This window comes from Microbacterium sp. 4NA327F11 (genome assembly GCF_005503465.1).
Classification (GTDB): Bacteria; Actinomycetota; Actinomycetes; order Actinomycetales; family Microbacteriaceae; genus Microbacterium; species Microbacterium ginsengisoli.
The window spans coordinates 1-56,596 of the sequence record NZ_SCOB01000008.1 but is presented as its reverse complement, the minus strand read 5'-3'; the positions used below and the strand labels follow the sequence as shown (position 1 = coordinate 56,596).

The 56,596-nt window shown below is 69.9% G+C and carries 54 protein-coding genes and 4 tRNA genes (1 of these 58 cut by a window edge); 37 read left to right on the top strand and 21 right to left on the bottom strand.

Annotated features, from left to right (window positions below; translation table 11 throughout):
* The 5 genes in view from FFS51_RS07015 to FFS51_RS06995 are tightly spaced (at most 7 nt apart) and all read left to right on the top strand, a layout consistent with a single transcriptional unit that may run on beyond the window.
* Positions 1 to 767: the 3' portion of an RNA polymerase sigma factor gene (locus tag FFS51_RS07015; RefSeq protein ID WP_137877888.1), read on the top strand. It extends 634 nt beyond the left edge of the window; the window shows 767 of its 1,401 coding nt (coding positions 635–1,401); its start codon lies off the left edge, out of view; the stop codon is at positions 765 to 767.
* A gap of 7 nt (positions 768 to 774) precedes the next feature.
* Positions 775 to 2,070 carry a Mur ligase family protein gene (locus FFS51_RS07010; protein ID WP_137877887.1) on the top strand — a complete coding sequence of 432 codons (1,296 nt, stop codon included), beginning with the start codon at positions 775 to 777 and terminating at the stop codon, positions 2,068 to 2,070.
* On the top strand, positions 2,067 to 2,813 hold the full coding sequence (locus FFS51_RS07005; RefSeq protein WP_137877886.1) for a type 1 glutamine amidotransferase: 747 nt from the start codon (positions 2,067 to 2,069) through the stop codon (positions 2,811 to 2,813). The genes FFS51_RS07010 and FFS51_RS07005 overlap by 4 nt, the downstream gene beginning before the upstream one ends.
* A 3-nt stretch (positions 2,814 to 2,816) precedes the next feature.
* Positions 2,817 to 3,464 carry an alanine racemase gene (locus FFS51_RS07000; RefSeq protein WP_137877885.1) on the top strand — a complete coding sequence of 216 codons (648 nt, stop codon included), beginning with the start codon at positions 2,817 to 2,819 and terminating at the stop codon, positions 3,462 to 3,464.
* Complete coding sequence (locus FFS51_RS06995) at positions 3,461 to 4,513, top strand: alanine racemase (protein ID WP_137877884.1); 1,053 nt, start codon at positions 3,461 to 3,463, stop codon at positions 4,511 to 4,513. Before FFS51_RS07000 ends, FFS51_RS06995 begins: the two co-directional genes overlap by 4 nt.
* On the opposite strand, the gene FFS51_RS06990 is transcribed toward FFS51_RS06995, so the two are convergent.
* Complete coding sequence (locus FFS51_RS06990) at positions 4,500 to 4,721, bottom strand: DUF7455 domain-containing protein (RefSeq protein WP_137877883.1); 222 nt, start codon at positions 4,719 to 4,721, stop codon at positions 4,500 to 4,502. The two genes, FFS51_RS06995 and FFS51_RS06990, sit on opposite strands and share 14 nt — an antisense overlap.
* Before the next feature lie 180 nt (positions 4,722 to 4,901).
* Between FFS51_RS06990 and FFS51_RS06985 the strand changes: the two genes are divergently transcribed.
* Positions 4,902 to 6,980, top strand: a complete 2,079-nt coding sequence (locus FFS51_RS06985; protein ID WP_431463259.1) for a DNA gyrase/topoisomerase IV subunit B — start codon at positions 4,902 to 4,904, stop codon at positions 6,978 to 6,980.
* Positions 6,981 to 7,059: 79 nt separating this feature from the next.
* On the opposite strand, the gene FFS51_RS06980 is transcribed toward FFS51_RS06985, so the two are convergent.
* A complete protein-coding gene (locus tag FFS51_RS06980) occupies positions 7,060 to 9,510 on the bottom strand; it encodes a DNA gyrase/topoisomerase IV subunit A (RefSeq protein ID WP_137877882.1) in 2,451 nt (816 codons plus the stop codon).
* A gap of 55 nt (positions 9,511 to 9,565) precedes the next feature.
* Between FFS51_RS06980 and FFS51_RS06975 the strand changes: the two genes are divergently transcribed.
* Entirely contained in the window at positions 9,566 to 10,681 is a 1,116-nt protein-coding gene (locus FFS51_RS06975) for an alkaline phosphatase family protein (RefSeq protein WP_137877881.1), read from the top strand.
* 2 nt (positions 10,682 to 10,683) lie between these two features.
* Here FFS51_RS06975 and sepH read toward each other — a convergent pair whose 3' ends face one another.
* A complete protein-coding gene (sepH, locus tag FFS51_RS06970; RefSeq protein WP_045248041.1) occupies positions 10,684 to 11,739 on the bottom strand; it encodes a septation protein SepH in 1,056 nt (351 codons plus the stop codon).
* A 199-nt stretch (positions 11,740 to 11,938) separates the two neighbouring features.
* Between sepH and FFS51_RS06965 the strand changes: the two genes are divergently transcribed.
* Positions 11,939 to 12,232 (top strand): DUF4193 domain-containing protein, encoded by a 294-nt coding sequence (locus tag FFS51_RS06965; RefSeq protein WP_045248042.1) that lies wholly within the window; start codon positions 11,939 to 11,941, stop codon positions 12,230 to 12,232.
* Here the strand turns inward: FFS51_RS06965 and FFS51_RS06960 are convergent.
* Complete coding sequence (locus FFS51_RS06960; protein WP_137877880.1) at positions 12,207 to 12,701, bottom strand: DUF3093 family protein; 495 nt, start codon at positions 12,699 to 12,701, stop codon at positions 12,207 to 12,209. The genes FFS51_RS06965 and FFS51_RS06960 overlap by 26 nt on opposite strands.
* 12 nt (positions 12,702 to 12,713) lie before the next feature.
* On the opposite strand from FFS51_RS06960, the gene dut reads away from it, so the two are divergent.
* The 5 genes from dut (at position 12,714) to dxs (ending at position 19,606) form a co-directional block, all read left to right on the top strand.
* Complete coding sequence (dut, locus tag FFS51_RS06955; protein WP_137877879.1) at positions 12,714 to 13,169, top strand: dUTP diphosphatase; 456 nt, start codon at positions 12,714 to 12,716, stop codon at positions 13,167 to 13,169.
* Entirely contained in the window at positions 13,166 to 13,759 is a 594-nt protein-coding gene (locus FFS51_RS06950) for a DUF3710 domain-containing protein (protein ID WP_045248045.1), read from the top strand. Before dut ends, FFS51_RS06950 begins: the two co-directional genes overlap by 4 nt.
* Positions 13,756 to 14,523, top strand: a complete 768-nt coding sequence (locus FFS51_RS06945; protein WP_045248046.1) for a DUF3159 domain-containing protein — start codon at positions 13,756 to 13,758, stop codon at positions 14,521 to 14,523. The genes FFS51_RS06950 and FFS51_RS06945 overlap by 4 nt, the downstream gene beginning before the upstream one ends.
* A gap of 137 nt (positions 14,524 to 14,660) precedes the next feature.
* Complete coding sequence (locus FFS51_RS06940; protein ID WP_137877878.1) at positions 14,661 to 17,495, top strand: aconitate hydratase; 2,835 nt, start codon at positions 14,661 to 14,663, stop codon at positions 17,493 to 17,495.
* A gap of 143 nt (positions 17,496 to 17,638) precedes the next feature.
* Positions 17,639 to 19,606 carry a 1-deoxy-D-xylulose-5-phosphate synthase gene (gene dxs / locus FFS51_RS06935; RefSeq protein ID WP_137877877.1) on the top strand — a complete coding sequence of 656 codons (1,968 nt, stop codon included), beginning with the start codon at positions 17,639 to 17,641 and terminating at the stop codon, positions 19,604 to 19,606.
* Between the two features lie 71 nt (positions 19,607 to 19,677).
* On the opposite strand, the gene FFS51_RS06930 is transcribed toward dxs, so the two are convergent.
* The 4 genes from FFS51_RS06930 to FFS51_RS06915 form a co-directional block, all read right to left on the bottom strand.
* Positions 19,678 to 21,822 (bottom strand): 3-hydroxyacyl-CoA dehydrogenase NAD-binding domain-containing protein, encoded by a 2,145-nt coding sequence (locus tag FFS51_RS06930; RefSeq protein ID WP_137877946.1) that lies wholly within the window; start codon positions 21,820 to 21,822, stop codon positions 19,678 to 19,680.
* A gap of 8 nt (positions 21,823 to 21,830) precedes the next feature.
* Positions 21,831 to 23,033 carry a thiolase family protein gene (locus tag FFS51_RS06925; RefSeq protein WP_045248048.1) on the bottom strand — a complete coding sequence of 401 codons (1,203 nt, stop codon included), beginning with the start codon at positions 23,031 to 23,033 and terminating at the stop codon, positions 21,831 to 21,833.
* Positions 23,034 to 23,105: 72 nt separating this feature from the next.
* Positions 23,106 to 24,299: a ribonuclease D gene (locus FFS51_RS06920; protein ID WP_137877876.1), complete on the bottom strand. Its 1,194-nt coding sequence runs from the start codon at positions 24,297 to 24,299 to the stop codon at positions 23,106 to 23,108.
* Positions 24,292 to 24,879, bottom strand: coding sequence for a DUF3000 family protein (locus FFS51_RS06915; RefSeq protein ID WP_045248049.1), 588 nt, complete (start codon positions 24,877 to 24,879; stop codon positions 24,292 to 24,294). Before FFS51_RS06915 ends, FFS51_RS06920 begins: the two co-directional genes overlap by 8 nt.
* Before the next feature lie 25 nt (positions 24,880 to 24,904).
* Here FFS51_RS06915 and FFS51_RS06910 point away from each other — a divergent pair, with 25 nt between their 5' ends.
* Positions 24,905 to 26,128 (top strand): alpha/beta hydrolase family protein, encoded by a 1,224-nt coding sequence (locus FFS51_RS06910; RefSeq protein WP_137877875.1) that lies wholly within the window; start codon positions 24,905 to 24,907, stop codon positions 26,126 to 26,128.
* Here FFS51_RS06910 and FFS51_RS06905 read toward each other — a convergent pair.
* The 3 genes from FFS51_RS06905 to FFS51_RS06895 are packed head-to-tail and all read right to left on the bottom strand — an operon-like array spanning position 26,097 to position 28,200.
* The gene (locus FFS51_RS06905; protein WP_137877874.1) at positions 26,097 to 26,819 is read right to left on the bottom strand and encodes a dihydrofolate reductase family protein; all 723 of its coding nucleotides are present in this window, start codon (positions 26,817 to 26,819) and stop codon (positions 26,097 to 26,099) included. The genes FFS51_RS06910 and FFS51_RS06905 overlap by 32 nt on opposite strands.
* Positions 26,816 to 27,265: a SufE family protein gene (locus tag FFS51_RS06900; RefSeq protein WP_056208890.1), complete on the bottom strand. Its 450-nt coding sequence runs from the start codon at positions 27,263 to 27,265 to the stop codon at positions 26,816 to 26,818. Before FFS51_RS06900 ends, FFS51_RS06905 begins: the two co-directional genes overlap by 4 nt.
* Before the next feature lie 29 nt (positions 27,266 to 27,294).
* Positions 27,295 to 28,200: a sulfurtransferase gene (locus tag FFS51_RS06895; protein WP_045248052.1), complete on the bottom strand. Its 906-nt coding sequence runs from the start codon at positions 28,198 to 28,200 to the stop codon at positions 27,295 to 27,297.
* Between the two features lie 116 nt (positions 28,201 to 28,316).
* Here FFS51_RS06895 and zapE point away from each other — a divergent pair, with 116 nt between their 5' ends.
* The 4 genes from zapE (at position 28,317) to FFS51_RS06875 (ending at position 31,738) form a co-directional block, all read left to right on the top strand.
* Positions 28,317 to 29,351: a cell division protein ZapE gene (zapE, locus tag FFS51_RS06890; RefSeq protein ID WP_045248053.1), complete on the top strand. Its 1,035-nt coding sequence runs from the start codon at positions 28,317 to 28,319 to the stop codon at positions 29,349 to 29,351.
* A gap of 230 nt (positions 29,352 to 29,581) precedes the next feature.
* Positions 29,582 to 30,874, top strand: a complete 1,293-nt coding sequence (locus tag FFS51_RS06885; protein WP_056208900.1) for an ammonium transporter — start codon at positions 29,582 to 29,584, stop codon at positions 30,872 to 30,874.
* Positions 30,875 to 30,962: 88 nt separating this feature from the next.
* Positions 30,963 to 31,421, top strand: coding sequence for a type II toxin-antitoxin system PemK/MazF family toxin (locus FFS51_RS06880; protein ID WP_249352678.1), 459 nt, complete (start codon positions 30,963 to 30,965; stop codon positions 31,419 to 31,421).
* Between the two features lie 32 nt (positions 31,422 to 31,453).
* Entirely contained in the window at positions 31,454 to 31,738 is a 285-nt protein-coding gene (locus tag FFS51_RS06875) for a hypothetical protein (RefSeq protein WP_137877873.1), read from the top strand.
* A 38-nt stretch (positions 31,739 to 31,776) separates the two neighbouring features.
* On the opposite strand, the gene FFS51_RS06870 is transcribed toward FFS51_RS06875, so the two are convergent.
* A tRNA-Val gene (locus FFS51_RS06870) sits at positions 31,777 to 31,852 on the bottom strand.
* A gap of 150 nt (positions 31,853 to 32,002) precedes the next feature.
* On the opposite strand from FFS51_RS06870, the gene FFS51_RS06865 reads away from it, so the two are divergent.
* The 6 genes from FFS51_RS06865 (at position 32,003) to FFS51_RS06840 (ending at position 34,084) form a co-directional block, all read left to right on the top strand.
* Positions 32,003 to 32,075, top strand: a tRNA-Gly gene (locus tag FFS51_RS06865).
* A gap of 54 nt (positions 32,076 to 32,129) precedes the next feature.
* Positions 32,130 to 32,203 (top strand) — tRNA-Cys (locus FFS51_RS06860).
* Positions 32,204 to 32,228: 25 nt separating this feature from the next.
* A tRNA-Val gene (locus FFS51_RS06855) sits at positions 32,229 to 32,303 on the top strand.
* Positions 32,304 to 32,375: 72 nt separating this feature from the next.
* Positions 32,376 to 32,900, top strand: a complete 525-nt coding sequence (locus FFS51_RS06850) for a GNAT family N-acetyltransferase (RefSeq protein WP_137877872.1) — start codon at positions 32,376 to 32,378, stop codon at positions 32,898 to 32,900.
* A 9-nt stretch (positions 32,901 to 32,909) separates the two neighbouring features.
* A complete protein-coding gene (locus FFS51_RS06845) occupies positions 32,910 to 33,419 on the top strand; it encodes a glycine cleavage system transcriptional repressor (RefSeq protein WP_056208906.1) in 510 nt (169 codons plus the stop codon).
* Positions 33,416 to 34,084 (top strand): DNA alkylation repair protein, encoded by a 669-nt coding sequence (locus tag FFS51_RS06840; RefSeq protein ID WP_137877871.1) that lies wholly within the window; start codon positions 33,416 to 33,418, stop codon positions 34,082 to 34,084. Before FFS51_RS06845 ends, FFS51_RS06840 begins: the two co-directional genes overlap by 4 nt.
* A gap of 4 nt (positions 34,085 to 34,088) precedes the next feature.
* Here FFS51_RS06840 and FFS51_RS06835 read toward each other — a convergent pair whose 3' ends face one another.
* Positions 34,089 to 35,237 (bottom strand): SLC13 family permease, encoded by a 1,149-nt coding sequence (locus tag FFS51_RS06835; protein WP_137877870.1) that lies wholly within the window; start codon positions 35,235 to 35,237, stop codon positions 34,089 to 34,091.
* A gap of 189 nt (positions 35,238 to 35,426) precedes the next feature.
* Here FFS51_RS06835 and thrS point away from each other — a divergent pair, with 189 nt between their 5' ends.
* Together thrS and FFS51_RS06825 are read left to right on the top strand one after the other, a co-directional pair.
* On the top strand, positions 35,427 to 37,433 hold the full coding sequence (gene thrS, locus FFS51_RS06830; RefSeq protein WP_137877869.1) for a threonine--tRNA ligase: 2,007 nt from the start codon (positions 35,427 to 35,429) through the stop codon (positions 37,431 to 37,433).
* Positions 37,430 to 37,990: an HIT family protein gene (locus FFS51_RS06825; RefSeq protein ID WP_137877868.1), complete on the top strand. Its 561-nt coding sequence runs from the start codon at positions 37,430 to 37,432 to the stop codon at positions 37,988 to 37,990. The genes thrS and FFS51_RS06825 overlap by 4 nt, the downstream gene beginning before the upstream one ends.
* A 38-nt stretch (positions 37,991 to 38,028) precedes the next feature.
* Here the strand turns inward: FFS51_RS06825 and FFS51_RS06820 are convergent, their stop codons facing one another.
* The 6 genes from FFS51_RS06820 to FFS51_RS06795 form a co-directional block, all read right to left on the bottom strand.
* Entirely contained in the window at positions 38,029 to 38,919 is an 891-nt protein-coding gene (locus FFS51_RS06820) for a LysR family transcriptional regulator (RefSeq protein WP_171006127.1), read from the bottom strand.
* A gap of 25 nt (positions 38,920 to 38,944) precedes the next feature.
* Positions 38,945 to 39,706: an SDR family NAD(P)-dependent oxidoreductase gene (locus FFS51_RS06815; RefSeq protein WP_137877866.1), complete on the bottom strand. Its 762-nt coding sequence runs from the start codon at positions 39,704 to 39,706 to the stop codon at positions 38,945 to 38,947.
* Between the two features lie 10 nt (positions 39,707 to 39,716).
* Positions 39,717 to 40,616, bottom strand: coding sequence for an MBL fold metallo-hydrolase (locus FFS51_RS06810; RefSeq protein ID WP_056518575.1), 900 nt, complete (start codon positions 40,614 to 40,616; stop codon positions 39,717 to 39,719).
* A gap of 79 nt (positions 40,617 to 40,695) precedes the next feature.
* Positions 40,696 to 41,598: a quinone oxidoreductase family protein gene (locus FFS51_RS06805; protein ID WP_137877865.1), complete on the bottom strand. Its 903-nt coding sequence runs from the start codon at positions 41,596 to 41,598 to the stop codon at positions 40,696 to 40,698.
* A 125-nt stretch (positions 41,599 to 41,723) separates the two neighbouring features.
* On the bottom strand, positions 41,724 to 42,575 hold the full coding sequence (gene pdxY, locus FFS51_RS06800) for a pyridoxal kinase PdxY (RefSeq protein WP_137877864.1): 852 nt from the start codon (positions 42,573 to 42,575) through the stop codon (positions 41,724 to 41,726).
* On the bottom strand, positions 42,572 to 43,912 hold the full coding sequence (locus FFS51_RS06795) for an aminotransferase class I/II-fold pyridoxal phosphate-dependent enzyme (RefSeq protein WP_137877863.1): 1,341 nt from the start codon (positions 43,910 to 43,912) through the stop codon (positions 42,572 to 42,574). Before FFS51_RS06795 ends, pdxY begins: the two co-directional genes overlap by 4 nt.
* 95 nt (positions 43,913 to 44,007) lie before the next feature.
* On the opposite strand from FFS51_RS06795, the gene pdxS reads away from it, so the two are divergent.
* From pdxS to FFS51_RS06740, 11 genes are all read left to right on the top strand, one after another.
* Positions 44,008 to 44,898 (top strand): pyridoxal 5'-phosphate synthase lyase subunit PdxS, encoded by an 891-nt coding sequence (pdxS, locus tag FFS51_RS14825; protein WP_045248064.1) that lies wholly within the window; start codon positions 44,008 to 44,010, stop codon positions 44,896 to 44,898.
* Positions 44,892 to 45,485 (top strand): pyridoxal 5'-phosphate synthase glutaminase subunit PdxT, encoded by a 594-nt coding sequence (pdxT, locus tag FFS51_RS14820; RefSeq protein ID WP_212742791.1) that lies wholly within the window; start codon positions 44,892 to 44,894, stop codon positions 45,483 to 45,485. The genes pdxS and pdxT overlap by 7 nt, the downstream gene beginning before the upstream one ends.
* A 46-nt stretch (positions 45,486 to 45,531) precedes the next feature.
* On the top strand, positions 45,532 to 46,068 hold the full coding sequence (locus FFS51_RS06780) for a DUF1697 domain-containing protein (RefSeq protein WP_137877861.1): 537 nt from the start codon (positions 45,532 to 45,534) through the stop codon (positions 46,066 to 46,068).
* Between the two features lie 10 nt (positions 46,069 to 46,078).
* Positions 46,079 to 46,837, top strand: coding sequence for a YebC/PmpR family DNA-binding transcriptional regulator (locus FFS51_RS06775; protein WP_056208936.1), 759 nt, complete (start codon positions 46,079 to 46,081; stop codon positions 46,835 to 46,837).
* A gap of 56 nt (positions 46,838 to 46,893) precedes the next feature.
* Positions 46,894 to 47,457 carry a crossover junction endodeoxyribonuclease RuvC gene (ruvC, locus tag FFS51_RS06770; RefSeq protein WP_249352677.1) on the top strand — a complete coding sequence of 188 codons (564 nt, stop codon included), beginning with the start codon at positions 46,894 to 46,896 and terminating at the stop codon, positions 47,455 to 47,457.
* 45 nt (positions 47,458 to 47,502) lie between these two features.
* A complete protein-coding gene (gene ruvA, locus FFS51_RS06765) occupies positions 47,503 to 48,123 on the top strand; it encodes a Holliday junction branch migration protein RuvA (protein ID WP_137877860.1) in 621 nt (206 codons plus the stop codon).
* Complete coding sequence (gene ruvB / locus FFS51_RS06760; protein ID WP_137877859.1) at positions 48,110 to 49,141, top strand: Holliday junction branch migration DNA helicase RuvB; 1,032 nt, start codon at positions 48,110 to 48,112, stop codon at positions 49,139 to 49,141. Before ruvA ends, ruvB begins: the two co-directional genes overlap by 14 nt.
* Positions 49,142 to 49,217: 76 nt before the next feature.
* The gene (locus FFS51_RS06755; protein WP_056208943.1) at positions 49,218 to 49,664 is read left to right on the top strand and encodes a preprotein translocase subunit YajC; all 447 of its coding nucleotides are present in this window, start codon (positions 49,218 to 49,220) and stop codon (positions 49,662 to 49,664) included.
* Positions 49,665 to 49,701: 37 nt separating this feature from the next.
* Entirely contained in the window at positions 49,702 to 51,411 is a 1,710-nt protein-coding gene (gene secD, locus FFS51_RS06750) for a protein translocase subunit SecD (RefSeq protein WP_045248072.1), read from the top strand.
* A complete protein-coding gene (gene secF, locus FFS51_RS06745; RefSeq protein WP_137877858.1) occupies positions 51,411 to 52,400 on the top strand; it encodes a protein translocase subunit SecF in 990 nt (329 codons plus the stop codon). Before secD ends, secF begins: the two co-directional genes overlap by 1 nt.
* Before the next feature lie 64 nt (positions 52,401 to 52,464).
* Entirely contained in the window at positions 52,465 to 54,717 is a 2,253-nt protein-coding gene (locus FFS51_RS06740) for a RelA/SpoT family protein (protein WP_045248074.1), read from the top strand.
* Here the strand turns inward: FFS51_RS06740 and FFS51_RS06735 are convergent.
* Together FFS51_RS06735 and FFS51_RS06730 are read right to left on the bottom strand one after the other, a co-directional pair.
* Positions 54,704 to 55,255: an SAM-dependent methyltransferase gene (locus FFS51_RS06735; protein ID WP_137877857.1), complete on the bottom strand. Its 552-nt coding sequence runs from the start codon at positions 55,253 to 55,255 to the stop codon at positions 54,704 to 54,706. The genes FFS51_RS06740 and FFS51_RS06735 overlap by 14 nt on opposite strands.
* 66 nt (positions 55,256 to 55,321) lie before the next feature.
* A complete protein-coding gene (locus FFS51_RS06730) occupies positions 55,322 to 56,596 on the bottom strand; it encodes a DUF349 domain-containing protein (RefSeq protein ID WP_137877856.1) in 1,275 nt (424 codons plus the stop codon).

Genomic DNA, 56,596 nt, shown 5'->3' with positions numbered 1-56,596 from the left:
CCGGCCAGACGGGCCTCGACCTGCAGTGGGTCGCCCGTGACGGTCAGCGCGCGAAGAGCCACCTGTTGGGCGCGAACCTGCGTCTGGTCGTGTCGCTCGCGAAGCGCTACACCGGGCGCGGCATGCAGTTCCTGGACCTCATCCAGGAGGGCAACCTGGGCCTCATCCGCGCAGTCGAGAAGTTCGACTACACCAAGGGCTTCAAGTTCTCGACGTATGCGACGTGGTGGATCCGTCAGGCGATCACCCGCGCGATGGCCGATCAGGCGCGCACCATCCGCATCCCCGTGCACATGGTCGAGGTCATCAACAAGCTCGCCCGCGTGCAGCGGCAGATGCTGCAGGACCTCGGTCGCGAACCCACGCCCGAGGAGCTGAGCCGCGAGCTCGACATGACCCCCGAGAAGGTCATCGAGGTGCAGAAGTACGGCCGTGAGCCGATCTCGCTGCACACGCCGCTCGGTGAGGACGGCGACAGCGAGTTCGGCGATCTGATCGAGGACACCGAGGCTGTGGTCCCGGCCGACGCGGTGGGCTTCACCATGCTGCAGCGTCAGCTCGAGTCGCTCCTCGACTCGCTCAGCGAGCGCGAGGCGGGCGTGATCCGCATGCGGTTCGGTCTCGGCGACGGCCAGCCGAAGACCCTCGACCAGATCGGCGACACGTTCGGCGTCACGCGCGAGCGCATCCGTCAGATCGAGTCGAAGACGATGGCGAAGCTGCGTCATCCGTCGCGGTCGCAGTCGCTGCGCGACTACCTCGAGTGAGCCGCGCATGACGTTCCGCGCGAAGTACGTCCCCGCGGTCGCCGTCGGCAAGCTCGCCCGATTCGCCACGCGCCTGCGCGGCGGCGGATCGGCGTTCCCGGGGTACGTCGCCAACCGGCTCGCGCCCACGCTGCTGTCGAGCATCGCTGCGCAGTTCCCGGCGGGCGTCGTGTTCGTGCTGGGGTCGAACGGCAAGACCACGACGACGCACATGATCAGCGAGGTGTTGCGGGCGCACGGTCTGCGGGTGTTCACGAACCCCACCGGTGCGAACCTGCCGCAGGGCGTCACGAGCGCGTTCCTCGCGGATGCGACCCTGTTCGGTCGGGTGCGGGCTGATGTCGCGGTGCTGGAGGTCGACGAGGGCTATGCGGCCGACCTTGCCGACATCCTCTCGCCGCGGGTGATCGTGGCGCTGAACGTGCAGGTCGACCAGCTGTACCGGTTCTACGAGACCGAGCGGGTCGCCGACATGATGCTGGATGCCGCGACCCGCGCCGGCGTGCGCGTGGTGACCAACCGCGACGACCCATACCTCAGCAAGATCGATCCGTCGACGCTGCGCGCGCCGGTGTCGTTCTTCGGCGCCTCGGATGAGGTCGTCGCCGCGTCGGCTCACGGCCTGAACAACGCCGCCGACACTCGAAGCGGAACCGCGCAGGCGATCCGCCATGAGGCGGAGAGCGAGGTCACCGCGGTCTCCGGACGCGAGGTGGAGATCTCCCTCGAGGGGCGGAGCATCCCGGTCCGCCTTCCCGCGCGCGGCCTGCACTACGCGGTCGATGCGGCGGCGGCGGTCAGCGCCGCCCGTCACGTGCTCGGCGACGCCTTCCGGCCCGAGGCCGCGCAGGCCGGCTTCGCTGTGATGGCCCCGGCCTACGGACGCGGCGAGGTCATTCCGCTGCGTCGCGATCCGGCGGGCGAGCTGGTGGAGTTCGTGATGTTCAAGAACGGCCCGAGCCTGCAGCTGAACATCGACGCGCTCGACGGCACACCCGAGCGGCTGCTGTTCGCGATCGACGAGGGCACGCCCGACATATCCTGGCTGTACGACGTCGATCTCTCGGCCTTCGACCACGTCGATGTGATCACGGGGGAGAAGGCCCACCAGATCGCCACGCGCTTCGCCTACGCCGGAATCCCGATCGGGGTCGTCGAACCCGACCTCGAGAAGGCCGTCGAGATCATGCGGTCGTTCCCGGTGACGGCGTCCGGCCGTCAGAACTGGTTCGTCAACTACGAGCTCATGATGATCGGACGTCGCGTGCTCGGTCACGGAGACCAGGAGATCGCCCGCCGATGACTCTGCGCCTCGTCCAGCTCTATCCGACCCTGCTCGGTATCTCCGGCGACGCCGGAAACGTCGAGGTGCTCGCGACCCGCGCGCGTCTCGCCGGGCTCGAGGTCGAGGTCGTCACCGTCGAACCCGGCGACACCGCGCCGGGCGAAGCCGACCTGATCGTCATCGGCAACGGACCGCTCTCTGCGATCCGCACCGTCGAATCCGACCTGAGTGCCCGCGCCGACTGGCTGCGCACCGCGGTCGAGAACGGATGCCCCGTGCTCGCCGTCGGCGGCGGTGCGGAGCTGCTCGCCGAGCAGATCACCCTCACGGACGGCTCCCGTCTCGACGGGCTCGGGCTCGTCCCGGCGCGGGTCGCCCGCACGCGAGAGCGTCGTGTCGGCTACGTCGTCGCTGACACGGCCGACGGACGGCTCGTCGGCTTCGAGGACCATGCCTCGCTGTGGTCGCTCGATGACCCCGCCCTCGCGTACGGAACGGTGCTCGCGGGCAACGGCGGCGTCGACGGCGGCCACGAGACCGTGCGCGCCGGCAGCGTCGTCGCAACGAACCTGCAGGGCCCGGTGCTTCCGCTGAACCCCTGGCTCGCCGACCTGCTGCTCACCGCAGCGACAGCCCGTCGCGCTCTCACGTACTCGACCGGCGACGCGCACGCCGCGATCGACGCCCACGCCGACGCCGCCCGTGCCGAGATCGAGCGCCTGGCCACCGGCAAGCGGTTCACGGCCATCCAGCTGCGATAGGCCATGACCGACGATGCTGCTCCGGTCGCCCGCATCAGCGTGGCGGCGATCGTCGCGAACGTGCGGGGAGCCGCGGCATCCGCCCCGCTCGTCGATCTCCGCCACGACGCCTACGGTCACGGGCTCGACGCCGTCGCGACCGCACTGCTGTTCGAAACCGACGCGACCCTGCTCGTCGATGGCGCGACGACCTTCGGCGACCGCGTGGTGCGCGTGGGGGCGCCGTCGGTGAGCCCGGCGGTGACCTACGGCTGGGTCGCTGGCGTGCCCGCGATGACGCTCGTCGGCACCGTTCTCAGCACGAAGCGGCTGCTGGCCGGCGAAGGCGTGTCGTACGGTTACCGGTTCCGCGCCCCCGCGGACACGCGGGTCGCTCTGGTGACGGGCGGCTACGCACAGGGAGTCGTGCGCGGCGCCGGGGGCGCGGCATCCGTCTTCATCGAGGGGGCACGGCATCCGATCGTCGGGCGGGTCGCCATGGATGTCTGCGTCATCGACATCGGTGACGCCGATGTGGCGCGCGGCGCCGAAGCGACCTTCTTCGGTCGAGGCGGCGACACCGTCGCGCGCTGGGCCGCAGCGACAGGACTCCGGTCGTCGGAGATCGTCACCGCCGTCGGTCTCCACACGCGACGCGAGGTGCAATCGTGACTGCAGTGCTGCGGATCTCCCGCGCTGCCCTCGCCGCCAACATCGATGTGCTGCGCGCCCGCGTTTCCCCGGCCGAACTGATGCTCGTGGTCAAGGACGATGCGTACGGACACGGTCTCGACAACGTGATCCCCACCGCCCTCGAGGCCGGAATCACCTGGATCGGCGCGTTCGACCTGCCGACCGCTCTACGCGTGCGCGCCCTGGCGGGAGACTCGGTGCGGGTCTTCGCCTGGATGGTCGCCGGCGATGCGTCCCTCCGCACGGCGATCGACGCGGGGATCGACCTCGGTGTCGGTGACCCGGCGCTGCTCGACGACGTCGTCCGACTCGCCGCCGCGCACGGCACGACGGCGCGGGTTCACCTGAAGATCGACACGGGCCTGCACCGCAACGGCATCCGACCCGAGGAGTGGACCGATGCCGTCGCCCGCACCGCGGCGGCCTCGGCGGCCGGGGCGCTGAGCCTGGAGGGTGTCTGGAGCCATCTCGCCGAGGCGTCCGACGGCGAGGATGACGCGGCACGCGCCCGCTTCGACGAGGCTCTCGCGGTCGTGCACGACGCCGGCCTGACGCCACCGCGCGCCCACCTCGCCGCGAGCGCCGCGGCATTCCAGCGCCCCGAGTTCCGCTACGACATGGTGCGCATCGGAGCGTTCAACTACGGGATCCGGCCGGCCGGCGGCCCCGGTGAGCACGAACTCGGGATCGCGCCGGTGGCTTCCCTCGACGCCGACGTCATCGAGGTTCGCGGCGGAATCGCGGTACTCGGAGTCGGAGCGCTGGATGGCCTGCCGTCCACCCTCGGCGGACGAACGGTGGCGCGGAGCCCCGCAGGGCTGGTCGCCGTCCGGAGCGTCGACGACCTCACGACGTCCGTCGACGCCTGGCCGCACGCCGCCGTCGGGGAGACTGTTCGGATCTACGGGGTGGGAGCACCCAGCGCCACCGACCTGGCGGAAGCGATCGACACGATCGGCGAGGAAATCGCGGTGCGGCTGTCGCCCCTCATCGAGCGTCGCGCCGAGGACGACGTCAGGACTCGATGAGGCGAGCAGTCTCGTCGTGCCACGAGGTGGCGACGGAGCGGAGCTTGGCCTCGTACTTGCGGCCGTGGTGGGCGCAGAACAGGAGCTGCGTGCCGTTCACGTCGGCGGCGATGTAGGCCTGCGCACCGCAGGAGTCGCAGCGGTCGACGGCGGTGAGACGGTAGTCGAGAACGGCATTGCCCTCGGTGGGGGTCGACGTGTAGGTCATGATGACTGCCTCCTCGATGCGTCTGCCCGACGCCCGGTGGCGCCGAAGTCCTCACATACAAGCACGCCGATGTTTCGGGTATGCCGCGAACGCGTCACATTTCGCTCAACGCGTACGGCGGCCCCCGTACCCCGTGTCTGTGCCAGGCGACGTCGGTACCCGCGCATAGGCTTGGAGATTGTGACCGCCGAGTACTCCGCCCACCACCTCCAGGTCCTCGAGGGACTCGAGGCCGTGCGCAAGCGTCCCGGCATGTACATCGGCTCTACTGACTCCCGCGGACTCATGCACTGCCTGTGGGAGATCATCGACAACGCGGTCGACGAAGCGCTCGGCGGGTTCGGCGAACGCATCGACGTCACCCTGCGTCCCGACGGGAGCGTCGAGGTCGGCGACCGTGCCCGCGGCATCCCGGTCGACATCGAACCGCGCACCGGGCTCACGGGCGTCGAGGTCGTGTTCACGAAGCTGCACGCCGGCGGCAAGTTTGGCGGCGGGTCCTACGCGGCATCCGGTGGTCTGCACGGTGTGGGCGCCTCGGTCGTCAACGCGCTGTCGGAGCGCCTCGACGTGGAGGTCGACCGCGACGGCAAGACGTACGCGCTGTCCTTCCGTCGGGGCGAGCCCGGCGTCTTCGCCGACAGCGGTGAACCGCGACCCGACGCCCCCTTCACCCCGTACGACGAGCGCAGCGAGCTGCGGGTCATCGGCAAGGTCGCGAAGGGCGTGACCGGCACGCGGGTGCGCTACTGGGCCGACCGTCAGATCTTCACCCGCGATGCGACGTTCCACCTCGACGAGCTCGAGCAGCGGGCGCGGCAGACCGCGTTCCTCGTGCCGGGGCTCCACATCGCGATCGGCGATGCCCGCGGTGAGACACCGGTCACCACCGACTTCCACTTCGACGGGGGCATCTCCGAGTTCGCCGACTTCCTCGCGCCCGACAGCGGCGTGACCGACACGTGGCGCCTGACCGGTGCCGGCGACTTCACCGAGACCGTACCCGTGTTGCAGGCATCGGGCGCGATGGTTCCCACCGAGGTGACGCGCACGTGCGAGGTCGACATCGCGCTGCGCTGGGGAACCGGATACGAGACGGTCAACCGTTCGTTCGTGAACATCATCGCCACCCCCAAGGGCGGCACCCACCAACAGGGCTTCGAGCAAGGCCTCATGAAGGTGCTGCGCACCCAGGTCGAGCAGAACGCCCGCCGGCTGAAGGTCGGCACCGACAAGATCGAGAAGGACGACATCCTCGCGGGCCTCACTGCGGTGCTCACCGTCCGTCTTCCCGAGCCCCAGTTCGAGGGCCAGACGAAGGAGGTGCTGGGCACGCCCGCGGTGCGCCAGATCGTCACCTCCGTGGTCTCACGTACCCTCGGCGAGCGGTTCTCGTCGACCAAGCGCGACGACAAGGCCCAGACCGCGCTTCTGCTCGACAAGGTGGTCGCCGAGATGAAGGCGCGCATCTCCGCGCGCGCCCACAAGGAGACCCAGCGCCGCAAGAACGCGCTCGAGTCGTCGTCGCTGCCCGCGAAGCTCGTCGACTGCCGCACGAACGACGTCGCCGCCTCCGAACTGTTCATCGTCGAGGGCAACTCGGCCCTCGGTACCGCGAAGGAGGCGCGCACCAGCGAGTACCAGGCACTGCTTCCCATCCGCGGGAAGATCCTGAACACGCAGAAGGCATCGATCAGCGACATGCTCTCGAACGCCGAGTGCGCTTCGATCATCCAGGTGATCGGCGCGGGCTCGGGACGCTCGTTCGATCTCGAGCAGGCGCGCTATGGCAAGGTCATCCTCATGAGCGACGCCGACGTCGACGGCGCGCACATCCGCACGCTGCTGCTCACCCTGTTCTTCCGCTACATGCGTCCGCTCGTCGAGGCGGGCCGCGTCTACGCCGCTGTTCCTCCGCTGCATCGGGTGATCGTCGTGAACCCCGGCTCGAAGCCGAACGAGACGATCTACACCTACTCCGAGCAGGAGCTGCACGCCCTGCTCGCGAAGCTGCAGAAGGCGGGTCGCCGCTGGCAGGAGCCCATCCAGCGCTACAAGGGGCTCGGCGAGATGGACGCCGAGCAGCTCGCGACCACCACGATGGACCGCGCCGGGCGCACCCTGCGTCGGGTGACCTTCTCCGATGCGGAGGCCGCGGCCACCGTCTTCGAGCTGCTCATGGGCAACGAGGTCGCACCGCGCCGCGAGTTCATCGTGACCTCGAGCGACCGACTGGCGCGCGACCGTATCGACGCCTGACCGGCGACACGCTCGGAGTCTCGCCGCCGGCACGTCTTACCGCGGGCCGAATCACGAGTGGATGCCGCACCTCGGCCGGCTACGCGAGGGCGGTGCCGACGGCGCCGATGACGGCATCGATCGTCTGGCCCGAGGCATCCCGTTTCGCCCCGGAGGCCGGCAGCGCCCGCGTCGAGCCGTCCGCACCCACGGCGCGCGGCTCGACGCCGACCCAGGCGAGCGTCAGGGCGTCCTCGCCACGCAGGAACCGCTGCGCGCGAACACCGCCGGTGGCGCGACCCTTGGGCGGGAACTCCGCGAACGCCGACACCTTGCCGCTGCCCGCGTCTGCCCCGGCCAGCACGGAGGAGCTTCCCGCGACGGTCACGACCTCGGCGGCGTCCGGATCGGTCACGACGGCCACGTGGATGACCTCGGCGCCGTCGGACAGACGGATGCCCGCCATGCCACCCGCGGCGCGACCCTGTGGTCGCACGGCCGACGCCTCGAACCTCAGGAGCTGGGCGTCGCTCGCGACGAACACGATTTCGGCTTCGTCGGGCGCGACGGCCGCTCCGACGACCTCGTCGCCGGGTTTCAGAGCGATGATCTCGGCGTCGTGCTTGCCCGGGGCGAGTTCGGTGGCCGACACACGCTTCACGACTCCCTGGCGGGTGCCGAGCGCGATCGGCGGCTCCGCGACGAGAGGCACGAGGGCGACGACGTGCTCGCCCTTCTCCAGCGCCAGGTACTGGTCGACGCGGGTGCCGACGGCGAGCTGCACCGAGTTGGCGGGCACCGACGGAAGGTCGACGGGGGAGAGCCGCACGAGCCGCCCGCGCGTCGTCACCGCACCGATCTCGCCCCGCACCGTGGTCGTCACCACCGAGCGCACCGCGTCGTGCTTCGACCGGCGCGCAGGCGGCACGATCGAGCCGTCTTCGCCGAGCTCGGCACGCACCATGCGGCCGGTGGCCGACAGGTAGACACGGCACGGGTCGTCGGCGATCTCCAGGCTCGGCGCGGTCGCACGCGACGCGGTACGCGCGGTGACCGGAGAGCCGTTCATGAGCAGCGTGCGCCGCGGCGTGCCGTACTGCTCGGCGACGTGCTCGAGCTCGCTCGCCACCGCCGCGCGCAGCAGCACGTCACTGCCGAGCAGCTCCTCGAGGCTCGCGATCTCAGACTTCAGCTCGTCGCGCTCCGACTCGAGCTCGATGCGCGAGAACCGTGTGAGCCGGCGCAGCCGCAGTTCGAGGATGTACTCCGCCTGCACCTCGGACAGGTCGAACACCGTCATCAGCCGGCCTCGCGCGGACTCCGAGTCATCCGAGGTGCGGATCACCTGGATGACCTCGTCGATGTCGAGGATCGCGATGAGCAAGCCCTCGACGAGGTGCAGCCGGTCCCGGCGCTTGGCAAGACGGTATTCGCTGCGCCGTGTGATGACGCGCAGGCGATGGTCGAGGTAGACCCGCAGCAGCGGCTTGAGGCCGAGCGTCTGCGGCTGGCCGTCGACGAGGGCCACGTTGTTGATGCCGAATGAGTCCTCGAGGGGCGTGAGCCGGTAGAGCTGCTCGAGCACAGCGGTCGGCTCGAAGCCGGTCTTGATGCCGATCACGATGCGCAGCGGGTGCTCACGGTCGGTCAGGTCGGTGACATCGGAGATACCGGTCAGCTTCTTCGCGTTGACGGCGTCCTTGATCTTCTCGATGACGCGCTCAGGGCCGACCATGTACGGAAGCTCGGTGACGATGAGGCCGGTGCGGCGCGGGCCGAGCTGTTCGACCGTGACCTTGCCTCTCGTGCGGAACGTGCCGCGGCCGGTCGTGTAGGCGTCCTTGATGCCGTCGAGCCCGACGATGATCCCGCCCGACGGAAGGTCGGGGCCCGGGACGAACTCCATCAGCTCCTCAACGGATGCCTCGGGGTTCTCGAGCAGATGCACCGCGGCGGCCACGACCTCGATGAGGTTGTGGGGCGCCATGTTCGTCGCCATGCCGACGGCAATGCCTGCGGCGCCGTTGACGAGGAGGTTCGGGAAGGCAGCCGGCAGCACTTCGGGCTGTTGGAACTGCCCGTCGTAGTTCGGCACGAAATCGACGACGTCCTCGTCGAGGTCGGCGGTGAGGGCGAGTGCCGACGGCGCGAGCCGCGCCTCCGTGTAGCGCGGGGCGGCGGGACCGTCGTCAAGGGAGCCGAAGTTGCCGTGGCCGTCGACGAGCGGCACGCGCAGCGTGAAGGGCTGCGCGAGTCGCACGAGTGCGTCGTAGATCGGCGCGTCACCGTGAGGGTGCAGCTTTCCCATGACCTCACCGACGACGCGGGCACTCTTGACGTGGCCTCGGTCGGGGCGCAGCCCCATGTCGGCCATCTGGAAGAGGATGCGGCGCTGCACGGGCTTCAGCCCGTCGCGCGCATCGGGGAGCGCCCGGGAGTAGATGACCGAATAGGCGTACTCCAGGAAGGAGCCTTGCATCTCGGTCGACAGGTCGACGTCGTCGATGCGCTCCTCTGCGGGCGGCGTGGAGGGGTTTCGGGTGCTGGCCATGACGTTCTGCCTCGTGTCGCGGGGCGGGGCGTGCGCGTGTGCGAGACTGACCCCGATGCGCTCCAGCCTACCGACCGACCCCGCCGGAGCCCGGAGCCTCACCGGCGTCGTGTCGAACGCGTTACGGGCGATCCGCGGCGAGGAGGGCTGGTTCCGTCCGGCGCCGAGCGTGATCGTGCTCCTCGTCGACGGGCTCGGCGCGCTCAACCTGCGCCAGCGTGCGGGGCACGCTCGATTCCTCGCGGAGGCGATGGGCAAGAAGGATGTCGCACGGTCGGTCTTCCCGTCGACGACCGCGGCCGCTCTCGCCTCCCTCTGGACGGGAGTCAGGCCGGGGGAGCACGGCATCCTCGGATACCGCGTGCGGGTGCCCGACACCGGCATCGTCGCCAACCAGCTCAATGGCTGGGAGCGCGGCGAGCTCGACACCGAATCCTGGCCGCTGGCGCGCTCGCTCACCACGACACTCCGTGCACGCGAGCGCCTCGTGGTCTGCTCGCGTCCGGAGTACGCGACATCCGGCTTCACGACCGCAGTGTTCCCGCACGGCATCCATCGCGACGCCGCCGACCTCGACGACCGCGTCGAGAAGGCGATCGAGGCCGCCGCCGTGCCCGGAACCCTCGTCTACCTCTACGCACCCGAACTCGACACCGCCGGTCACCGCGCCGGGTGGGAGTCCGATGAGTGGGCGTCGGTGCTCGAACAGATCGACCGAGCCGCGAGGCGGCTGCACGCGGCATCCGATGCCGGCATCGTGGTCACCGCCGACCATGGCATGGTCGATGTGCCGGCGCACCGCCAGATCATCGTCGACGACGCGGCGCTGCGCGATGACGTGACGGATGTCGCGGGCGAGCCGCGCATGCTGCACCTTTACGCGCGCGAAGGGTCTGCCGCGCGACTGGTCGAGGCGTGGCGCGCGGCGGAGGGGGAGCGAGCCTGGGTGCTGAGCCGCGACGAGGCGATCGACGCCGGACTCTTCGGCGCCCGCGTCGCTCCCGAGGCGGCGAAACGCATCGGAGACGTGATCGTCGCCGCGCGCAGCGGTGTCGCGTACTACGACGGGCGCACCGACGACATCAGCAGTCGCCGCATGGTCGGACAACACGGATCACTCACCGAGCAGGAGCGCATCGTCCCGCTCATCGGGCTGGCCGCCTGGAGCTGAGGTCAGCTCTCGTCGGTGCGGGCGCCGAAGACGATCTCATCCCACGACGGCATCGAAGTGCGACCTTTGCGCCGCTGCGCATCGCTCCCGCCGGGCGGGCTCGTCGGCAGTGCGGGCGTCTCGACGGGCGCCGGAGCCTCGTCGTACCCCGGCTCGACCGCGTCGAACAGGGCGACCGGTGCGGCCGCGCCGCGGGGGACCTCGGCGATGACATCGGGCGCGTCGGGCCGCTGGCCGCGACGACGACGCAGCGCCTCGAGGAGGTCGGCCGTCTCGGATGAGGTGACGGATGCCTCGGGCGCCCGCTTGATCGCCGCGTGCTGAACGGCGGGGCTCGACTGTGGTGGCGCGACAGGAGTGTGGTCGAGCGGCTCGACCTCGTGCGCATCCTCCGGCTCGAGGTCCGGGAGTGCGCGAGGTCCGAATGCGCCGCTGTCGAACCGTGAATCGTCCTTGATGCCCGGGATCTCGAGCGCGCGCAACCGCGGAATCAGACCGTCTGGCAGAGACCCCTGACGTGAGAGCTGCGTCGCATCGGCGTTGATCGGGGAGAGCACGGAACGTTTCGGATCGAAACTCCAGCGCGCGTCCCGCTCGACCTCGGTGATCGAGAACGAGAGCTTCACCGTCCAGCCGCTGTCGTCCTTCCAGCTGGACCACCGCTCGCCCACGGCGTGCGCCTCCACCAGCTTCGCGCGGACCGCGTCGCCGAAGGTGGTCGGTGTGTCAGAGTCGAAGTCGCTCGTGAGCAGCACCGGAACGGAGAGCGCCTGCCCGACGACGAACTCACGCTCTGCGAGCACCGGTGCCTCGAAACGCACCACATCGTCGACGGAGAGGCCGAGCACCGCGGCGGTCTCCTCGGCGGACAGCCCGGCACGGATCTGCGCCTGGATGTCACGGGGGCTCGCCTTCGTGCGGGATCCGGCGCTGGAACGGTCGGCGCGACGCAACTGGGTGCGCAGCACCTCGTCCACCGGGACACCGAAGCGCTCACCCGTCTCCGTGGCGAGCACCAGCACATCATCCTCGACGCCGATGACTCTGAGCTTTTCCATGCGGGACACGCCTCCGATCTGCCGTGTTCCGCCATGGTTCCACACCGCGACCGGACCGCTCGGAATATCGCCCGCGTGGCGGGCGTTTCGACGATGCACGCCTCAGCGGAACGCATTTGCGTTTGTGTTCCGCGTCATGCAAACTATCGCCGCCGCGCGCCGCGCGGCACGCAGCATCTGGAAGTAGAGACACGGACGAATGGCCACGGATTACGACGCCCCGCGCAAGACCGACGACGACAGCGAGTCGATCGAGGCCCTGAAGGAGCGTGTGCCGGACAAGCTCTCCGGCTCGGGCGATTCCGAAGACACCGACAACCCGTCGGGCTTCGAGCTCCCGGGCGCGGACCTCTCCGACCTCGAGCTCGACGTCGTCGTGCTCCCGCCCCAGGAGGACGAGTTCACGTGCGTGAGCTGCTTCTTGGTGAAGCACCGCTCGCAGCTCGACCACGAAGAGGGCATCGGCCCTATCTGCGCGGAGTGCGCCGCGTGAGCTGAGCGGCCGCGACGGCGGCCGCGAGACGATCCGGCGTGCGGGACGCGATGACCCACGCCGGCGTCGGATCGTCCGGATCCACGACCGGGAACACGACCACGGCATCGATCCCGCCACGGAACAGGTGCCAGGCGTCACGGGGCAGACCCGGACCCCGCACGCGCCGCGCCTCTTCGCCGGTGAACACCGCCGCATCGCCGAGATGAATGACGTCGATGCGAGCGCGCCCGGCGTGGAGTACGCCGTCGGCGACTCGAACGCTCGGCGACGCCGCGAGCAGCAGGGCGACGATGAGGCATCCGACGATCACGCCGACCGCGAGCGAGAACGTCGCGTCGATCGGCACGACCACGAGCGCCGCCATGGGTGCACAGACCGCGGAGGCGACGAGCGCCCACAGTGACGGCGAGAGCCGCTCACGGTACGAACCGGATGCGACGCTCCTCGAGAGCTGGGTGATCTGCATTAGCCTCTTTGCGTGACCGAAAGCGTTGACGTCCCCATTATCGCGCCGACGATCCCGCAGTACGCCCACCCGGGCGACGCCGGCGCGGATCTCGTCGCCGCGGAGGCGGTCATCCTCGGCCCGGGCGAGCGCGCCCTCGTTGGCACCGGTGTGCGCATCGCGCTGCCCGACGGGTACGCCGCGTTCGTCGTCCCGCGCAGCGGGCTGGCGGCGAAGCACGGCATCACCGTCGTGAATTCACCGGGCACGGTCGATGCGGGCTACCGCGGTGAGATCAAGGTCACCCTGTTGAACACCGACCTTCACGCGACGTACGAGGTCGCCGTCGGCGACCGCATCGCGCAGATCATCGTCCTGCCCGTTCCGCGTGTGCGCTTCGTGCCGGTCGACGAGCTGCCCGGCAGTGTGCGCGGCGAAGGCGGATTCGGTTCGACGGGCTATCAGAGCACGGAAGGAGCTCCCTCGTGAGCGACATCGTCCCCTCCTTCGGCGACAAGTCCGCCCCCGAGACCCGCGCGGAGGCCGGGCCCTACGACGAGAGCGAGGCGAACCCGGTTCGCCCCTACATCGACCTCGGCGCGATCAAGGTGCTCCCACGCGAAGGTCTGAACCTGCGCCTCGAGGTCGAGGAGCAGTCGAAGCAGATCGTCGCCGTGGGACTGGACTACGCCGACTCGACGCTGCAGGTGCAGGCCTTCGCCGCCCCGCGCAGCGGTGGGCTCTGGGATGAGACCCGCGCCCAGCTGCTCGAGCAGGTGCGGCAGCAGGGCGGCCGGGCGGAAGAGCGTGAGGGCGCCCTCGGCACCGAGCTCCTCGCCGAGGTGCCCACCGCGGTCGACGGCGGCGCGCCGATCAAACGACTGGCCCGCTTCGTCGGAGTCGACGGCCCGCGCTGGTTCCTGCGCGGTGTCATCGGCGGCGCCGCGGCCAACGACCCGATCGCCGCCGAGCGGGTCGAGGATCTCTTCCGATCCCTCGTCATCGTGCGCGGCAGCCAGCCCATGCCGCCGCGCGACCTCATCCCGCTGAAGATGCCGGTCGCGCCGGGCGCCGCGTGAGCGTCGAACCCCCCGCCCCCGACGAGGCCCGTCCGTCCACGTCGGACGCACTGGCCCGCGCCCTCGGATCCGCCGCGCGCCGCGCCGGGCTCGATCCGTCCGCGCAGACCAGCGCCCGACACGTCGCGTGGGCGGCGATGGGCGGCTGGCGCGGCATCATCGAGTCCGTCCTTCCGAGCCTGGTCTTCGTGGTGCTGTTCACCGTCACCCTCGACAGCGGCACCGGCCGCGGCGACCTCCTTCTCTCCCTCGGCGCGTCGGTCGGGCTCGCGGCGGTGTTCTCGGTGGTGAGGCTCGTCCAGCGCTCGCCCGCGAGCGCCGCCCTGGGCGGACTCGTGGCGACGGCCGCCGCGGCCGCGCTCGCGCTCCTCACCGGGCGCGGTCAGGACAACTTCATCCTCGGCTTCGTCACGAACGGCGCCTACGGCCTCGCCCTCCTCGTCTCGGCGCTCGTCGGCTGGCCGCTGATCGGTCTGGCGGTCGGATGGCTCATGGGGGATGCCACGGGCTGGCGCCGCGATCGTCGAAAGCGCCGCGCGTTCGTCTGGATCACGCTGGCGTGGGCAACCCTCTTCGCCGTCCGCCTCGCCGTGCAACTGCCGTTCTACTTCGCCGGCGACGTCCCGGCGCTCGGCACCCTGAAGATCGCCATGGGACTTCCGCTGTTCGCGCCGCTGGTGGTGGTGACGTGGCTCGTGGCACGCGCCCTCTATCCGACCGCGCGGCGCGCCGCGGCATCCGATGCCGAATCAGGTCAGGAGTGATACTTTTATCTTGATATCAAGATAAATTCCGTCTTCCACCTGAGTTAGGCAAGCCTTGCTAGCCACCCCCGGAACCGGGCGGGAAGATGGGAACGGCGGCGCTCACTGCCGCCCGAATGCCGACGAAGGAGACGATCGTGTCCACGGTTGACAGCTTCGGTGCCAAGAGCACCCTGACGGTCGGCAGCACCGACTACGAGATCTTCCGCATCGACGCGGTCGCGGGCTACGACAAGCTCCCGTTCAGTCTCAAGGTGCTGCTGGAGAACCTGCTCCGCACGGAAGACGGCGCGAACGTCACCAAGGAGCAGATCGAGGCGCTCGGCTCCTGGGACCCGCAAGCCGAGCCCGACACCGAGATCCAGTTCACTCCCGCCCGCGTGGTCATGCAGGACTTCACGGGCGTGCCCTGCATCGTCGACCTCGCCACCATGCGCGAGGCCGTGACCGCCCTCGGCGGCGACCCCAAGCGCATCAACCCGCTCTCGCCCGCCGAGATGGTCATCGACCACTCGGTCATCGCCGACCTGTTCGGCAGCGAGAACGCCCTCGAGCGCAACGTCGAGATCGAGTACGAGCGCAACGGGGAGCGCTACCAGTTCCTCCGCTGGGGTCAGACCGCGTTCGACGACTTCAAGGTCGTGCCCCCGGGAACCGGCATCGTGCACCAGGTGAACATCGAGCACCTCGCCAAGGTCGTCTACGACCGCACCGTCGGCGGCGCGCTGCGCGCTTACCCCGACACCTGCGTCGGCACCGACTCGCACACGACGATGGTCAACGGCCTCGGCGTGCTCGGCTGGGGCGTCGGCGGCATCGAGGCCGAGGCCGCCATGCTCGGCCAGCCCGTCTCGATGCTCATCCCGCGCGTCGTCGGCTTCAAGCTGACCGGCGAGATCCCCGCCGGCGTCACCGCGACCGACGTGGTGCTCACGATCACCGATCTGCTGCGCAAGCACGGCGTCGTCGGCAAGTTCGTCGAGTTCTACGGAGCCGGCGTCGCCTCTGTGCCGCTCGCCAACCGCGCCACCATCGGCAACATGAGCCCAGAGTTCGGCTCGACCGCCGCGATCTTCCCGATCGACGACGTCACCCTCGACTACCTGCGCCTCACCGGCCGCAGCGAGCAGGCGGTCGCGCTGGTCGAGCAGTACGCGAAGACCCAGTCGCTCTGGCACGACGCCGCGAACGAGCCCCAGTACAGCGAGTACCTCGAGCTCGACCTCGCCACGGTCGTGCCCTCGATCGCCGGACCGAAGCGCCCGCAGGACCGCATCCTGCTCGCCGAGGCCAAGTCGCAGTTCGAGAAGGACATCCTCAACTACGCGACCCCCGCCACGAGCGACTCGATCGTCGACCTCGAGTCGGCCGGATCGTTCCCCGCCTCCGATGCGGGCGTCGTGCCCGGCGACGAGCACACCCACACCGGCGAGGTGCTCATCTCGAGCGGCGGGCCGGCCGCGGCATCCAAGCCCGTCAAGGTGACGCCGCCCCACGGCGCGTCGTACATCCTCGACAACGGCGCGGTCACCCTCGCGGCGATCACCTCGTGCACAAACACCTCGAACCCCTCGGTCATGGTCGCGGCGGGCCTCCTGGCGCGCAACGCCCTCGCCAAGGGCCTGAAGCGCAAGCCGTGGGTGAAGACGACGCTCGGCCCGGGCTCGAAGGTCGTCACCGACTACTACGAGAAGTCCGGCCTCGACAAGGACCTCGAGGGCCTCGGCTTCTACACGGTCGGCTACGGCTGCACGATCTGCATCGGCAACTCCGGCCCCCTCATCGAGGAGGTCTCGGCGGCCATCAACGAGAACGACCTCGCCGTGACCGCGGTGCTCTCGGGCAACCGCAACTTCGAGGGCCGCATCAGCCCCGACGTGAAGATGAACTACCTCGCCTCGCCGCCGCTGGTCGTCGCCTACTCGCTCGCGGGCACGATGAACTTCGACTTCGAGACCGACGCGCTCGGCACCGACACCGACGGCAACGACGTCTTCCTGAAGGACATCTGGCCCGACACCGCCGACGTGCAGTCGATCATCGACTCGTCGATCTCCCGCGACCAGTTCATCAACCAGTACGCCACCGTCTTCGACGGCGACGAGCGCTGGAAGAGCCTGCCGACCCCGAGCGGTCCGGTCTTCGAGTGGGATGCCGACTCGACCTACGTGCGCAAGGCGCCGTACTTCGACGGCATGACCATGGACCTCACCCCCGTCTCCGACATCACCGGCGCACGCGTCATGGCGACCCTCGGCGACTCCGTCACGACCGACCACATCAGCCCGGCCGGCAACATCAAGGCGGGCACGCCCGCCGCACAGTACCTGACCGAGCACGGTGTCGCGCAGAAGGACTTCAACTCCTACGGCTCGCGCCGCGGGAACCACGAGGTCATGATCCGCGGCACCTTCGCGAACATCCGTCTGAAGAACGAGCTCACCGCGGCTGTCAACGACGGCGCGGTCGTCGAGGGCGGCTACACCCGCGACTTCACCCAGGTCGACGGACCGCAGTCCTACATCTACGACGCGTCGCAGAACTACCAGGAGCAGGGCACCCCGCTCGTCGTGTTCGGCGGCAAGGAGTACGGTTCGGGCTCGTCCCGCGACTGGGCCGCCAAGGGCACGCGCCTGCTCGGTGTGAAGGCGGTCATCACCGAGAGCTTCGAGCGCATCCACCGTTCGAACCTGATCGGCATGGGCGTCGTCCCGCTGCAGTTCCCGGCCGGCGAGAGCTGGAAGTCCCTCGGCCTCGACGGCACCGAGATCATCTCGATCACGGGCCTCGAGCAGCTCAACGAGGGCGTCACTCCGAAGACGGTGCGCGTCGTCGCCGAGCCGAGCGAGTTCTCGGCCGACGGCAAGCAGACCGTGGAGTTCGACGCGGTCGTGCGCATCGACACCCCCGGTGAGGCCGACTACTACCGCAACGGCGGCATCCTGCAGTACGTTCTGCGCTCGCTCGTCTGAGCGCTCACGCCGTCGGGGCCTCGGAGCGATCCGGGGCCCCGACGGCGTTTCCGCCGGTGCGCGTCAAGCCCCCTGTCGGGCCTGTGCACGCGGATACACTGAACCGATCGGCGCTGTCCGCGTCGCCCGAACGAGAGGACGGAATGGCACTCCTTCCGACGATCACCGGTCCCCGCGACCTCGATCGACTCTCGCCCGAACAGCTCACGGAACTCGCATCGGAGATCCGCACGTTCCTCATCGAGAACGTCGCCCGCACGGGCGGTCACCTCGGCCCGAACCTCGGCGTGGTGGAGCTGACGATCGCCATGCACCGGGTGTTCTGCTCGCCCGATGACCCGTTCATCTTCGACACCGGGCACCAGTCCTATGTGCACAAGATCCTGACGGGTCGTCAGGACTTCTCCGGTCTCCGCTCGCGCGACGGCCTCGCCGGCTACCCGCAGCGCTCCGAGAGCCCCCACGACGTCGTCGAGTCGTCCCACGCGTCGTCCTCGCTCAGCTGGGCGGACGGCATCTCGCGTGCGCTCAGCCGCACCGGTCGACGCGATCATCATGTGGTCGCCGTCGTCGGCGACGGCTCGCTGACCGGCGGGATGACGTGGGAGGCGCTCAACAACATCTCCGACGACAACGATCGCAACCTCGTCATCATCGTCAACGACAACGGTCGCTCCTACGCTCCGACGATCGGCGGCATGGCCCGATACCTGAACCGCGTGCGGGCGGCGGGCGCCTATCGCACGCTGCGTACGTCGTCGGACTCGCTGTTCCGGGCCCTCGGCCCGTGGGCGAGAGCCGTCTACCGCGGTGTGCGGGGCGGAACGCACGGCTTCCTCTCCCGTTTCGTGAACAACGAATCGCTGTACTCGAACCTCGACATCAAGTACTTCGGGCCGATCGACGGCCACGACATCCCGACCCTCCTCGAGACGCTCGAACTCGCGAAGCGCTACCAGGCGCCCGTGATCGTCCATGTGATCACCGAGAAGGGCCGCGGATACGCTCCGGCGCTTGAGGACGAGGCGGATCAGTTCCACGCGGTCGGCAAGATCGACCCCGCGACGGGGGAGACGCTCGGCTCGGGCGGGGGAACGGCCTGGACGAGCGTGTTCGCCGACGAACTGGTGACGGTCGGGGAGCAGCGTCCCGACGTGATCGCGGTCACGGCCGCGATGCTGCGGCCCACGGGCCTGAAGCCCTTCGCCGACCGGTTCCCCGGCCGGGTGTACGACGTGGGCATCGCCGAGCAGCACGCGGTCGCGTCGGCGGCCGGCCTCGCCTATGGCGGCCTGCACCCCGTCGTGGCCATCTACGCGACGTTCATGAACCGCGCCTTCGACCAGGTGATGATGGATGTCGCCCTCCACCGTGCGGGCGTGACCTTCGTGCTCGATCGGGCCGGCGTCACCGGACCCGACGGCCCCAGCCATCACGGCATCTGGGATCTCGCGATGCTGCAGATCGTGCCGGGAATCCGCATTGCGGCGCCACGCGATGCGGCCCGCCTGCGCGAGCTGCTGCACGAGGCTGTGGCCGTCGAGGATGCACCGACGGTCGTGCGGTTCCCCCGTGGCAACGTGGGGGACGAGCTTCCCGCGATCGATCGGCTGTCCGACGGCACCGACGTGCTCGCGCGCAACGACCAGCAGGACGTGCTCATCGTCGGCATCGGGCCGATGGCGCAGGTGGCCGTCGACGTGGCCCACCGCCTGCACTCGCAGGGCATCGGCGCGACCGTCATCGACCCGCGCTGGGCGGTGCCGGTTGCGCCGTCGGTCGTCGAGCTCGCCGCGCAGCACCGCATCGTCATCACGATCGAGGACGGCATCCGTGTCGGCGGCGTGGGCACCCGCATCCGTCAGGTGCTGCGGGAGGCCGGCATCGACACGGCCGTCGATGAACTCGGCGTTCCGGACGAGTTCATCCCGCACGCGAGCCGCGAGCAGATCCTCGAGGACGCCGGTCTCGTCGCCCCGAAGATCGCCCACGACGTCGTCGCGCAGGTGCTCGGCACACGGGTGCCGAAGGCTCGCGCCTCGGAGGACGCGGGGGAGTGGACCGCCGCCGATGCCGCCCCCGAGGACGCCGGCCGCCGCGCGGACGACTGAGCCGTACGCGACGGCCGATCGCACGAAGGAGGGGCCCGTCCGTGCGGACGGGCCCCTCCTTCGTGCGATCCCTACGCGCCGATCCCGCGGATGGGCGGGTGATGGAACGTGTCGCCGAACGCGCGCTCGGCAGCGCCCGAGCGGTCGAGGTACGGCGAGGCGCCGCCGTCGATGAACGGCCACCCGGCGCCGAAGATGAGCGCGAGGTCGATGTCCTGCACTTCTGGCACCACGCCCTCGTCGAGCATGATCTTGATCTCGGTCGCGAGGCCGTCCTCGACGCGACGGAGGATCTCCGCCTCGCTCGCCGGCGTCTTCCCCGCGACCTGGTCGACGAGCTTCTGCGCGGGCTTGGTCCAGCCGGTGACCCGACCGTTCTTGTCCTTCTCGACGACCTGGTCGAGGTTCGCGAGCTCGTGGAAGTTCTCCGACGCGAAGAACCGGTCGGGGAAGGCCCCCGCCATCGTGTCCTGCACGTGAGCGGCGACCTTCCAGCCGACGAGGTCGATCAGCTGGAACGGCGTCATCGGCAGCCCGAGCGGCGCATAGGCCCTGTCGACCGTCGTCAGCGGCGTTCCTTCGTAGATCGCGCGGGCGGCCTCGCCGAGGAGCTTGGCGAGCAGCCGGTTGACGATGAAGCCCGGGGCATCCTTGCTGAGGATCGCGTTCTTGCCGATCGCCTTCGCGACGACGAACGCGGTGGACAGGCTCTGCTCGTTCGTGTGCGGGGTCTTCACGATCTCCAGCAGCGGCATGAGTGCCACGGGGTTGAAGAAGTGGAAGCCGACGAGGCGTTCGGGGTGGGCGAGCTTTGCGCCGATCTCCTGGACCGAGAGCGACGATGTGTTCGTGGCGAGGATCGCGTCTTCCGCGATGTGCTGCTCGATGTCGGCGAAGACCTGCTGCTTGACGCCCACCTCCTCGAACACCGCCTCGATGACGAAGTCGCAGTCGGCGTATTCGCTCTTGTCGGTCGTCCCGTGCACGAGCGCGCGCAGCTGGTTGGCCGTGTCGGCGTCGAGCCGGCCCTTCGCCTCGAGCTTTCCGATCTCGTCACGGATGTAGGCAAGGCCCTTGTCGACGCGTGCCTGGTCGATGTCGGTGATGACCACCGGCACCCGGAGCTTGCGCAGGAACAGCAGTGCGAACTGGCTGGCCATGAGCCCGGCGCCGATGACGCCGACCTTCGAGACCTTCTTCGCGAGGGCCTTGTCGGGGGCGCCGACGGGTCGCTTCGCGCGCTTCTGCACGAGGTCGAAGGCATACATGGATGCCGCGAACTGATCGCCTACGATCAGCTCGGAGAGCGCCTCGTCCTCGCGCTCGAAGCCCTCCCACTTGGTGCCGCTCTTGGCCTTGTCGAGGAGCTCGAGTGCGAGGTAGGGCGCGCGGGGGACCGTGCCGATGCGGCTCTCGAGCATCCCGCGGGCGATCTTGATCGCGATCGGCCACTTGGTGAGGCGTTCGATCTTGCCGGGCTCGTTCTTGCGCTCGACTTTGATCGCTCCCGACAGCACACCGTCGGCCCACGCCAGCGACTCCTCGAGGAAGTTGGCGGGCTCGAAGATCGTGTCGACGATGCCGAGCTCGAACGCCTGCTGGGGCTTGAGCATCCGGTTCTGCTTGAGCGGGTTGGAGATCACGACCTCGAGAGCGTTCTCGATGCCGATGAGGTTCGGCAGCAGGTACGCGCCGCCCCAGCCGGGGATGAGCCCCAGGAACACCTCGGGCAGCGCGATCGCCGCGGCCGAGGCATCCACCGTGCGATACGTCGACTGCAGCGCGATCTCGAGTCCGCCGCCGAGCGCGAGGCCGTTCACGAACGCGAACGAGGGCACGCCGAGGTCACCGAGCTTCGAGAAGGCGAAGTGACCGCCCTGGGCGATGAGCTTCGCGATCTCCTTCGACGGCACCTTGGCGACGTCGCTCAGGTCGGCGCCGGCGGCGAGGATGTACTGCTTGCCGGTGACTCCCACGGCCTGGATCTCACCCGACTTCGCACGCTGTGCGAGTGCGTCGAGCGTGCGGGTGAGCTCGAGGATGGTCTTCGGCCCGAACGTGTTGGGCCGGGTGTGGTCGCGTCCGTTGTCGAGCGTGACGAGGGCGAGCACCTTCCCGGAGGAAAGCCGCACGTCGCGCACGAGGGAGCGGGTGACGACCTCGTCGGGGACGAGGTTCTCGAGCGCGGAGAAGTCGATCTGGTCGTAGCGGGTCATCGCGGTGCTCACTTCTTCTTGCCGTCGTAGTACGGGTTCTCCCAGATGACCGATCCGCCCTGGCCGAGGCCGACGCACATGGCGGTGAGGCCGTAGCGCACGTCGGGGCGCTCCGCGAACTGCGCGGCGAGCTGGATCATCAGACGCACACCGGATGCCGCGAGGGGGTGTCCGAGCGCGATCGCCCCGCCCCACTGGTTCACGCGCGGGTCGTCGTCGGCGATGCCGAAGTGGTCGAGGAGCGAGATCACCTGGATCGCGAACGCCTCGTTGAGCTCGAACAGTCCGATGTCGGTGATCGACAGACCCGCCTTCGCGAGCGCCTTCTCGGTCGACGGGATGGGCCCGATGCCCATGATCTCCGGCTGCACGCCGGCGAACGCGAACGAGACGAGCTTCATCTTCGGGCGCAGGCCCAGCTCGCGCACGGCGTGGCCTCCCGCGAGGAGACTCATCGTCGCGCCGTCGGTGAGCGGGGACGAGGTGCCGGCGGTCACTCGTCCGTGCGGACGGAAGGGCGTCTTCAGACCGGCGAGGTCGGCCATCGTCGTCTGCGGGCGACGACCCTCGTCCTCGGTCGCGATGCCCCAGGCGCCCTCGGCGTCCTTCGTGGCGACGGAGACGAGGTCGGGCTGGATCTTGCCGGCGTCGTAGGCGGCCTGCGCCTTGTGCTGGCTGAGCATGCCGTAGCGGTCGCTGCGCTCCTTGGTGAGGTGCGGGAAGCGGTCGAAGATGCGCTCGGCGGTCACACCCATGTTGAGGGCGCCCGGGTCGACCAGCCGCTCGGCGACGAATCGCGGGTTGGGGTCGGAGTTCGCTCCGATGGGGTGACGGCCCATGTGCTCGACGCCGCCCGCGAGGGCGAGGTCGTACATGCCGAAGCCGATCGAGCCGGCCATGGTGGTCACGCTCGTCATCGCGCCCGCGCACATGCGGTCGATCGCGAATCCGGGCACGCTCTGGGGGAGACCAGCGAGGATCGCGGCGGAGCGCCCGAGGGTGAGGCCCTGGTCACCCGTCTGCGATGTCGCGGCGATGGCGACGTCGTCGATCCGGTCGGCGGGGACGTCGGGGTTGCGCCCCATCACGCCGATGATCGTCTTGACGACGAGGTCGTCTGCCCGGGTGTTCCAGTACTGCCCTTTTTCACCCGCGCGCCCGAACGGGGTGCGCATGCCGTCGATGAAATAGACGTCCGAATTCTCGGCCACTCTGCCTCCAAAGTCTGGGATCGAGTCCAGCCTAAGGTGGAACTGCGTCTCACGAAATCGGTTGGTTCGAACCTACGATGCCGGTTCGGCGGGCTCCGCCGGGTTTTGCGCGGAAACGACAAAGGCTTCGGCGATCAGCTGTGCGGTTTGCGCAATCTGCCAGCGGCGTGCCCCGCCCGCCGCGAGGGCGGCCGCGATGTGGTCCGCGTCGGCGGGAACCGGCGGCTCCCACGCCAGGCGGCGCAGCAGCTCGGGCGTCAGCAGGTTCTCCGTCGGCATGCCGAGACTCGACGCACGCTCCTCGATGACCGGGCGCGCCGCCTTCAGCCGCGCGTCCGCCTCGGGGGCGCGGTCGGCCCACGCGCGCGGCGGCGGCAGCGTGTCGCCCGGAATGCGGTCGGGGGGAAGGTCGGTGTCCGCGCGACCCCGCTCGATCGCATCCCACCAGCGGTCGAGCTGGGTGCGGCTGGCCCGGCCGGTGAACTCCTTCACCTCGGCGAGGGCGCGTTTGGTCGCGGGGTTCGCCTGAATGGCCGCGACGAGTGAGCGATCAGGCACGAGCCGGCCGGGGGAGACATCCTGCTGCTGCGCGTATTCCTCACGCGCGGTCCACAGGGCGCGGGCGATCGCGAGGTTGCGGCGCCCGCGCAGAGTGTGGAGTCCGCTCAGTCGGCGCCACGGGTCTGCGCGGACGGGCTTCGGCTCACGGTGCAGCACCGCGTCGAACTCCTCGGCCGCGAGCTCGGTCTTCCCCTGCGCAGCGAGCTCGTCGACGAGGATGTCGCGCACGTCAACGAGATGCAGCACATCAAGCGCCGCATACTCCAGCCACGACTGCGGCAGCGGACGCGTCGACCAGTCATCGGCCGAATGCGCCTTCGCGAGCGTGATCCCGAGGGTCTCCTCGACGATCGCACCGAGCCCCACACGTTCGTGACCGAGGAGCCGGGCCGCGAGCTCGGTGTCGAAGATGCGCTGCGGCACGAGGCCCCACTCGCGCAGCGACGGGAGGTCCTGGCTCGCCGCGTGCAGCACCCACTCGTCATTCAGAGCCGCCTGCAGCACGGAGGCATCGGGCAATGCCGGCGGGTCGAACAGGAAGACACCGGCATCCCGTCGGAAGACCTGCACGAGGTAGGCGCGCTGGCTGTAGCGGAACCCGGAGGCCCGCTCGACGTCCACAGCGATCGGACCGGTTCCCGCCGCGAGCACGGCGGCCGCGGCATCCAGTCCCTCGGTCGTCGAGATCACGTCGTAGTCAGGCACGGGCACGTCCTCGGGGATTCAGCACGGGGGCCTGTTCAGAGCCCGGCGGGAGACCGGCGAGCATGCAGACGACCTCGGCCCAGGCACGCACGTGCGCGTCGAACGGGCCGTCGGGCGTCCACGACGCGCGAAGCTCCAGCTGCGAGCCGGAGCCTTCGGCGGCCAACGAGCCGAAGCCCTGCGAGACGGTCTTGGTGACCGTGCCGGAGGGGGAGTGATAGGCCGCGCCGTTCTCGTCGAGCGCGTCGAGCAGCCACGCCCAGGCCACCTCGGCGACCATCGGATCGACGCCGATGTCGACCTCGAGCGGCGCCTGCGCATAGCAGACGATGCGCCACGCACCGCCCCACGCGTCGGGCTCCTCCCGGTCGTGCAGCAGCACGAACCGACCCGTGCCGTAGACGGAGTCGAGCGCACCGGGCTCGGGACGGATGTCGCCTGCGAGGGCGAACGCCTCGGGGGCGAGTCCCGTCGGGGCGGGCAGCTCGCGGGTCACGAGGTCGTCGCGAAGGTCCGCGGCATGCAGCTGGGCAAGCGCGGCGGCGAACGACGCGGATGCCGCGGGAGCCTGGTCGACCACGACGACAGACTAGAATGAAGCCTCAATGGCAAGCTCAAGGCGCGCCGCGTCGCGCGGCGCCTCACCCGCGGTCTCTCTCGGTCTGCGCACCCTCATCGTCGCGCTCGGCGTGCTGCTCGGACTCTCGCTCGCGGCGATCGCCGGAGTGGCCGGACGCATCGCGCGACTCGTGGTGACTCCCTCGCGCCGGCGCCCCGACACGACCATCGTCGCGCTCGACCCGGCCGCCCAGACGATCACCTTGACACGCACGCCCGACACGGAACTGCCCGGACGATACGGTCTGTTCACGACGGGCGCCGAGGAGTACCTCAAGCTCGGCTCGGTCCTGCAGGCGGATGCCGGCACGGTCAAGCGCAAGCTTCTCACCGAGGTGCCGACGGGCACACAGCTCGCCGACCCCGCCGCGTTCAGCGGGTGGTATTACGACCGTCCCGAGCAGTTGCATCTGCCCTACCGGTCGACACTCATCGGCTCCGCCGTGGGGCCGTGCCCGGCGTGGATCTTCCCCGCCGACGGCGGCAGCGACGTCTGGTGCATCCAGATCCATGGCCGCGGTGCCGCGCGGGCGGAGTGCCTGCGCGCGGTCCCACTGCTCCACAGCCTGGGCATCACGACGATGGTGACGTCGTATCGCAACGACGGCGAGGCACCGCGTAGCCGCACGGGCACGTACATGCTCGGCGCGACGGAGTGGCGCGACGTCGACGCCGCGGTCGGCTACGCCCGCCGCCACGGGGCGGAGCGCATCATCCTCATGGGGTGGTCGATGGGCGGCGCGATCGCTCTGCAGCTCGAGCTCAGTTCGGCGCACCGTGATCGCATCGTAGGCGTGATCCTGGAGTCACCGGTGGTCGACTGGAGGGTCGTGCTGCGGTATCAGGGCCGGGAGATGGGGCTGCCCGAGCCGGTCACCGAGCTCGCGCTCACCGCGCTGCAGTCGGAGTGGGGTGCCGCCCTGACTCGCAGTGGAGCGCCGATCCCGTTCGACCGCCTCGACGTCGTGGCACGGGCGGAGGAGCTGCGGCATCCGATTCTGATCCTTCACAGCGACGACGACGGGTTCGTTCCCTCGGAGGCGTCGCACCAGCTCGCCGAGGCCCGTCCCGACCTGGTCGAGCTGCAGGTCTTCGCCGTCGCCCGCCACACGAAGCTCTGGAACTACGACCAGGAGCGCTGGAGCCGGGCGATCGAATCGTGGCTCGACGCGCACGCGCTCATCCCGCGGGACGCAGGCGCAGATACGTGAACCCCGTCTCGTCGACCAGGTGGCCGACGACCCGCGTGGCCACGCGCTGATCGCGCGCCAGCCGGAGGAAGGGCGAACTGACGGGTTCGAGCACGGGCGCGACCGTGAGGCAGTACTCGTCGATCACTCCGGCCGCCGCGAACTGGCTCGCGAGCGACGGTCCACCCTCGCAGACAACGCGGCGATGGCCCTCCTCCGCCAGGACCGTGAGGATGTCCCGCGGGGACAGCGGTGCGGTTCCGGGCACCGGCAGCACAGTGATGCCCGCGGCATCTGGATGCGAGCGGATCGCATCGGCGCGATCGGCGGGGCAGATCACGATCACCTGATCGCTCGCGGCACCCTCGGCCAGAGCGAGGCGGTGGCCGGTGAGGTCTCCGCTGGACGTGACGATCGCCAGCCGCGCACGGCGGGGCACGATGTACCCCTCTGCCCGTACGCTCTGCGCGCCGACGACGACGACGTCGGCGAGCTCGCGGATGATGCCGAGAATGAGACGGTCGACCCGGTTCGTGAGCGACTCGCTCGTGCCGTCGTCGCCGGCGGCCGCTCCTGTGAGGCTCGTGATCATGTTGAGCCGCACGAAGCGGTCGGCCGTGGGCGCGTAGATATGACGCAGTGCCTCACGCGTGCCGGGGGCGAGGATGTCGAACGCGCGGAGCGTACGCGGCTCGAGCTCGAGCAGGGTCATCCCGCCAGTGCACCCGACTTCTCGTGCACCTGGCGCTTGGCGCGCCGGAGCATCCCCGACATTCCGGCGATGCGCAGCGGCGAGACCGCGCGCGTGAGCCCGATGGTCTGCGGGTAGTCATCGGGGATCGCGAGCACCTCGGCGACGGTCAGACCGGAGATCCCCTGCACGAGGATGCTGGCGAAGCCGCGGGTCGTCGGCGCCTCGGCGGGCGCCATCGCGTGCATCGTCACGATGCCGTCGGCCACCTCGATCAAGATGTAGACCGGGGACTGGCACTCCGCCACACGCTCGCACATCTCGGGATGGCCCTGCAGGGCCGGAGGCACCTCGGGGAGCTCCTCGGAGTACTCGAGGAGCAACTGGAGGCGCTCGGGGTCCGAGAGCTCGAGGAAGGCGTCGCGCGCCTCGGCGAGCGAGGGCGGCAGCGCGTCAGAGTCCGACATCGCCCCCATCCTCGCACGCAGGAAGAACGTCAGGCGCGCGGGGGGACCGCGCCCGGCTCGGCACCCGTGACGATGGGAACCCGCACGGCGCTGCCCCACTCGGTCCAGGAGCCGTCGTAGTTGCGCACGTTCTCGATGCCGAGCAGGTGCTTCAGCACGAACCAGGTGTGGCTCGAGCGTTCACCGATGCGGCAGTAGGCGATGACCTCATCGGCGTCGCCGAGTCCCGCCTCGTCACGGTAGATGGCGTCGAGCTCGGCGCGCGACTTGAAGGTGCCGTCCGCGGCCACGGCCTTGGCCCACGGAACACTCGCCGCGCTGGGGATGTGGCCGGCGCGCAGGGCGCCCTCTTCGGGGTAGGCGGGGGCGGACGTGCGCTCGCCCGAGTACTCCTCCGGCGACCGCACGTCGATGAGCGGCTTGCCGAGGTGGACGAGGACGTCCTCCTTGTACGCGCGCAGCACGGAGTCGTCGCGCTCGATGACGGGATACGACGTCGCGGCGCGCTCGGCGGGCGCGGTTGTGATGTCACGGCCCTCGGCGATCCAGCGATCACGGCCACCGTCGAGCAGGCGCACGTCCTCGTGGCCGAACAGCGAGAACACCCACAGCGCGTAGGCGGCCCACCAGTTGTTCTTGTCGCCGTAGATGACGATGGTGTCGTCGCGCGAGATGCCCTTGCGGCTGAGCAGCTCGGCGAAGCCCGCGCCGTCGACGTAGTCACGCACGACCGGGTCATTGAGCTCGGTGTGCCAGTCGACCTTGACGGCGCCGGGAATATGGCCGGTCTCGTAGAGGAGGACGTCCTCGTCGGACTCGACGACCACCAGGCCCGGGTCGGTGAGGTGCTCGGCGAGCCACGCGGTGCTCACCAGCCGGTCGCTGTGCGCATACTCGGCGAACTTCTGGCTGTCGGTGTCGGGTGCGACGGACATCGCTGCTCCTCGGAAATGACGGGTGGGTGACGGCGTTAGGGTTGTTCGCGTCCCCGCCAACCTACGTCGGTGCAGCGGGGGCGGATCTGTTGCGTCGAAAAATGACAGGGGCACGAATGGCAGCCGCCGTGACCACGGGCGTCATCCACCTCACCGACCGCACCCCTGACGTGAGCGGCGCGGACATGGTCGCCGCCCTCGTCCCCCCGCCCCAGTTCGACGGAGCGACCTTCGAGACGTATCGCGCCGATGACGCCTATCCGTCGCAGCAGGCGGCAAAGGAGAAGCTCATCGCCTTCTCCGGCGGCGGAGCGGCCGCACCGGTGCGTCGGGGGCTCTTCTCGAAGGCGCCGAAGATCGAGCCCACAAAACCCGGGGTGTATCTCGACGGCGGGTTCGGCGTGGGCAAGACCCACCTCCTCGCGTCCATCTACCATGCGATGCCCGCCCGCCGTAAGTACTTCGGCTCGTTCATCGAGTACACGGCGCTCGTCGGCGCACTCGGCTATCAAAAGGCCGTCGAGCTCTTCCGCGGCGCTGACCTGCTGTGCATCGACGAGTTCGAGCTCGACGACCCGGGCGACACGATGGTGATGACCCGTCTCCTCGGCGAGCTGGTTCCCGGTGGAACCAGGCTGGCCGCGACATCCAACACGCCTCCGAACGCGCTCGGCGAGGGCCGATTCGCCGCCCAGGACTTCCTGCGCGAGATCAATGCGATGTCTGCCAGCTTCGAGACGCTGCGCATCGACGGCGTCGACTTCCGCCAGCGCGCCCTCGACGGCCACGCGGTCGTGCTCGACGACGAGGCATACACGGTGGCGATCGCGGATGCCGCGGCATCCGGTCTCGTCTCGGATGACGCGTTCGGGGACCTCGTCGCGCACCTGGCCCGGGTGCACCCGTCGCGCTACATCCGCCTCATCGATGGTCTCGCCACCATCGGCTTGCGCGACGTCGTCACGCTGGAGGACCAGTCCGCAGCCCTGCGACTGGTCGCATTCGTCGATCGCGCCTACGATGCGCAGGTCCCCATCCGTGCGACCGGAGTCGCCCTCGATCGGGTCTTCGGCGAGGACATGCTCGGCGGGGGATACCGCAAGAAGTACCTGCGCGCCATCTCTCGCCTGAACGCCTTGACGCATTCCTGACGACTCCCGGTCGCTCCCGCGCAGCTGCACGGGAACCTCACGGTCATGCCTCGAGATCTCTGCGACTCCCGAAACGTGATGTTAACGCGGGCCTGTGCACTGTTACCTGCCGGAAACACGAGGCGCATACCGGGCGAAATCCGCTCTCGCGAGACTGGCGGCACCCGACGCTACGCTCTCCCGCGCGTTCTGCCGAGGGTCCTGTAACACGACACATGAGTGAGGATTTCATGGACAACGGAAGTCTCGCCTGGTACATCGCCGCAACGGCGCTAGTGCTGTTCATGACGCCGGGCGTTGCGTTCTTCTACGGAGGACTCGTCAAGGCCAAGAGCGTCGTCAGCATGATGATGATGAGCTTCGGAGCAATGGGCCTCATCGCCGTGCTCTGGATCCTCTACGGATTCAACATGCAGACCGCCGACTGGTGGCCTGGCGTACTCGGCAACCCCTTCAGCGACTTCGGCCTGACCACCATGGCCAACACCCCGGAGACCGCATCGGTCAACCTGACCGCCGTCTCGTACGGCGCGACGTTCGCGATCATCACGGTCGCGCTCGTCTCCGGCGCCATCGCCGACCGCGCCAAGTTCGGCTCGTGGATGATCTTCGCGTTCCTGTTCGCGACGATCGACTACTTCGCGGTCGCCGGCTGGGTCTGGAACACCAACGGCTGGATCTTCAACCTCGGCACGACGCTGTTCGGCAAGGACGCTGGCGTTGAGGTCATCGACTACGCCGGTGGTACTGCGGTGCACATCAACGCCGGTGCCGCGGCGCTCGCGCTCGCACTCGTGCTCGGAAAGCGCGTCGGCTTCAAGAAGGGCATCACCAAGCCCCACAACGTGCCGCTCGTGCTGCTCGGTGCCGCCATCCTGTGGTTCGGCTGGTTCGGCTTCAACGCCGGCGCCTCGGCCTTCTTCGTCTCGCCCGAGGGCACCTCGTCGGCGAACGGCGCGATCCTCGCGGGTATCGGTGCCGTCGGCTCGCCGACCGGTCTGATCGTGATCAACACGCTCGGCGCCACGGCTGCGGCCGTGCTCGGCTGGATCATCGTCGAGAAGCTCAAGGACGGCAAGGCCACCTCGGTCGGCGCCGCCTCGGGTGCCGTCGCCGGTCTCGTCGCGATCACCCCCTCGTGCGCGAACCTCGACCCGGGCTGGGCGCTCCTGCTCGGCCTCATCGCCGGTGGCGTGTGCGCCATTGCGATCGAGCTGAAGTGGAAGCTCGGCTTCGACGACTCGCTCGACGTCGTGGGTGTCCACCTCGTCGGCGGCATCATCGGAACGCTGTACCTCGGCTTCTTCGCCACGGGCACGGGCCTGTTCCTCGGCGGTGGCTGGGACCAGCTCATCCTGCAGGCGATCGCCGCAGCCACGGTGCTGGTGTTCTCCTTCGTCGTCGCCTTCGTGATCGGTTTCGCGATCGAGAAGACGATCGGGTTCCGCATCAAGAACGAGGACGAGATCGCCGGTGTCGACACCACGGTCCACGGTGAAGAGGGCTACGCACTCGCGGAGTGACCTTCACCGATCGTCCCGAAGGGCGTCGCGGCTTCGGCCGCGGCGCCCTTCGGCGTTCCCGGCGGGCCCGCTCCGCTAGCGTGAGGATGTGGCCTTCTCGACACTGCTCCGCGGATTGGTGCGCGCCCTCACCGGACGCCCCGCTCGCGCCGAAGAAGTCGACATACACACGACACGCGGCATCCGCGTCGCGTACTCGCCGTCTCCCGGCGGCACGGCCGACGGGGGAGAGATCGTGTGGACCTGGGTACCGTTCCAGGAGAACCCGGGTCAGGGGAAGGACCGGCCGGTGCTCGTCATCGGCCGCGCCGGACGCGGTCATGCGTGGGCGATGAAGCTGACGAGCAAGTCCCACGCCGGCGACCGCGAGTACGTCTCGCTCGGCAGCGGTGCATGGGATGCCTCCCGGCGCGAGTCGTGGCTCGATCTCGATCAGCTGTACCGGGTGCCGGATGCGGCGGTGCGCCGCGAAGCCGCGGCGCTCGACGCGCGCACGTTCCGCCGCGTCGCAGCGGAGCTGCAGCGCCGGTACGGCTGGCGCATCTAGCCGGGAGCTGCGCGGCGGGCTAGCCTCGCGGCATGGGGGAGCACGAGGCGTCCGATCGCCGTGGGCTGGGCGGTGTCATCTGGGCGTGGATCTGGACCGCCGTCGCTGGTGCCGTCGCGTTGCCGCTCTGGGCGGTGAGTGGCTTGACGCAGGGGGCATGCTACGACTCGTCGGTGCCGGGACGCTCGTACTGCACCTCGGGTCCGGTGCTCGGTGCGCCGGCGACGGCGGTGCTGTGGACCCTGTGGGCGATCGCGGTCGCCGTGTGCCTCCTCATCGCCATCCGGACGACGCGCACGCGCCTGTGCGAGGCGTAGAACTCAAACGACGAACCCCCGCCGAAGCGGGGGTTCTGTGGTGGGCGATACCAGACTCGAACTGATGACCTCTTCCGTGTGAAGGAAGCGCGCTACCAACTGCGCCAATCGCCCGATCGGCCCCGGAGGACCGAGTGTCGAGCATACCGGATGCGGCGGGCCCGCCGCGAACCGAGAGCGCGAAACGCCCGCGCGCGTGCCGGTTTTGCGTCGACCGATTCGTCGGCTAAAGTCGTACGAGTGCCCCGGGCAACCGGGAAACACGCGGATGTAGCGCAGTTGGTAGCGCATCACCTTGCCAAGGTGAGGGTCGCGAGTTCGAGTCTCGTCATCCGCTCGAGTGCAGGGGTCGTTCCATCGAACGATCACGGCACGTGGGGTCAAACCACACGGTGGCGTGGCCGAGCGGCTAGGCACCGGCCTGCAAAGCCGTTTACACGGGTTCGAATCCCGTCGCCACCTCCACTCACAAGTGAACATGCCTGAACAGGCGCGATTGGCGCAGCGGTAGCGCGCTTCCCTGACACGGAAGAGGTCACTGGTTCGATCCCAGTATCGCGCACCACCTGAAACCCCCGGCTCGCCGGGGGTTTTCTCGTTTCCGGAGGATGTCGGCGCCGCCGCGCACACTGGTCACATGACGGATGTCTCCCTCACCCCCTGGCGCGATGACCACCTGCCCGTCCTGATCGCCGCGAACACCCCCGAGATGACCGTGCACCTCGGCGGCCCCGAGACCGACGACGAGGTCCGGGCGCGACACGCGAAGTATCTGCGCCTCACCGCGGCGGGGGAAGCGTGGATGTTCGCGATCGAGCGGGAGGGCACCGCGATCGGAGGTATCGGCTTCTGGCCGAGCGACCTCGACGGCGCGCCGGTGTACGAAGCGGGCTGGCACGTGCTCCCGCCGTGGCAGGGCAACGGATACGCCGGGGCGGCGCTGCGGGCACTCGTCGAGATGGCCCCGACGATCGCGGCGCCGCGGTCGCTCATCGTCGCCTTCCCCTCGATCGAGAACGACGCTTCGAACGGTGTGTGCCGCGCTGCGGGGTTCACCGCCCTGGACGAACGCGACTCGGAGTACCGCGGAGTCCGCCTCCACGTACGCGTGTGGACACGACACTTCAGGGAGCCCCTGACAGCCGCACCGTCCGCAGCCTAGGCTCGGCGCATGGCTCAGCTCGTGCTCACCGTCGTCGGCGACGACCGCCCCGGCATCGTCCAGTCCCTCGCACACACCGTCGCCGCCTATGGCGGCAACTGGCAGCGCAGCGAACTCGCCGAGCTCGCGGGCGCGTTCGCCGGGATCGTGCTCGTCGAGGTGGCCGATGACGCGGTCGACGCCCTCACGACGGCCCTGGCCGACCTTCCCGCACTGCGGGTGTCGGTGCACCTCACGACACACGCTCCCGACCCCGCCGGGTCGCGTCTCACCTTCACCGTGCTGGGCAACGATCGTCCCGGCATCGTGAACGACGTCACCCGCGCGCTCAGCGTGCGCGGCCTCACGATCGACGCGTTCACGAGTCGCGTGTTCGATGCGCCGATGGCCGGAGGGACGCTGTTCGAGGCGAGTATCGCCGCGCACGCGGCATCCGCTGCCGTCGCCGACGACGCGACGGCGGCGCTCGAGCAGCTCGCGGGGGAGATCCAGGTCGATCTCACATTCGACGCGTCATGACCGCGTCGGCGCAGATCGTCGAGGGCGTCCGAGCCGATCTGCGAGCGCGCGCCGACCCCGCTCGCGCCGCCGCCCAGCAGGCGTACATGAAATCGACGATGCCGTTCCGCGGTGTGCCGGTGCCGGAGGTGCGACGACTCACCCGGCAGCGCGCGAAGGGTGTGACCGACGCCGCGACCCTGGGCGCGGCCGCCGAGGCACTGTGGAGCGGCGCCGAGGTGCGTGAGGAGCGCTACGCCGCCCTCGCGCTCCTCGCCCTCAGGCCGCTGCAGGACGACCCCTCCCTGCTGGGGACCATCGAGCGATATGTGCGCGAGGGGCAGTGGTGGGACCTCGTGGACGAGCTCGCCCACCGTGTCGCCGACCAGCTCGAGGTGCGACCGCGCGAGACGGCGCGCCTCGTGCGCGCCTGGGCCGGCGATGACGACATGTGGCTGCGACGCATCGCGATCATCTCGCAGCTCGGTCGCGGCACCGCACTCGACGAGACGCTGCTCGACGATGCGATCCGCCCCAACATCGCCGACACCGAGTTCTTCGTGCGCAAGGCGATCGGCTGGGCGCTGCGGGACCACGCGCGCGTCGCACCCGACTGGGTGCGCGCATACGCCGAGGCGCATCCGCTCAGTCCGCTCAGTCGCCGCGAGGCCCTGAGGCACCTCTGAGGCGTCAGAACGCGAGCGGCACGGTCGCGAGGGCGACCACCAGCGGGGCCACGAGGCACCCGCGCAGCATGTAGGTGCGCCACGAGATCTGCACCTCGAGCGACCGCAGCCGGGCGTGCCAGAGCAGCGTCGCAAGGGAGGCCCAGGGCGTGATCAGCGGGCCGGCGTTCACCCCGACGAGCACCGCGCCCAGGCGCGCCGGTGTGTGCGCGACCTGCTCGAGCGCGAGGTAGGCGGGCAGGTTGTCGATGAGATTCGCGCCGACAAGGGCGGATGCCGCGACCCGCCAGAGTTCGAGCAGATCGTCGCCCGCTCCCGCCACCGCTCCGATGACGGCGGCGCCGCCGAGCGCCTCCAGCGCGCCGACGGCGAGGAACAGCCCGGCGGCGAAAAGGACGAGCTGCCACGGGAGGAGAGAGGGGCGCAGCGCGGCGGGGGAGCGCACGGCGAACACGATCGTCAAGACCACAGCGGCTCCGAGGGCCGGGATCCACGGTGCGAGGCCGGACACGAGGAGCGGCATCATGACCACGACGACGGCCGCGCTCACGATGAGCAGGGGGGCATCGTCGATTTGGGGGGCGACCGGCGTCTCGAACCGCCCGCGCAACTGACGGCGGTGGAACAGCAGCAGCGCCGCGACAGTGACGAGGATCGCGATGAGCGCGGGCGCCCACATGAGCGCGAGGAACTGCAGCGGGTCGCCGCCCGCGAGCCGGTCTGCGGCGAGCAGATTGGTGAGGTTCGAGACCGGCAGCGCCAGTGACGCCGTGTTGGCGAGCCACACGGTCGCGAACGCGAATGGCAGCGGCGACAGGCCCGCCCGCCGCGCGACGGCGACCACGACAGGCGTGAGCAGCACGGCGGTGGTGTCGAGGGAGAGGAAGGAGGTCGCGAGGATCGCCAGCAGCACGACGCTGAACCACAGCCGCAGCGTGTGGCCGCGGCTGAGGCGCACGAGCAGGTGCCCCGCGGCGTCGAAGACGCCCGCGGCCGCGGCGAGCTCGGCGACGACCGTCACCGCCACGACGAACAGCAGGATGGGCCACACGCGGTCGCCGATGGCGAGGGCGTTCGCGGCGGGCAGCACGCCGATCGCCACGGCAATCGCCGACAGCAGGAGGAGCACGGCACCGACGCCCGCGAGTTTCACGCTCCTATCCTGCTCCCCGACGAACCTGGGAACGGTAGGCTCGCGGCATGGACATCCGCCGTCGCCCGCTCACGACCGTCGTCGTGCGCGCGACGGCGACGCGAACGCTCGGCGCCTGAGCGGGCGGCGGCGCGCGTGCGCCCCGAAGCTGAGTAGCCTGGAACCGAGCGATTCTCTGGAGATTTCCCTGTGTCTGATGCCCTACCCGCTGTTGTCGAGTACCCCGCCGACGGCTTCGCCCTCTTCCCCGACCGATCCGTGGTGGCGCTGCGCGTCAACGGTGAGCTGAAGGACCTCGCGACGGTCGTGACCGCCGCGGACTCGGTCGAGCCGGTCACGATCGACAGCGCCGACGGCCTGGCGATCCTGCGGCACTCGACCGCCCACGTGCTCGCCCAGGCGGTGCAGCGCATCAAGCCGCAGACGAACCTCGGCATCGGCCCGCCGATCACCGACGGCTTCTACTACGACTTCGGCACGGACGCGCCGTTCACCCCCGATGACGTCAAGGCCATCAAGAAGGAGATGGAGCGCATCGTCCGCGAGGGCCAGCGCTTCGTTCGCCGAGTCGTCAGCGACGACGAGGCGCGCGCCGAGCTCGCCGACGAGCCGTTCAAGCTCGAGCTGATCGGCCTCAAGGGCGGCACGAAGGAGGCCGCCGAGGGCGCCTCGGTCGAGGTCGGAGCCGGCGAGCTGACGATCTACGACAACGTCAACCGCGACGGCGAGACCGTCTGGAAAGACCTGTGCCGCGGACCTCACGTGCCCAACACCCGCACGATCGGCAACGGCTGGGATCTGCAGCGCATCGCGGGCGCCTATTGGCGCGGCAGTGAGAAGAACCCGCAGCTGCAGCGCATCTACGGCACCGCGTGGGCGACGAAGGACGAACTGCGCGCCTACCAGCAGCGCCTCGAGGAGGCCGCCAAGCGCGACCACCGCAAGCTCGGCAAGGAGCTCGACCTGTTCTCGTTCCCCGACGAGATCGGCTCGGGACTGAGCGTCTGGCATCCAAAGGGCGGCATCGTCCGCGGCGAGATGGAGCAGCACGCCCGCCGCCGCCACGTGGCGGCCGGCTACACCTACGTGTACACCCCGCACATCTCGAAGGAAGACCTCTTCCTGACCTCGAACCACCTCGTGACCTACCGGGACGGCATGTTCCCGCCCATCACGATGGACGAGGAGCGCGACGCCGACGGCACCATCACCAAGGCCGGCCAGGAGTACTACCTGAAGCCGATGAACTGCCCGATGCACATCCTCATCTACAAGGAGCGCGGCCGCAGCTACCGCGACCTGCCGATGCGGCTCGCCGAGAACGGCACGGTCTACCGCAACGAACTCTCGGGCGCCCTCCACGGCCTCACGCGCGTCCGCGGCTTCACCCAGGACGACTCGCACCTGTTCGTGACCCCCGAGCAGCTCGAGGGTGAGGCGACGAAGGTGCTCGAGTTCGTCATCTCCATGCTGCGGGACTTCGGTCTCGACGACTTCGAGCTCGAACTGTCGATGCGCGACGACGAGAAGTCGAAGTGGATCGGGTCGGACGAGTTCTGGGAGTACTCCACGAACGCACTGCGCAATGTCGCCCTGGCGAGCGGACTGAAGCTCACCGAGGTGCCCGGCGAGGCGGCGTTCTACGGCCCGAAGATCGACCTGAAGACCCGTGACGCGATCGGGCGCACCTGGCAGCTGTCGACCGTGCAGGTCGACCCGAACCTGCCCGAGCGCTTCGAGCTGGAGTACACCGGCTCGGACGGCGAGCGTCACCGCCCCATCATGATCCACCGTGCACTGTTCGGCTCGATCGAGCGGTTCTTCGCGATCCTGCTCGAGCACTACGCCGGCGCGTTCCCGGTGTGGCTCTCCCCGGTGCAGGTCGTCGGCATCCCGGTCGCCGAGGAGTACGCGCCGTACCTCGACGAGATCGTCGGCCGCCTGCGTGAGGCGGGCGTGCGCGCGGAGGTCGACCACTCCGACGACCGCATGCAGAAGAAGATCCGCACGCACACCACCCAGAAGGTGCCGCTGCAGCTGATCGCGGGGGAGCAGGACCGCGCCGCGGGCACGGTCTCGTTCCGCTTCCGCGACGGGTCGCAGACCAACGGCGTCCCCGTCGACGATGCGATCGCCCTCGTCCTGCGCGCCATCGCGCAGCACACCCTCGTCGACACGGCGGATCAGCTCGTATGACCTCGTCGCACGTGGGCGGATCGGATGACGCGCTGGTCGCGGCATCCGATCTGCCCGGTGTGCCGGACGAGTTCCAGCGCCTGTGGACCCCGCACCGGATGGCGTACATCCAGGCAGGCCCCGAGCCGCTGAAGCACGACTGCCCGTTCTGCGCCGCGCCGTCGATGAGCGACGAGGACGCCCTGATCGTGCACCGGGGTGTGCACGCCTACGTGCTGCTGAACCTCTTCCCGTACAACTCAGGACACCTGCTGGTGTGCCCCTACCGCCATGTCGGTCTCTACGACGAGGCCACCGCAGAGGAGATCGACGAGATCTCCCGCTTGACGCAGACAGCGATGCGCACGCTGCGTGAGACCGCACGCTGCCACGGCTTCAACATCGGCATGAACCAGGGCGAGGTCGCCGGCGCGGGCGTCGCCGCCCACCTGCACCAGCACGTCGTGCCGCGCTGGGCGACCGACGCGAACTTCTTCCCGATCATCGCGAAGACGAAGGCCCTGCCGCAGCTGCTCGGCGAGGTGCGCCAGTCGCTCGCCGACGCCTGGCCGGCCTGACCGCGTCCCCTGTCCCTCGAGAGAGCGGATGCCGCGCCTCACCCGCCGCGGCAGACGGCGCGCAGCATCGCCATGAACGCCGCGGCCGCGCGCGACGGCGTCGTGTGCACGGCTGTGCCGAGGAAGAGCGTCCACGCGGGCAGGGGCGGGTCGAGCGGTCGCACCGCGAGGGCATCGCCCACGTCTCCGAGCCCTGCGACGAAGTCGGGGACGATCGCGACCCCCGCGCCCTTCGCGACGAGCACGGGGATCGCCGCGGCATCCGGTGCCTCCACGCCGATGTCGCGCCGCAGGCCCGCCCGGGCGAACACCTCGTCGATGAGGTCGCGGGTGCCGAACCCGCGCGGGGCGTCGATGAACGGCGACGCCGCGAGCTCGGGAAGAGTGGCGACATCCGCCCCCGAGGCGTCGCCGAGCGGGGACAACGCGACGAACGATGCCGAGGCGACCGGCTCGAGCCGCACCTCGTCGGGCGTCGCGCCGACGGGGGAGAGGAGGGCGAAGTCGACCTCGCCGTGATCGATCGCGCGCACCAGCTCGTGGGAGCCCGCGACCACGAGCCGCACGCTCACGTGCGGGTGGCGACCGCGGAACTCGGCGATCGCCGATGTGAGGTCGATGAGTCCGAGAACCGGCAGGGCGCCGATCGTCACGATGCCGCGCAACCCGCGCCGCACCTCGTCGACTGCGGCCGCGGCCTGCGCGGCGTCGGCGAGGGTCTGTCGCGCGAGCGGCACCAGCGCGTGCCCGGCCGCGTTCAGCCGCACCCCGCGCGGGCCGCGATCGAACAGCGGTGACCCGAGCTCGCGCTCCAACGAGCGGATCGCGCTCGAGACGCCGGACTGGACGACGTGCAGCCGCTCGGCCGCCGCACTGATGCTCTCGGCATCGGCGACCGCGAGGAAGTACTCCAACTGACGCAGCTGCACGCGTCCATCCTCTCGCCTCCGGCGATCAGTGGGCCGTCTGGCCGCCGTCGATCGTGTACACGCTGCCGTTGATGAAGGGCGACGCATCGGAGGCGAGGAAGAGCACGAGGTTCGCGATCTCCTCCGGCTCCGACACCCGCCCCTGGGGCGAGTACGACAGCACGGTCTCGCGCATGGCGGGGTCCGCGAGCCATCCGTCGATCATCGGCGTGCGCACGAGGCCCGGCGCGACCGCGTTCACCCGCACACCCTCGCGGGCGTAGTCGAGCGCAGCCGCGCGCGTCAGGCCGACGACGCCGTGCTTGGCCGCCGCATAGGGGGACATCCCCGGGTCGGCGATGACTCCGGCCACCGAGGCGATGTTGACGATCGAGCCGCCGCCCCGGGCGAGCAGCGCCGGGATCTCGTGACGGAGCGAGAAGAACACCCCGGAGAGGTCGACCGCGAGCGTGTGCTGCCAGTCCGTCACGGTCTGCTCGGCGAGAGTCCCCGTCGGCGGGAGTGACCCCGCGTTGTTGACCGCGATGTCGAGGCCGCCGTAGGTGTCCACGGCGGTCTGCACGAGAACGGCGACCGCGGCGTCGTCCGAGACGTCGGCGACCGCGTGGGTCGCCCGGCCCCCGGCCGCGACGATGTCGTCGACGACGTGCTGGCCCGCCGCATCCCGGGAGCCGATCACCACAGCCGCACCGGCGCGACCGAGTGCGCGGGCGACGGCGGCGCCGATCCCGCTGGAGCCGCCCGTGACGACGGCGACCTTGTCGGAGAAGTCGAAGGTGACGCTCATGTCGGCCACCTCAGTCCGTCCAGCGCACGTAGAGCACCATCGCGCGCGCGTGGCTCTCGGTCCACAGCTCGACGCCCTTCATCGGGCCGTCGGCCCACCGCTCGGCGAGCTCGGCGGCGGCGCGGCGGGTGACCTCCTCGATGATGAACTTGATGCCGGCCTGCTCGCTGTCGCGGTGCTCGGCCAGCAGTTCGGGTGTGTTGATCTCGTCGTGCAGGCGCTTGACGGTGGCGTACACGTCGAGCACGTAGCGACGGGTCAGCTCCACATCACTCCGGCGCGCGACATCGGCGGTGTGCCCCGACAGGAAGTGCTCGAAGTCGTACTCGAGGAACCGGTCGAACGCGCCCAGGTAGGCGAACATGTTCTCGGTGATGTCGAAGTCGAGCAGCGGCACCCACCCGCGCGCGAGCAGGTCGATGGCGACCATGACCTTCTCGTCGGGGAGGAACAGCACCGTGTCGCCGTCGGCGGAGTGGAACCCGTCGCGGAACAGCTCGATGCGGCGGGTGCCGCGGGTGAGCGAGAGGGCACCCTCGTACACGACGGTCGGCGCCGGGCGGGCGGGGTCCGCCTTCTCGGCGAGGAACCGCGCGGTGCCGGCCTCGGCGATGATCTCCACGCCGTCGGCGAGCAGGTACGAGCCACCGATGTGATCCGAGTGCCCGTGCGAGTAGATGAGCGTGCGGATCGGCTCGTCGGTGACGTCGGCGATCGCGGTGCGGATGTGGTCGACGAGCGGTTCGGGAGCATCGAGCAGCACGACCCCCTCGCCGGTGGTGAAGAAGATCGTCTGGTAGTTGCCGTTCGTGATCATGAAGACCCCGGGGGTCATCTCCCGGGTCAGGAACCCGGCGCTGAGGTCGGTGACCTCCTCGGGCTGCACGTGGCGACGTGCGGGTGCGGACATGATGTGCCTCCTCGGCAATCGGTGGATGGGGATGGCGCGGCGAACGCCGCCCCGGCCGGGGCGGTGCGGATGCCGCGGGTCAGGGGACGAGCACGACGGCGCCCGCCTGCGCCAGGGCGTCCACGCCCTCGGCGAGCGGGCGCGTGGGAGCGGCGGGACGCGGGCCGGTGCGCAGCACCAGGTCGGCGACGGCCGTGTAGGCGATCTCGCGCTCGGCGGCCGACGCGAGGAAGTTGGAGTGCCCGATGATGCGCGCGCCGCGGTTGCGGAACGCGGGGGCCAGGATGCTCGCCTCGGCGCCGGCCGAGTTGCCGACCTGCGCGATGCGCGCGCCCGTGGCGAGGTGTCGAACGGCGACCGCGAGCGGCATGCCCCAGGTGAGGTCGATGACGACGTCGATGCCGCCCGCGGCGGCGAGCTGCGCGTCGAGGGCGTCGGCGTCGGCCGCGAGCACCCCCCGGGCACCTCGCGCGGCGATCGCGTCGAGCCCGGCGTCGGTGCGGGCGGTCGCGAGCACCGTCGCCCCGAGGTCGACGGCCGCGGCGACGGCGAGGGTGCCCGCCGATCCCGTTCCGCCGAGCACGAGCACGGTCTCCCCGGGCTGCGTCTGGGCGGCACGGTGCAGCGCGAGCCACGCGGCGATCCCCGGCACCCCGATCGCCGCCGCCGTCACCGGGTCGAGCCCGTCGGGCACCGGCACGCTCTCGGTACCGCGCAGCGGCACGACGTCGGCGAACGTGCCGAACGGCGCGGGCGGCGCGCTCACGTAGAGAAGCCCGCCCGCGGCATCCTGCACCACGCCGGAGAGGCCGGCGACGGCGCCGGGTGCGAGCGGGCGGAAGGGCATGGTCCCGGTGGCGATCACCCGGTCGACGGGGTTCACCGCCGCCGCGACGAGCGTCGCCGGCGTCGCATCAGCCGATGGCTCGTCGATCTCGGTGAGCACGATGCCGCCGGAGGCGGCGAGGGTGAGGGCGCGCATGTCGGCACCTGCCTTCCGGCCGCCCGTCGGGTGCGGCGGCCGGATTCATCGTCGATCCGGCGCCCCGGCGCCACAAGAATCGGAAAACGATCGCGGCCATCACCGAATGTGATGGATGCCGAGGCTCACCGCACGCGCGCGACGTCGAACTGCAGACGGGGGTGGGCGTACGCCTCCTGCGACTCGACGAGCAGCAGCTCCCGAGATCCCGCGTCGTGCGTGCGCTGCAGCAGATCGAAGACGCTCGACGTGGTGCGCGCGAGCGCGGCCTGCGCATCGCCGGTCGCGCGGTAATGCGCGGTGAACAGGGCCGCCGTCACATCGCCCGACCCGTTCGCCTTCATGCCGATCATGGGCGTCTGCACGAGCCAGGCGCCGTCCCCGTTCACGACGAGCATCTCGATCGTGCCCTCCGGGCGGTCGGGGCGGGCGACGCTCGTGACGAGCACGGTCTCGGGGCCGGAGGCCCGCACGAGGTCGGCCGCTTCGAGCGTCGAGGCGATCGTGTCGGGGGAGGTGCCCGTGAGGAATCCCAGCTCGAACTGGTTGGGGGTGACGAGGTCGGCGGCGGGCACGACCCGGTCGCGCAGCAGATCCGGGATTGCGGGGGCCACGAAGCATCCCGACACGGCGTTTCCCATCACCGGGTCGCAGGTGTAGATGGCGTCGGGGTTCGCGGCCTTGACCCGCGCGACCGCGTCGAGGATGACATCGGCGATGCCCTCGCTGCCCTGATAGCCCGACAGCACTACGTCGATCTCGGGGAAGACCCCGCGCTCCTCGATGCCGAGGATCACCTCGTGCACGTCGCTCGGGGCGATGAGCGGCCCCCGCCAGGAGCCATACCCGGTGTGGTTCGAGAAGGTCACCGTGTACACCGGCAGCACCTCGACACCGATGCGCTGCAGCGGGAACACGGCGGCCGAGTTGCCGACGTGCCCGTGGGCCACGGCCGACTGGATCGAGAGGATCTTCATCCGTCGATCCTCGCATCCGCGGCGCGCGCCGCGACGACCGCCGCGGCGACGTCGTCCGCGAGGCGCTCCTGATCGGCATCGTCAAGCTCGTGCACCGTGAGACGAAGAGCGGATGCCGCACCCCCGCCGGCCAGCTCGAACTCGTCGCCCGGCCGGGCGAGCCACCCGCGACGCATGAGCCCTTCGGCGACGGGGCGGGCCGCGGCATCCGTCGTCACCCACACGTTGAGTCCGTCGGAGGGCGGCACGACGATGCCGCGGTCGGCGAGCCGGGCGATGAAGGCGGCGTTGCGCGAGGCGTAATGCGCGCCGGCCGCGTCGATCTGCGCGCGCACCGCCGGGTCGATGAGGAGGGCGTGCGCGAGGCGCTGCAGCAGGTGACTGACCCAGGTGGTGCCGGGGCTCAGCCGCAGGGCGAGGCGTTCGGCGGTGTGCGGGTCTGCGGCTGTGATGGCCAGCCCCATGTCGGGCCCGAGGAACTTCGAGACCGAGCGGATGAGGGCCCAGCGCTCGTGGGCGGGGGAGATGAGCGAGTGGAACGAGCGGGTGGAGAGCAGGGAGAAGTGGTCGTCCTCAATGATGAGCACGTAGGGGTGCTCGGCGAGCACCTCCCGCAGCTGCGCCGCGCGCGCGGCGCTGAGACTCGCGCCGGTGGGGTTCTGCGCGCGGGGGGTGTGCACGACCGCCCGCACGCCCGCGGCGAGCGCGGCCCGGAGTCCGGCGACAGTCATGCCCTCCTCGTCGACCGGGACGGGCACGGCCCGGTAGCCGCCGAGGCGCACGATGTTCAGGCTCGACAGGAAGCACGGGTCCTCGAGCGCCACGGCGTCGTCGCGGGCGAGGGTCTGCGAGAGCAGGCGGTCGATCGCGTCGGACGCGCCTCCGGTGATCGTGAGGCGGATGTCGCGCGCCTCCGGCAGCGCCTCGGTCATCCAGTCCCGCGCCCACGTCTCGAGCGCACGGTCGATGACCGGCTCGCCGTAGAGCACGGGGTGTCCGCCGACGCGTCGGAGGGCCTCGGTCGGGTCGGGGATGAGTCGCGGGTCGGGGTTGCCCGTGCCGATGTCGCGCAGCACGGTGTCGGCGGCGTAGCCCTCCTGCGCGATGCGGGTGCGCGCGGCGATGCGGGTTCCGGCGCGCCCCCGCGAGACCACGACCCCCGCCAGAGCGAGCTGCCGGTAGGCGGCGACGACGGTGTTGCGGTTCACGCCGAGCGTGTCGGCGAGGGTGCGCACGGGCGGCAGCAGCGCGCCGGGGACACGATCGCCTCGCTCGACGAGCGTGCGCACGCTGTCCGCGATCTCGGTCGCGGTGGTGCCCGTGATGCCGGTCGTCATGTGTGACCCCCTCGCAGCAAGCCTAAGCGCCAGTCGTGTTACATTTCGGCCTAGGCCAAAACATGGCGTCATCCGGACGCCCGAAGGAGCAGACCGTGACCACTCCCACCATCGGTTCCGACCGCGTCAAGCGCGGCCTCGCCGAGATGCTCAAGGGCGGCGTCATCATGGACGTCGTCACCGCCGAGCAGGCGCGCATCGCCGAGGACGCCGGCGCCGTCGCCGTGATGGCGCTCGAGCGGGTGCCCGCCGACATCCGCGCCCAGGGCGGCGTCGCCCGCATGAGCGATCCCGACCTCATCGACGACATCATCGCGTCGGTCTCCATCCCGGTCATGGCGAAGGCGCGCATCGGGCACTTCGTCGAAGCGCAGGTGCTGCAGCAGCTCGGCGTCGACTACATCGACGAGTCCGAGGTGCTCTCGCCCGCCGACTACGTCAACCACATCGACAAGTGGAAGTTCACGGTGCCCTTCGTCTGCGGCGCCACCAACCTCGGCGAGGCATTGCGTCGCATCAACGAGGGCGCGGCCATGATCCGCTCCAAGGGCGAAGCCGGCACGGGCGATGTGTCCGAGGCGACCAAGCACATCCGCAAGATCACGAGCGAGATCAACGTGCTGCGCTCTCTCACCAAGGACGAGCTCTACGTCGCCGCGAAGGAGCTCCAGGCGCCCTACGAGCTGGTCGCCGAGATCGCCGAGACCGGCACGCTCCCGGTCGTGCTCTTCACCGCCGGCGGGGTCGCCACCCCCGCCGATGCGGCCATGATGATGCAGCTCGGTGCCGACGGCGTGTTCGTCGGCTCCGGCATCTTCAAGAGCGGCAACCCGGCCGAGCGCGCCGCCGCCATCGTGAAGGCGACCACGTTCTACGACGACCCGGCCGTCATCGCCGAGGTCTCGCGCGGACTCGGCGAAGCGATGGTCGGCATCAATGTCACCGACCTGGCCGCACCGCACCGCCTCGCCGAGCGCGGCTGGTGACCAGCCCGCGCATCGGGGTACTCGCGCTCCAGGGCGACGTGCGCGAGCACGCCGTCGCCCTGGCGGCGCTCGGGGCGGATGTCGCCAGGGTGCGGCGCCCCGACGACCTCGCCGCCGTGCAGGGGCTCGTGATCCCGGGCGGCGAGTCGAGCGTCATCGACAAGCTCGCCCGCGCCTTCGAGCTGCGCGACCCCCTGCGCGAGGCGATCGCCGGAGGGCTCCCGGTGTACGGCACCTGTGCCGGCCTCATCCTGCTCGCCGAGCGCATCGTCGACGGCATCGCCGGGCAGCAGACCTTCGGCGGCCTCGACGTGACGGTGCGCCGCAACGCGTTCGGCAGCCAGGTGGACTCGTTCGAGACCGACCTCGACGTGCCCTCCCTCGGCGCACCGCCTGTGCACGCCGCGTTCATCCGCGCACCGCTCATCGAACAGGTCGGCGCCCGGGCCGAACCGCTCGCCCACCTCTCCGACGGGCGGGTCGTCGCCGTGAGGCAGGGCCCCCTGCTCGGCACGTCGTTCCACCCCGAGGTCACGGGGGAGCTGAGGTTCCACCGCCTGCTGCTCGACGCCGTCGCAGCGGCGTGAGCCGCGGCATCCGTTCGATGTCGTCCCCGCCGCGTAGTCTCGCGGCATGACGAGCTGGATCGCCCTGCTGCGCGGGGTCAACGTCGGCGGCGCGACCGTGCGCAACGCCGAGCTGCGCGAGATCGTGACGGGCATCGGGGGCACTGACGTCGTGCCGGTGCTCGCGAGCGGCAACGTCGTGTTCGACCACCCGACCGAGCGAGCGGATGCCGCGGCTCTCCGCGCGAGGCTCGAGGCGGCGCTCGGACGCCGCTACGACTACGACGCGCACCTGCTGCTCGTTGCCCGGGAGGCCGTCGAAGAGGCGATCGGCGGGTTCCCGTTCGCGGCCGACGACACCGCGCGGCAGCCCTGGGTGATCTTCTGCGACACCGCGCAGACCGCGGCATCCCTCATCGACGAGCCCCGCGACGACGACCTCGATCCGGTCGCCCGCGACGGCGCCGTCGTGTACTGGAACCCACCCAAGGGACGTTCGACCGACACCCCCTTCGCGAAGGCGGTCGCGCGTCGCACCTGGCGGGAGCGCACCACGACGCGCAATCTCCGCACCCTCGTGAAGATCCTCGCCGCACGCCCGTAAACTGGAACCTATGTCCGGACACTCCAAATGGGCCACGACCAAGCACAAGAAGGCGGTCGTCGACGCCCGCCGCGCGAAGTCGTGGGCGAAGCTCATCAAGAACATCGAGGTCGCAGCCAAGCTCGGCGGTGCCGACCTGCAGGGAAACCCGACCCTCTTCGACGCAGTGCTCAAGGCCAAGAAGACCTCGGTGCCCAAGGACAACATCGACCGCGCGATCAAGCGCGGCGCCGGCATCGGCGGCGAGTCGGTCGAGTACTCGTCGATCATGTACGAGGGCTACGGTCCCAACGGCGTCGCCCTCATGATCGAGTGTCTGACCGACAACAAGAACCGCGCCGCGGCCGAGGTGCGCACGGCACTCAGCCGCAACGGCGGCACCCTCGCGGACCCCGGTTCGGTCGCCTACAACTTCTCCCGTAAGGGCGTCATCGTCGTCTCTGAGGAGGGCACGACCGAGGATGACGTCATGCTCGCGGCCCTCGAGGCGGGCGCCGAGGAGATCGAGCCCCACGCCCAGGGCTTCGAGGTCATCACCGAGGCATCCGATGTCGTGGCCGTCCGCAGCGCGCTCGTCGACGCCGGCATCGAGTACGAGTCGGCCGACGTCGAGTTCGTCCCGACCCTCAAGGTCGAGATCGACGCCGAGACCGCCCGCAAGGTGTTCCGCCTCATCGACGCCCTCGAGGACAGCGACGACGTGCAGAACGTCTACTCGAACTTCGACCTCACCGCCGAGGTGCAGGCCGAGCTCGAAGAGGACGAGTGATCGCACGCGGGGCGCGCCGCTCGAGCGCCGCGACCCGCGATCGTTAGCGTGGGGGAGTGACCACCCCTTCGCTGCGCGTGCTGGGCATCGACCCCGGCCTCACCCGCTGCGGCGTGGGCGTGGTGGATGTCGCTCCCGACCGCTCTGCGCGCCTCGTACACGTCGGGGTCGTGCGCTCCTCACCCGACCTCGCGATCGAGCGGCGCCTGCGCCTCATCGCCGACGGCATCCGCGAGGTCGTTGCCGCCCACCAGCCCCACGTGGTCGCCGTCGAGCGCGTCTTCGCCCAGCACAACCGGCACAGCGTCATGGGCACGGCACAGGCGAGCGGCATCGCGCTGCTCGTCGCCGCCGAGTTCGGCCTCGAGGCCGCGACCCACACGCCGTCCGAGGTGAAGGCCGCCGTCACCGGCTACGGCTCAGCCGACAAGGCGCAGGTGCAGGCGATGATCGCGCGCCTGCTGCGCCTCGACGCACCCCCGCAGCCGCCGGATGCCGCGGACGCCCTGGCCCTCGCGCTCTGCCACGCCTGGCGTCGCGGCCCCGCCGCCCCCGGGGCATCCGCCGTGACGCCGGCGCAGCGCGCCTGGGCCGACGCCGAGCGCCGCGCCCGCCGCTAGCGTGTCGCTCGAACATATCTGCGAACCGTCTCGTAGGGTGGAGCCATGATCGCTTCCGTGCGCGGCTCCGTGCTGTACGTCGACGGCGACACCGTCGTCGTCGAGACCGGCGGCGTCGGCTACGCCGTTGCCGTGACGCAGCCCGTCGCCCACAGCCTGACTCCCGGCGCCGAGGTGCTGCTGCACACGCATCTCGTCGTGCGCGAAGACGCGATGCAGCTCGTCGGGTTCACCGAGCGCGCCGAGCTCGTCGTGTTCCTGGCGCTCCTCGGCGTCTCCGGCGTCGGCCCGAAGTCGGCCCTCGGCGTGCTCTCGCACCTGTCGATCGACCAGATCGCCGCCGCCGTCGCCGCCGAGGACGACGCGCCGTTCCGGCGCGTCTCCGGGATCGGCCCGAAGACGGCGAAGCTCATCGTCGTGCAGCTCGCCGGGCGCCTCGCCCCGCCGCCGGCTGCCTCGACCTCTCCGGCGGACGGGGGAGACGCCGCGCTGCTCACCCAGCTCACCGCGGCCCTGAACGGTCTCGGCTGGAACGACCGGGTCGCACAGGAGACCGCGACATCCGTCATCGAGAGCGCGCCCGCGACCGAACGCAGCGTTCCCGCCTTGCTCCGGCTCGCCCTCGCCGAACTCGGGCCCGCGCGAGGGGAGCATGTGCGTGGATGAGGTGAACCCGCAGGCGGTCGATGAGAGCGAGCTCGCCATCGAGGGCGCACTGCGCCCGACGTCGCTCGCCGAGTTCATCGGGCAGCCCAAGGTGCGCGGGCAGTTGCAGCTGCTGCTCGATGCCGCTCGCATCCAGGAGCGGCCCGCCGATCACATCCTGCTCGCCGGCCCCCCGGGGCTCGGTAAGACCACCCTCGCGATGATCGTCGCGCACGAGAGCGGGCGTCCCCTGAGGCTCTCGAGCGGCCCTGCAATCCAGCACGCGGGGGACCTCGCGGCGCTGCTGTCGAGCCTGCAGCCGGGGGAGGTCCTGTTCATCGACGAGATCCACCGGATGGCCCGTTCGGCGGAGGAGATGCTGTATCTCGCGATGGAGGACTTCCGCATCGACATCATGGTGGGCAAGGGCGCCGGCGCCACCTCGATCCCGCTCGATCTCGCCCCCTTCACGCTCGTGGGCGCGACGACGCGCTCCGGCATGCTGCCGAACCCACTGCGCGACCGGTTCGGCTTCACCGCCCATCTGGAGTACTACGACCCCGCCGAGCTCGAACGCGTCGTCGAGCGCTCGGCAATCGTGCTCGGGGTCGAACTGTCCGCCCGCGCGCGCGCCGAGATCGCCCGCCGCTCCCGGGGGACACCCCGCATCGCGAACCGACTGCTGCGCCGCGTACGTGACTACCTGCTCGTACACGGGGGCGCGGGCACGGATGTCGCGGCCGTCGGCGCCGCGCTCGAGCTCTACGACGTCGACCCGATCGGTCTCGATCGGCTCGACAGGGCGGTGCTCGACATTCTGATCCGCCGGTTCGGCGGCGGGCCCGTCGGCCTCGGCACCCTCTCGGTGACGGTCGGAGAGGAGGCCGACACGATCGAGTCGGTCGTCGAGCCCTACCTCGTGCGCATCGGACTCATGGGTCGCACGCCCCGCGGGCGCGTCGCCACGCCCGAGGCGTATGCCCATCTCGGTGTGGCCCCGGCACATGCGACCGGAACGCTCGATATGGATGACCTATAATCGCTGAAGGCTTTCGCCGCCCTCTCCCTACGGCGCCCATCCTGAGTGCGCCTCATCTGAAAGGCTCCGCGCCCGCATGGACTTCGGCACGTTCTTCAGCAACTACGGCCTGCTCATCCTGCTCGTCCTGCTCCTGGTCTTCATGTTCTGGAGCTCCCGACGCCGCATGCAGAAGCAGAAGGCCGAGGTCGAGGCCCGCGCGCGTCAGACCGTCCCCGGCGCCAAGGTGCTGCTGCAGGGAGGCCTGTACGGCACCATCGTGACCTTCGACTCCGACAACCTTGACCAGCCGGCCGTGGTCTCGATCGCCCCCGGCGTCGAGATCGAGGTGCACAGCCAGGCGATCCTTCGCGTCGTCGACCCGATCGACGAGGTCGTCACCGAGGACGAGTACCTCGAGGCCGAGGCCACCCACGACGAGTACGAGGCCGGCGTCGCCAGCGGCGAGATCTCCTCGATCAGCGACGACCAGAAGAAGGCCGCCGACGCCGACGACGAGAAGAAGAACGGCACCGACGCCTGACACGGTGCCCGCGCACCCCTTCCGAAAGACCTGATCAGTGGCGACATCCACCCCCGTCAAGCACGCCTGGCGTGCCCTCATCGGCCTGCTGGCCGTGATCGCCGTGCTGTTCGGCATCAACGCCCTCGGCGTCTACGTGTTCCAGAAGTCGTCGTGGGCCCCGCAGCTCGCGCTCGACCTCCAGGGCGGCACGCAGATCATCCTGCAGGCGCAGACCGTCGACGGCGCGGCACCCACCGACACGCAGATGAACCAGGCGGTGTCGATCATCCGCCAGCGCATCGACGCGTCGGGTGTGTCCGAGGCATCCGTCTCGACAGAGGGCGGCCGCAACATCGTCGTGCAGATCCCCGGAACGGCGGACGAGCAGACGCGACAGCGCATTGAGGCCTCGGCCCAGCTGCAGCTGCGGGCCGTGCTGTACACGTCGGCCGACGTCACCGGCAGCTTCACCGGACAGGACGGGAACCAGACGCCCTACCCGACGCCGGCGCCCACCCTGCAGTCCACCCCGACCGCGTCGCCGACGAGCGGCAGTGACACCTCGTGGATCACCCCGGCGCTGCAGGCGGAGTATCAGGCCTACAACTGCTCCGCGACGACGAACGACCCCGCGAACGCGCCCAAAGACAAGCCGCTCGTCACCTGCGACTCGACCAACACCGCGAAGTACATCCTCGGACCCGTCGAGCTCGACGGCTCCGCCATCACCGACGCCAGTGCCGGCCTGAACACGCAGAACGGCCAGTGGGTCGTGAACCTCGTGTTCAACGGCGAGGGAACCCAGACCTTCGGCGACATCAGCAAGCGCCTCTACAGCCAGACGGCGCCGCTCAACCAGTTCGCCTTCGTGCTGGACGGATCCGTTCTCTCCGCCCCCAGCATGAACGCCGTGATCACCGACGGCAAACCGCAGATCTCGGGCTCGTTCACGCAGGAGAGCGCGACCACGCTCGCCGACCAGCTCAAGTTCGGTGCGCTGCCGCTGAGCTTCTCGGTGCAGAGCTCCGACACCATCTCCGCGACCCTCGGCTCACAGCAGCTCATGATCGGTCTGATCACGGGACTCATCGGTCTGGCGCTCGTCGCGATCTACTCGCTCATCGTCTACCGGGCTCTCGGCTCGGTGATCATCGCGTCCCTCGCGGTGATGGCGGTCATCACGTACGCGGTGCTCTGCATCCTGGCGTGGCGCATGGGCTTCCGCCTGTCTCTCGCCGGTGTCGCCGGTCTGATCGTGACGATCGGCTTCACCGCCGACTCGTTCATCGTGTACTTCGAGCGCATCCGAGACGAGCTGCGCGACGGCAAGTCGATCACCTCCGCCGTCGAGGACGGCTGGGGCCGGGCGAAGCGCACGATCTACATCTCGAAGTCGATCAACGTGCTCGCGGCCGTCGTGCTCTACATCCTCGCGGATGCGACGGTGAAGGGCTTCGCGTTCACGCTCGGCATCACGACCGCGATCGACGTGCTCATCTTCATCCTGTTCACGCACCCTGTCATGCAGCTGCTGGCACGCACCCGGTTCTTCGGCTCGGGGCACCCGCTCTCGGGTCTCGACCCCGAGGCGCTCGGCGCCGTCTACCGCGGCCGCGCCCAGTTCCGCGCCCCGGCAGCGGCGACCGCCGGGCGTTCGGCGAAGTCGCGCAAGGAGGCGGAGCGCCGGCAGACGATCGCCGAGCGAAAGCGCGCGGCCGAACTCGGCGGCGGGACCACGACCGCGACCAAGGAGGGAGACGACTGATGCGCTCCATGAATCAGCTCGGAAACGACCTCTACACCGGCAAGACGTCCTTCCCCTTCGTCGGCCGTCGTCGTGTGTGGTTCATCATCGCGGCGGTGCTCGTGATCGCGTCGGTGCTCGTTCCCCTCGTGCGCCCGATCCACTTCTCGATCGAGTTCACCGGCGGCTCGCAGTTCACCGTGAGCGGTCTGACGAACCCCGATCAGCTCACCGCGACGAACGCCGTCAACGGTGTCGTCCCCGGCTCGGTCTCGAGCGTCACCACGGTCGGGGGCACCTCGGTTCAGGTCGAGACGAACCAGATGACGCCCGAGCAGACCCAGCAGGTCAGCCAGGCGCTCGCCACGGCGTTCGACGTGCCGCAGACCGACGTCACCGACTCGTTCATCGGTCCGGCGTGGGGCGCGGATGTCACGCGCCAGTCGCTCTGGGGACTCGCGATCTTCCTCGCGCTGACGTTCCTCATCCTCGCGCTCTACTTCCGCACGTGGAAGATGTCGGCCGCGGCCGTCATCGGCGTGGTGGACGTGCTGGTGATCACGATCGGCATCTACGCGGTCTGCGGCTTCGCGATCTCGCCCGCCGCGGTGATCGGATTCCTCACGATCCTGGCGTACTCGCTCTACGACACGACAGTCGTGTTCGACAAGATCCGGGAGAACACGCGCGAAGGCGGTGAGGCGGCCGGTCGCCTGTTCGGCGAGTCGGTGAACCTGGCGGTCAACCAGACCCTCATCCGTTCGATCAACACGACCATCGTCGCGGTGCTCCCGACCGGTGCGATCCTGTTCATCGGCGCGTTCTGGCTGGGTGCACAGACGCTCACCGACATCTCGCTGTCGATCTTCGTCGGAACGATCGTGGCTGCCTACTCGACGATCTTCGTGGCGGCGCCGCTGTACTCGCTGTTCCGTGAGAACGAGCCGAAGGTCAAGGCGCGCGACGCCCGCGTGCGCGCCTCTCGCAGCAAGGCAGCGGTCGCCGCCTGAGCGGCCGTCCATCTCGGCAGCGGGCGTAGGATGATCCGATCCGGCGAAGGGCGGTGAGACGCGAGTGACCGAGACCGTTCCGGCCGCGCCCCAGGCCTCTTCGCTGCGGCGGCTCGTGCCTCGGATCTTCTCCCGCGCGCACCGGCGCGACGATGTCGACCAGCTCGTGCGCACGGTCCGCACGCATCATCCGCGCGGCGACCTCGCTGTCATCGAGCGCGCATACACCGTCGCGGAGCGCGCGCACCGCGACCAGAAGCGCCAGAGCGGTGAGCCCTACATCACGCACCCGCTCGCGGTCGCTCAGGTGCTCGCCGATCTCGGTCTCGGACCGAAGGCGATCGCTGCGGCCCTGCTGCACGACACCGTCGAGGACACGGACTACAGCCTCGACCAGTTGACGGCGGAGTTCGGCGACGAGGTCGCGATGCTCGTCGACGGCGTCACGAAGCTCGACAAGGTCAAGTACGGCGAGAGCGCGCAGGCCGAGACGGTCCGCAAGATGATCGTCGCGATGTCGCGAGACATCCGCGTGCTCCTCATCAAGCTCGCCGACCGGCTCCACAACGCGCGCACGTGGGGTTTCGTGCCGCCCGAGAAGGCGCAGAAGAAGGCGCGCGAGACTCTCGAGATCTACGCTCCGCTCGCGCACCGCCTCGGCATCCAGGCGATCAAGTCGGAGCTCGAGGACCTCTCGTTCGCCGTACTGCACCCCAAGCTCTACGCCGAGATCGAGAGTCTGGTCAAGCAGCGTACGCCCCAGCGCGAGCAGTACGTGCACAGTGTGATCGACTCCGTCGATGCGGATCTGCGCGAGCTGCGCATCCGCGGGCGCGTCATGGGTCGTCCGAAGCAGCTGTACTCCGTGTATCAGAAGATGGTGGTGCGCGGTCGGGAGTTCGACGACATCTACGACCTGATCGGCATCCGCGTGATCGTCGCGACCGTGCGCGACTGCTACGCCGTGCTGGGCTCGATCCACGCCCGCTGGACGCCACTACCCGGCCGCTTCAAGGACTACATCGCGACGCCGAAGTTCAACCTGTACCAGTCGCTGCACACCACGGTGATCGGCCCGGGCGGTCGTACGGTCGAGATCCAGATCCGTACGAACGAGATGCACCAGCAGGCCGAGTACGGCGTCGCGGCGCACTGGAAGTACAAGGAGCGGATGTCGGGCAGTCGCACCGACGACCGCACCGTCGACACCGACATGGCGTGGCTCGCCCACATCTCCGACTGGCAGGCCGAGACCGCTGACCCCGGCGAGTTCCTCGAGTCGTTGAGGTTCGAGATCGGCGCCAAGGAGGTCTACGTCTTCACGCCGAAGGGACGCGTGATCGGGCTCCCGTCCGGCGCGACTCCGGTCGACTTCGCCTATGCGGTGCACACCGAAATCGGCCATCGCACGATGGGGGCGAAGGTCAACGGGCGTCTCGTACCGCTCGAGAGCGAACTGAACTCGGGCGACGTCGTCGAGGTGTTCACCTCGAAGAACCCGGATGCGAGCCCGAGCCAGGACTGGCTCACGTTCGTCAAGAGCACCCGCGCGCGCAACAAGATCCGCGGCTGGTTCACGAAGGAGCGCCGCGAAGAGGCGATCGAACAGGGCAAGGAGTCGATCGCCCGCGCGATGCGGCGGCAGAACCTGCCCCTGCAACGCCTGATGAACCAGGACTCCTTCTCCCAGGTCGCGCACCAGCTGAAGTACGAAGACGTCTCCGCCCTGTACGCCGCCGTCGGCGAAGGGCACGTCTCCACCCAATCGGTCATCGAGAAGGTCACCGCGCTCGTCGCGGAGGGGGACACCTCCACGGGGGCCATCGAGCTGCCCCACGTCGGCCGCAGCCGCGCGCCGCGTGACGGTGACTCGGGCGTCCTCGTGCGCGGCGCTCCCGACATCCTCGTGAAACTCGCGAAGTGCTGCACCCCGGTCCCGGGCGACGAGATCGTCGGGTTCGTGACGCGCGGCAGCGGCGTCTCCGTGCACCGCACCGACTGCACGAACGTGAAGGCGCTCATGGACAACCCGGAGCGGCTCATCGACGTCGAGTGGGCGCCGACCACGAAGAGCGTGTTCCTGGTGCAGATCCAGGTCGAGGCCCTCGACCGATCGGGACTGCTCAGCGACGTGACCCGCGTGCTCAGCGAGCACCACGTCAACATCCTGTCGGCGACGGTGTCGACCACCGACGACCGCCTCGCGCTCAGCCGGTTCGTGTTCGAGATGGGCGACACCGTGCACCTCGACCGCGTGCTCAACGCGGTGCGTCGCATCGACGCGGTCTACGACGTCTACCGCGTCACGTCGTCCTGAGCTCGTCGATCAGAGCCTCCAGCATCGCGAGGCCGCGGCGCTTGTGGTGCAGCGGGCCCGCCGCCTGCAGCAGAGCGTAGGCGTCACTTACCCGCACAGCCGGTGCGGGATGGGCGTCGCACAGCGCGCGCACCGCGACGTCGTCGCCCGCACGGGCGAGGTCGGTCGTGGTGTACACGGCGGATGTCACCGCCACGCCGCCGCAGAGCTCGACGGCGTCGGCGGGGAGACCCTGATCGCTGTACACGAGGCGCCGGTCGACGGGCTGGCCGATGCGGTGCGCGACCGCGCGCTGCACGCTCTGACGCTCGGGCAGCGGGAGCAACGCTCCGTGCACCCAGGCGGCGCTGCGACCGACGAGCGCGGTGTTGGCCGGCACAAGCTGGGCGAGGGAGGCCGCCCGGATCGCGGGGGTCTCGATGGCGTCGGCGGGCATGAACGCATCGCCGACCTCGACGAGGTCGCCGTCGATGCGCGCCGCACTCAACTCCGCGACCGACAAGCGGTCACCTGCGACGTACACGAACGGTGATCCCATGCGAGCCATGGTGCCGCACGCGGCATCCGCTCGCCGGACCGGAGGGTCGAAGCTGTGGAGAAGGCGTCAGCCGCCGATGGCGCGCAGCCAGCCGCGACGCGCCTCGAGCGCCTCGGTCGCCGCCTTGACCTTGCGGCTGTCGCCGGTCGCCTTCGCCGCGGCGAGGTCGTCCTCGAGCTTCGCGATGGCATCCTCGAGCTGACGCGTCATGTCGTTCGCACGCGCCTTCGTCTCGGGGTTGTTCTCACGCCAGTGCGTCTGCTCGCGGTCGCGCACGCCCTGCTCGATGCGACGAAGTTCGTCGTCGAGCTGGCGCTCCTTGTCACGGGGGAAGATGCGGCCGATCTCGTCCCAGCGACGCTGGAGACCGGTGAGCAACTGCCGCGCGGCGGCAAGGTCCTTCTCGCCCGGAACCGCGGCGGCCTCGGTGAGCAGCGCCCGCTTGAGCTCGATGCGCTCCTTCGACTCCTCGGCCTCGACGCGATCGCGGTCGGAACGGGCGCCGTAGAGCACGTCACCGGCGGCCTTGAACCGGGCCCACAGGGCGTCGTCGATCTTCTTGCCCGCGCGGCCCGCGCTCTTCCACTCGTCGAGGAGGGTGCGGTAGGCGGCGATGCCGTCCTCGCCGCGCGGGGCGAGGGCCTCGGCCCGCTCGACCAGACGCGACTTGCTGTCGCGCGCCGACTTGTGGGTCTCGTCGAGGTCGGCGAAGTAGGCGCGACGGTGACGGTCAATCGTCGCGCGCGCGTCACGGAAGCGGCCCCAGAGCTTCTGAGAGATGGCGCGGGGGAGACGAGGACCGTTCTGCTGGTGGTTCTGCCACTGGTCGAAGAGCGTGGCGATGTCGGCCGTGGTCTGCTTCCACTGCACGCTCTGCGGGTCGCGGGCGGCGAGAGCCTCTGCCTTCTCCACGATCGCGGTGCGCTCGGCGATCGCCTCGTCGACGGCCTCCTTGGCCTGCTGCGCCTCGACCTCGGTGGCGGCGCTCAGCGCGGCCACGAGAGCGTCGAGTCGCGCGGCGAGTCCTTCGAGGTCGCCGACCGCGGCCGCGCCCACGACGCGCTCGCGCACGGCGGCGGCGGCGGAGCTCAGGTCGGCGGCGCCCGCGCCTCCGCGGCGGTGACGCGCCTCGAGGAGCACCACCTCGCCCGCGAGATCGGCGTACTTGCGCTCGAAGTAGGCGAGGGCCTCGTCGGTGGACCCGTCGGGGTACTGGCCGACGATGCGCCATCCGGCGGACTCGCGCACCGACACGGTGCCGTCCTCTTCCACACGCCCCCAGGGCTCCGTGGTCGCGGCGGGCGCAGCCGCCGGTGCGGCGGAGCGCGGGCGGGTGGGCAC

Excerpts from the sequence above, each read along its gene's own strand:
- FFS51_RS06975 (WP_137877881.1), top strand. The coding sequence starts at position 9,566 with ATGCGCTCCAGCCTACCGACCGACCCCGCCGGAGCCCGGAGCCTCACC.
- zapE (WP_045248053.1), top strand. The coding sequence starts at position 28,317 with ATGGCAGCCGCCGTGACCACGGGCGTCATCCACCTCACCGACCGCACC.
- sepH (WP_045248041.1), bottom strand. The coding sequence starts at position 11,739 with ATGGAAAAGCTCAGAGTCATCGGCGTCGAGGATGATGTGCTGGTGCTC.
- pdxY (WP_137877864.1), bottom strand. The coding sequence starts at position 42,575 with ATGAAGATCCTCTCGATCCAGTCGGCCGTGGCCCACGGGCACGTCGGC.
- FFS51_RS06910 (WP_137877875.1), top strand. The coding sequence starts at position 24,905 with ATGGCAAGCTCAAGGCGCGCCGCGTCGCGCGGCGCCTCACCCGCGGTC.
- ruvA (WP_137877860.1), top strand. The coding sequence starts at position 47,503 with ATGATCGCTTCCGTGCGCGGCTCCGTGCTGTACGTCGACGGCGACACC.
- FFS51_RS07000 (WP_137877885.1), top strand. The coding sequence starts at position 2,817 with ATGACCGACGATGCTGCTCCGGTCGCCCGCATCAGCGTGGCGGCGATC.
- FFS51_RS06735 (WP_137877857.1), bottom strand. The coding sequence starts at position 55,255 with ATGGGATCACCGTTCGTGTACGTCGCAGGTGACCGCTTGTCGGTCGCG.
- FFS51_RS06845 (WP_056208906.1), top strand. The coding sequence starts at position 32,910 with ATGGCTCAGCTCGTGCTCACCGTCGTCGGCGACGACCGCCCCGGCATC.
- ruvB (WP_137877859.1), top strand. The coding sequence starts at position 48,110 with ATGTGCGTGGATGAGGTGAACCCGCAGGCGGTCGATGAGAGCGAGCTC.
- FFS51_RS06840 (WP_137877871.1), top strand. The coding sequence starts at position 33,416 with ATGACCGCGTCGGCGCAGATCGTCGAGGGCGTCCGAGCCGATCTGCGA.
- dxs (WP_137877877.1), top strand. The coding sequence starts at position 17,639 with ATGGCACTCCTTCCGACGATCACCGGTCCCCGCGACCTCGATCGACTC.
- FFS51_RS06875 (WP_137877873.1), top strand. The coding sequence starts at position 31,454 with ATGGGGGAGCACGAGGCGTCCGATCGCCGTGGGCTGGGCGGTGTCATC.
- FFS51_RS06815 (WP_137877866.1), bottom strand. The coding sequence starts at position 39,706 with ATGAGCGTCACCTTCGACTTCTCCGACAAGGTCGCCGTCGTCACGGGC.
- FFS51_RS06900 (WP_056208890.1), bottom strand. The coding sequence starts at position 27,265 with ATGTCGGACTCTGACGCGCTGCCGCCCTCGCTCGCCGAGGCGCGCGAC.
- FFS51_RS06930 (WP_137877946.1), bottom strand. The coding sequence starts at position 21,822 with ATGACCCGCTACGACCAGATCGACTTCTCCGCGCTCGAGAACCTCGTC.
- FFS51_RS07005 (WP_137877886.1), top strand. The coding sequence starts at position 2,067 with ATGACTCTGCGCCTCGTCCAGCTCTATCCGACCCTGCTCGGTATCTCC.
- FFS51_RS06990 (WP_137877883.1), bottom strand. The coding sequence starts at position 4,721 with ATGACCTACACGTCGACCCCCACCGAGGGCAATGCCGTTCTCGACTAC.
- FFS51_RS06850 (WP_137877872.1), top strand. The coding sequence starts at position 32,376 with ATGACGGATGTCTCCCTCACCCCCTGGCGCGATGACCACCTGCCCGTC.
- FFS51_RS06960 (WP_137877880.1), bottom strand. The coding sequence starts at position 12,701 with ATGCAGATCACCCAGCTCTCGAGGAGCGTCGCATCCGGTTCGTACCGT.
- FFS51_RS06810 (WP_056518575.1), bottom strand. The coding sequence starts at position 40,616 with ATGTCCGCACCCGCACGTCGCCACGTGCAGCCCGAGGAGGTCACCGAC.
- FFS51_RS06895 (WP_045248052.1), bottom strand. The coding sequence starts at position 28,200 with ATGTCCGTCGCACCCGACACCGACAGCCAGAAGTTCGCCGAGTATGCG.
- FFS51_RS06980 (WP_137877882.1), bottom strand. The coding sequence starts at position 9,510 with ATGGCCAGCACCCGAAACCCCTCCACGCCGCCCGCAGAGGAGCGCATC.
- FFS51_RS06805 (WP_137877865.1), bottom strand. The coding sequence starts at position 41,598 with ATGCGCGCCCTCACCCTCGCCGCCTCCGGCGGCATCGTGCTCACCGAG.
- FFS51_RS06795 (WP_137877863.1), bottom strand. The coding sequence starts at position 43,912 with ATGACGACCGGCATCACGGGCACCACCGCGACCGAGATCGCGGACAGC.
- secF (WP_137877858.1), top strand. The coding sequence starts at position 51,411 with ATGCGCTCCATGAATCAGCTCGGAAACGACCTCTACACCGGCAAGACG.
- FFS51_RS06825 (WP_137877868.1), top strand. The coding sequence starts at position 37,430 with ATGACCTCGTCGCACGTGGGCGGATCGGATGACGCGCTGGTCGCGGCA.
- FFS51_RS06905 (WP_137877874.1), bottom strand. The coding sequence starts at position 26,819 with ATGACCCTGCTCGAGCTCGAGCCGCGTACGCTCCGCGCGTTCGACATC.
- FFS51_RS06775 (WP_056208936.1), top strand. The coding sequence starts at position 46,079 with ATGTCCGGACACTCCAAATGGGCCACGACCAAGCACAAGAAGGCGGTC.
- FFS51_RS07010 (WP_137877887.1), top strand. The coding sequence starts at position 775 with ATGACGTTCCGCGCGAAGTACGTCCCCGCGGTCGCCGTCGGCAAGCTC.
- FFS51_RS06885 (WP_056208900.1), top strand. The coding sequence starts at position 29,582 with ATGGACAACGGAAGTCTCGCCTGGTACATCGCCGCAACGGCGCTAGTG.
- FFS51_RS06965 (WP_045248042.1), top strand. The coding sequence starts at position 11,939 with ATGGCCACGGATTACGACGCCCCGCGCAAGACCGACGACGACAGCGAG.
- FFS51_RS06780 (WP_137877861.1), top strand. The coding sequence starts at position 45,532 with ATGACGAGCTGGATCGCCCTGCTGCGCGGGGTCAACGTCGGCGGCGCG.
- FFS51_RS06755 (WP_056208943.1), top strand. The coding sequence starts at position 49,218 with ATGGACTTCGGCACGTTCTTCAGCAACTACGGCCTGCTCATCCTGCTC.